General features: G+C 35.8%; 57 protein-coding genes and 6 pseudogenes. 25 read left to right on the top strand and 38 right to left on the bottom strand.

Annotated features, from left to right (window positions below; translation table 11 throughout):
* Positions 1-44 precede the first annotated feature (44 nt).
* From dapF to OR571_RS08155, 3 genes are all read left to right on the top strand, one after another.
* Positions 45-908, top strand: a complete 864-nt coding sequence (gene dapF, locus OR571_RS08165; protein WP_282242332.1) for a diaminopimelate epimerase — start codon at positions 45-47, stop codon at positions 906-908.
* Positions 909-1118: 210 nt separating this feature from the next.
* The gene (locus OR571_RS08160; protein ID WP_282242331.1) at positions 1119-1676 is read left to right on the top strand and encodes a 3D domain-containing protein; all 558 of its coding nucleotides are present in this window, start codon (positions 1119-1121) and stop codon (positions 1674-1676) included.
* A gap of 100 nt (positions 1677-1776) precedes the next feature.
* Entirely contained in the window at positions 1777-2103 is a 327-nt protein-coding gene (locus tag OR571_RS08155; RefSeq protein ID WP_282242330.1) for an antibiotic biosynthesis monooxygenase family protein, read from the top strand.
* 68 nt (positions 2104-2171) lie between these two features.
* On the opposite strand, the gene OR571_RS08150 is transcribed toward OR571_RS08155, so the two are convergent.
* The 4 genes and pseudogenes from OR571_RS08150 to OR571_RS08135 all read right to left on the bottom strand — a co-directional run bounded on the left by OR571_RS08150 (position 2172) and on the right by OR571_RS08135 (position 4325).
* On the bottom strand, positions 2172-2468 hold the full coding sequence (locus OR571_RS08150) for a DUF3817 domain-containing protein (protein ID WP_282242329.1): 297 nt from the start codon (positions 2466-2468) through the stop codon (positions 2172-2174).
* A gap of 131 nt (positions 2469-2599) precedes the next feature.
* Positions 2600-3235 (bottom strand): NUDIX hydrolase, encoded by a 636-nt coding sequence (locus tag OR571_RS08145; protein WP_282242328.1) that lies wholly within the window; start codon positions 3233-3235, stop codon positions 2600-2602.
* Between the two features lie 47 nt (positions 3236-3282).
* Positions 3283-3922, bottom strand: a pseudogene (locus OR571_RS08140) (FusB/FusC family EF-G-binding protein).
* A gap of 139 nt (positions 3923-4061) precedes the next feature.
* Positions 4062-4325 (bottom strand): CD3324 family protein, encoded by a 264-nt coding sequence (locus OR571_RS08135; protein WP_282242327.1) that lies wholly within the window; start codon positions 4323-4325, stop codon positions 4062-4064.
* A 261-nt stretch (positions 4326-4586) separates the two neighbouring features.
* Here OR571_RS08135 and OR571_RS08130 point away from each other — a divergent pair, with 261 nt between their 5' ends.
* Positions 4587-5717, top strand: coding sequence for a polysaccharide deacetylase family protein (locus OR571_RS08130; protein ID WP_282242326.1), 1131 nt, complete (start codon positions 4587-4589; stop codon positions 5715-5717).
* A gap of 204 nt (positions 5718-5921) precedes the next feature.
* Here the strand turns inward: OR571_RS08130 and OR571_RS08125 are convergent.
* Positions 5922-6203: pseudogene (locus OR571_RS08125) on the bottom strand (tyrosine-type recombinase/integrase); the annotation flags it as partial.
* Positions 6204-6279: 76 nt separating this feature from the next.
* On the opposite strand from OR571_RS08125, the gene OR571_RS08120 reads away from it, so the two are divergent.
* A complete protein-coding gene (locus tag OR571_RS08120) occupies positions 6280-7188 on the top strand; it encodes a DMT family transporter (protein WP_282242325.1) in 909 nt (302 codons plus the stop codon).
* Between the two features lie 80 nt (positions 7189-7268).
* On the opposite strand, the gene OR571_RS08115 is transcribed toward OR571_RS08120, so the two are convergent.
* On the bottom strand, positions 7269-7955 hold the full coding sequence (locus tag OR571_RS08115) for an ArsR/SmtB family transcription factor (RefSeq protein ID WP_282242324.1): 687 nt from the start codon (positions 7953-7955) through the stop codon (positions 7269-7271).
* A 603-nt stretch (positions 7956-8558) separates the two neighbouring features.
* Between OR571_RS08115 and OR571_RS08105 the strand changes: the two genes are divergently transcribed.
* From OR571_RS08105 to OR571_RS08095, 3 genes are all read left to right on the top strand, one after another.
* Positions 8559-9338, top strand: a complete 780-nt coding sequence (locus OR571_RS08105; protein ID WP_282242322.1) for a hypothetical protein — start codon at positions 8559-8561, stop codon at positions 9336-9338.
* Positions 9339-9634: 296 nt separating this feature from the next.
* Entirely contained in the window at positions 9635-10111 is a 477-nt protein-coding gene (locus tag OR571_RS08100) for a DinB family protein (protein WP_282242321.1), read from the top strand.
* Between the two features lie 121 nt (positions 10112-10232).
* Complete coding sequence (locus tag OR571_RS08095) at positions 10233-10550, top strand: hypothetical protein (RefSeq protein ID WP_282242320.1); 318 nt, start codon at positions 10233-10235, stop codon at positions 10548-10550.
* A 386-nt stretch (positions 10551-10936) separates the two neighbouring features.
* On the opposite strand, the gene OR571_RS08090 is transcribed toward OR571_RS08095, so the two are convergent.
* Positions 10937-11755: a hypothetical protein gene (locus OR571_RS08090; RefSeq protein WP_282242319.1), complete on the bottom strand. Its 819-nt coding sequence runs from the start codon at positions 11753-11755 to the stop codon at positions 10937-10939.
* 521 nt (positions 11756-12276) lie between these two features.
* The gene (locus tag OR571_RS08085) at positions 12277-13770 is read right to left on the bottom strand and encodes a M3 family oligoendopeptidase (RefSeq protein ID WP_282242318.1); all 1494 of its coding nucleotides are present in this window, start codon (positions 13768-13770) and stop codon (positions 12277-12279) included.
* A 397-nt stretch (positions 13771-14167) separates the two neighbouring features.
* Here OR571_RS08085 and OR571_RS08080 point away from each other — a divergent pair, with 397 nt between their 5' ends.
* The 7 genes from OR571_RS08080 to OR571_RS08050 all read left to right on the top strand — a co-directional run bounded on the left by OR571_RS08080 (position 14168) and on the right by OR571_RS08050 (position 17985).
* On the top strand, positions 14168-14617 hold the full coding sequence (locus OR571_RS08080; RefSeq protein WP_282242317.1) for a GNAT family N-acetyltransferase: 450 nt from the start codon (positions 14168-14170) through the stop codon (positions 14615-14617).
* An 87-nt stretch (positions 14618-14704) separates the two neighbouring features.
* Positions 14705-15046, top strand: coding sequence for a hypothetical protein (locus OR571_RS08075; RefSeq protein WP_282242316.1), 342 nt, complete (start codon positions 14705-14707; stop codon positions 15044-15046).
* A 186-nt stretch (positions 15047-15232) separates the two neighbouring features.
* Positions 15233-15499: a hypothetical protein gene (locus OR571_RS08070; RefSeq protein ID WP_282242315.1), complete on the top strand. Its 267-nt coding sequence runs from the start codon at positions 15233-15235 to the stop codon at positions 15497-15499.
* A 77-nt stretch (positions 15500-15576) separates the two neighbouring features.
* The gene (locus tag OR571_RS08065; protein ID WP_282242314.1) at positions 15577-15708 is read left to right on the top strand and encodes a hypothetical protein; all 132 of its coding nucleotides are present in this window, start codon (positions 15577-15579) and stop codon (positions 15706-15708) included.
* Between the two features lie 89 nt (positions 15709-15797).
* Positions 15798-16217: a topoisomerase gene (locus tag OR571_RS08060; RefSeq protein WP_282242313.1), complete on the top strand. Its 420-nt coding sequence runs from the start codon at positions 15798-15800 to the stop codon at positions 16215-16217.
* A 235-nt stretch (positions 16218-16452) separates the two neighbouring features.
* A complete protein-coding gene (locus tag OR571_RS08055; protein WP_282242312.1) occupies positions 16453-17448 on the top strand; it encodes an aminoglycoside phosphotransferase family protein in 996 nt (331 codons plus the stop codon).
* A 234-nt stretch (positions 17449-17682) separates the two neighbouring features.
* A complete protein-coding gene (locus OR571_RS08050; protein WP_282242311.1) occupies positions 17683-17985 on the top strand; it encodes a hypothetical protein in 303 nt (100 codons plus the stop codon).
* A gap of 250 nt (positions 17986-18235) precedes the next feature.
* Here the strand turns inward: OR571_RS08050 and OR571_RS08045 are convergent.
* Positions 18236-18518 (bottom strand): annotated as a pseudogene (locus tag OR571_RS08045) (class I SAM-dependent methyltransferase); the annotation flags it as partial.
* 121 nt (positions 18519-18639) lie between these two features.
* On the opposite strand from OR571_RS08045, the gene OR571_RS08040 reads away from it, so the two are divergent.
* The 3 genes from OR571_RS08040 to OR571_RS08030 all read left to right on the top strand — a co-directional run bounded on the left by OR571_RS08040 (position 18640) and on the right by OR571_RS08030 (position 20993).
* Positions 18640-19653 carry a S66 family peptidase gene (locus OR571_RS08040; RefSeq protein ID WP_282242310.1) on the top strand — a complete coding sequence of 338 codons (1014 nt, stop codon included), beginning with the start codon at positions 18640-18642 and terminating at the stop codon, positions 19651-19653.
* Between the two features lie 265 nt (positions 19654-19918).
* On the top strand, positions 19919-20563 hold the full coding sequence (locus tag OR571_RS08035; protein ID WP_282242309.1) for a LysE family translocator: 645 nt from the start codon (positions 19919-19921) through the stop codon (positions 20561-20563).
* Between the two features lie 154 nt (positions 20564-20717).
* Entirely contained in the window at positions 20718-20993 is a 276-nt protein-coding gene (locus OR571_RS08030; RefSeq protein WP_282242308.1) for a hypothetical protein, read from the top strand.
* 160 nt (positions 20994-21153) lie between these two features.
* Here the strand turns inward: OR571_RS08030 and OR571_RS08025 are convergent, their stop codons facing one another.
* Entirely contained in the window at positions 21154-21783 is a 630-nt protein-coding gene (locus OR571_RS08025) for a hypothetical protein (RefSeq protein WP_282242307.1), read from the bottom strand.
* 151 nt (positions 21784-21934) lie between these two features.
* On the opposite strand from OR571_RS08025, the gene OR571_RS08020 reads away from it, so the two are divergent.
* The 3 genes from OR571_RS08020 (at position 21935) to OR571_RS08010 (ending at position 23335) form a co-directional block, all read left to right on the top strand.
* Positions 21935-22102, top strand: a complete 168-nt coding sequence (locus OR571_RS08020; RefSeq protein WP_282242306.1) for a hypothetical protein — start codon at positions 21935-21937, stop codon at positions 22100-22102.
* 161 nt (positions 22103-22263) lie between these two features.
* Positions 22264-22671 (top strand): GNAT family N-acetyltransferase, encoded by a 408-nt coding sequence (locus OR571_RS08015; protein WP_282242305.1) that lies wholly within the window; start codon positions 22264-22266, stop codon positions 22669-22671.
* Positions 22672-22840: 169 nt separating this feature from the next.
* Positions 22841-23335 (top strand): GNAT family N-acetyltransferase, encoded by a 495-nt coding sequence (locus tag OR571_RS08010; protein WP_282242304.1) that lies wholly within the window; start codon positions 22841-22843, stop codon positions 23333-23335.
* Positions 23336-23956: 621 nt separating this feature from the next.
* Here OR571_RS08010 and OR571_RS08005 read toward each other — a convergent pair.
* Complete coding sequence (locus OR571_RS08005; RefSeq protein WP_282242303.1) at positions 23957-24931, bottom strand: hypothetical protein; 975 nt, start codon at positions 24929-24931, stop codon at positions 23957-23959.
* A gap of 302 nt (positions 24932-25233) precedes the next feature.
* Here OR571_RS08005 and OR571_RS08000 point away from each other — a divergent pair.
* From OR571_RS08000 to OR571_RS07990, 3 genes and pseudogenes are all read left to right on the top strand, one after another.
* Positions 25234-25564: pseudogene (locus tag OR571_RS08000) on the top strand (transposase); the annotation flags it as partial.
* A gap of 510 nt (positions 25565-26074) precedes the next feature.
* On the top strand, positions 26075-26695 hold the full coding sequence (locus OR571_RS07995) for a class I SAM-dependent methyltransferase (RefSeq protein ID WP_282242302.1): 621 nt from the start codon (positions 26075-26077) through the stop codon (positions 26693-26695).
* Between the two features lie 107 nt (positions 26696-26802).
* Positions 26803-26931: pseudogene (locus OR571_RS07990) on the top strand (glycerol-3-phosphate acyltransferase); the annotation flags it as partial.
* 197 nt (positions 26932-27128) lie between these two features.
* On the opposite strand, the pseudogene OR571_RS07985 reads toward OR571_RS07990, so the two are convergent.
* Positions 27129-28090: pseudogene (locus OR571_RS07985) on the bottom strand (tRNA dihydrouridine synthase).
* A gap of 316 nt (positions 28091-28406) precedes the next feature.
* On the opposite strand from OR571_RS07985, the gene OR571_RS07980 reads away from it, so the two are divergent.
* Complete coding sequence (locus tag OR571_RS07980) at positions 28407-28847, top strand: YtoQ family protein (RefSeq protein ID WP_282242301.1); 441 nt, start codon at positions 28407-28409, stop codon at positions 28845-28847.
* A 90-nt stretch (positions 28848-28937) separates the two neighbouring features.
* Here the strand turns inward: OR571_RS07980 and ltaS are convergent, their stop codons facing one another.
* The 26 genes from ltaS to OR571_RS07855 form a co-directional block, all read right to left on the bottom strand.
* Entirely contained in the window at positions 28938-30830 is a 1893-nt protein-coding gene (ltaS, locus tag OR571_RS07975; protein WP_282242300.1) for a lipoteichoic acid synthase, read from the bottom strand.
* A gap of 397 nt (positions 30831-31227) precedes the next feature.
* Positions 31228-31737 (bottom strand): YfiT family bacillithiol transferase, encoded by a 510-nt coding sequence (locus tag OR571_RS07970; RefSeq protein ID WP_282242299.1) that lies wholly within the window; start codon positions 31735-31737, stop codon positions 31228-31230.
* Positions 31738-31904: 167 nt separating this feature from the next.
* Positions 31905-32771, bottom strand: a complete 867-nt coding sequence (locus OR571_RS07965) for a nicotianamine synthase family protein (protein ID WP_282242298.1) — start codon at positions 32769-32771, stop codon at positions 31905-31907.
* A 225-nt stretch (positions 32772-32996) separates the two neighbouring features.
* A complete protein-coding gene (locus tag OR571_RS07960) occupies positions 32997-33824 on the bottom strand; it encodes an exodeoxyribonuclease III (RefSeq protein ID WP_282242297.1) in 828 nt (275 codons plus the stop codon).
* A gap of 82 nt (positions 33825-33906) precedes the next feature.
* Positions 33907-35289: an MDR family MFS transporter gene (locus OR571_RS07955; RefSeq protein ID WP_282242296.1), complete on the bottom strand. Its 1383-nt coding sequence runs from the start codon at positions 35287-35289 to the stop codon at positions 33907-33909.
* A gap of 434 nt (positions 35290-35723) precedes the next feature.
* Positions 35724-36026 (bottom strand): hypothetical protein, encoded by a 303-nt coding sequence (locus tag OR571_RS07950; RefSeq protein WP_282242295.1) that lies wholly within the window; start codon positions 36024-36026, stop codon positions 35724-35726.
* 132 nt (positions 36027-36158) lie between these two features.
* Positions 36159-37520, bottom strand: coding sequence for a 23S rRNA (uracil(1939)-C(5))-methyltransferase RlmD (gene rlmD / locus OR571_RS07945; RefSeq protein WP_282242294.1), 1362 nt, complete (start codon positions 37518-37520; stop codon positions 36159-36161).
* Positions 37521-37651: 131 nt separating this feature from the next.
* A complete protein-coding gene (locus tag OR571_RS07940) occupies positions 37652-38389 on the bottom strand; it encodes a GTP pyrophosphokinase (RefSeq protein ID WP_282242293.1) in 738 nt (245 codons plus the stop codon).
* Between the two features lie 81 nt (positions 38390-38470).
* Positions 38471-39172, bottom strand: coding sequence for a YjjG family noncanonical pyrimidine nucleotidase (locus OR571_RS07935; protein WP_282242398.1), 702 nt, complete (start codon positions 39170-39172; stop codon positions 38471-38473).
* A 32-nt stretch (positions 39173-39204) separates the two neighbouring features.
* The gene (locus OR571_RS07930; protein ID WP_282242292.1) at positions 39205-40068 is read right to left on the bottom strand and encodes a YitT family protein; all 864 of its coding nucleotides are present in this window, start codon (positions 40066-40068) and stop codon (positions 39205-39207) included.
* 127 nt (positions 40069-40195) lie between these two features.
* Positions 40196-40300 (bottom strand): cytochrome bd oxidase small subunit CydS family protein, encoded by a 105-nt coding sequence (gene cydS / locus OR571_RS22915; protein WP_481900370.1) that lies wholly within the window; start codon positions 40298-40300, stop codon positions 40196-40198.
* 11 nt (positions 40301-40311) lie between these two features.
* The gene (locus OR571_RS07925) at positions 40312-41337 is read right to left on the bottom strand and encodes a cytochrome d ubiquinol oxidase subunit II (RefSeq protein ID WP_282242291.1); all 1026 of its coding nucleotides are present in this window, start codon (positions 41335-41337) and stop codon (positions 40312-40314) included.
* A complete protein-coding gene (locus tag OR571_RS07920) occupies positions 41334-42680 on the bottom strand; it encodes a cytochrome ubiquinol oxidase subunit I (protein WP_282242290.1) in 1347 nt (448 codons plus the stop codon). Before OR571_RS07920 ends, OR571_RS07925 begins: the two co-directional genes overlap by 4 nt.
* A gap of 224 nt (positions 42681-42904) precedes the next feature.
* Positions 42905-43819: a diacylglycerol kinase gene (locus tag OR571_RS07915; protein WP_282242289.1), complete on the bottom strand. Its 915-nt coding sequence runs from the start codon at positions 43817-43819 to the stop codon at positions 42905-42907.
* Positions 43820-43940: 121 nt separating this feature from the next.
* A complete protein-coding gene (locus tag OR571_RS07910; RefSeq protein WP_282242288.1) occupies positions 43941-44504 on the bottom strand; it encodes a thioredoxin family protein in 564 nt (187 codons plus the stop codon).
* A gap of 212 nt (positions 44505-44716) precedes the next feature.
* The gene (gatB, locus tag OR571_RS07905) at positions 44717-46144 is read right to left on the bottom strand and encodes an Asp-tRNA(Asn)/Glu-tRNA(Gln) amidotransferase subunit GatB (RefSeq protein ID WP_282242287.1); all 1428 of its coding nucleotides are present in this window, start codon (positions 46142-46144) and stop codon (positions 44717-44719) included.
* 1 nt (position 46145) lies between these two features.
* Positions 46146-47609 (bottom strand): Asp-tRNA(Asn)/Glu-tRNA(Gln) amidotransferase subunit GatA, encoded by a 1464-nt coding sequence (gene gatA, locus OR571_RS07900; RefSeq protein ID WP_282242286.1) that lies wholly within the window; start codon positions 47607-47609, stop codon positions 46146-46148.
* Between the two features lie 21 nt (positions 47610-47630).
* The gene (gene gatC / locus OR571_RS07895; protein ID WP_282242285.1) at positions 47631-47921 is read right to left on the bottom strand and encodes an Asp-tRNA(Asn)/Glu-tRNA(Gln) amidotransferase subunit GatC; all 291 of its coding nucleotides are present in this window, start codon (positions 47919-47921) and stop codon (positions 47631-47633) included.
* Positions 47922-48014: 93 nt separating this feature from the next.
* Positions 48015-49124 carry a CamS family sex pheromone protein gene (locus OR571_RS07890; RefSeq protein ID WP_282242284.1) on the bottom strand — a complete coding sequence of 370 codons (1110 nt, stop codon included), beginning with the start codon at positions 49122-49124 and terminating at the stop codon, positions 48015-48017.
* 39 nt (positions 49125-49163) lie between these two features.
* The gene (gene ligA, locus OR571_RS07885) at positions 49164-51167 is read right to left on the bottom strand and encodes an NAD-dependent DNA ligase LigA (RefSeq protein ID WP_282242283.1); all 2004 of its coding nucleotides are present in this window, start codon (positions 51165-51167) and stop codon (positions 49164-49166) included.
* A 22-nt stretch (positions 51168-51189) separates the two neighbouring features.
* The gene (gene pcrA, locus OR571_RS07880; RefSeq protein WP_282242282.1) at positions 51190-53418 is read right to left on the bottom strand and encodes a DNA helicase PcrA; all 2229 of its coding nucleotides are present in this window, start codon (positions 53416-53418) and stop codon (positions 51190-51192) included.
* Positions 53419-53478: 60 nt separating this feature from the next.
* Positions 53479-54162: a heptaprenylglyceryl phosphate synthase gene (pcrB, locus tag OR571_RS07875; protein ID WP_282242281.1), complete on the bottom strand. Its 684-nt coding sequence runs from the start codon at positions 54160-54162 to the stop codon at positions 53479-53481.
* A gap of 97 nt (positions 54163-54259) precedes the next feature.
* Positions 54260-54580, bottom strand: coding sequence for a YerC/YecD family TrpR-related protein (locus OR571_RS07870; protein ID WP_142540327.1), 321 nt, complete (start codon positions 54578-54580; stop codon positions 54260-54262).
* A gap of 30 nt (positions 54581-54610) precedes the next feature.
* Entirely contained in the window at positions 54611-54946 is a 336-nt protein-coding gene (locus OR571_RS07865; RefSeq protein WP_282242397.1) for a DUF3048 C-terminal domain-containing protein, read from the bottom strand.
* Between the two features lie 47 nt (positions 54947-54993).
* Positions 54994-55560 (bottom strand): DUF3048 N-terminal domain-containing protein, encoded by a 567-nt coding sequence (locus tag OR571_RS07860; RefSeq protein ID WP_282242280.1) that lies wholly within the window; start codon positions 55558-55560, stop codon positions 54994-54996.
* A gap of 109 nt (positions 55561-55669) precedes the next feature.
* On the bottom strand, positions 55670-57400 hold the full coding sequence (locus OR571_RS07855) for an adenine deaminase C-terminal domain-containing protein (RefSeq protein ID WP_282242279.1): 1731 nt from the start codon (positions 57398-57400) through the stop codon (positions 55670-55672).
* Positions 57401-57671: the final 271 nt, after the last annotated feature.

The following is a 57671-nucleotide window of genomic DNA, read 5'->3' as shown; positions in this document are numbered from 1 at the left end:
GAGCGAAAGAAACTGATTATAATGAAAATAAATTGTTCCTTTTAATGGAAAAGAGAGTGTGGAATATGAATATATCTTTTACAAAAATGCATGGCTGTGGAAATGATTATATATACATCAATTGCTTTGAACAGTATATCGAACATCCTGAGAAGCTAAGTAAAATTATTTCTGATCGACATTTTGGTGTCGGAGGAGATGGTATTGTCCTTATATGCCCTTCGGAAAATGCAGATGTGAAAATGCGGATGTTTAATATTGATGGCAGCGAAGGAAAAATGTGTGGTAATGCTATTCGATGCGTTGCTAAATATGTATATGATAATAATATTGCAAAAAAAGAAGTACTTAAAATTGATACACTTAGTGGAGTTAAAACGATTGAGTTAAAAGTAAAAGATGATCAAATGTATGAGGCAACTGTTGATATGGGAGATGCTATTTTAAATCCCTCCTCTATACCCGTATTGTTGGAGGAAGAAGGAGCATTGATTGATGTTCCAATTGAAATAGAGGCTACGACTTATAATATTACGACAGTTTCTATGGGTAATCCCCATTGCGTTTTGTTTGATGATGATATTACCTCTATTAATCTAGCCGTCATAGGACCTAAATTTGAACATCATCCTCTATTTCCGGAAAGTGTGAATACGGAATTTATCCAAGTCGAAAACAGAAATACTATTCATATGCGTGTTTGGGAACGTGGAAGTGGAGAAACGCTAGCTTGTGGTACAGGTGCATGTGCGGCGGTTGTAGCTTCTGTCTTAAACGGTTATTGCGACAAGGATACAGATATTACGGTTAAGCTGTTAGGTGGAGAGCTAGTAATTCGCTATACTGACAATAGCGTTTTTATGACAGGTCCTGCTAAAAAAGTCTTCGAGGGTATCTTTCAGTGGTAAATAAAATATTATTTAAATGCGTTTTGAAGCCTTTCAAATATCTATTTGAAGGGCTTTTATGCATAGTCAAATAAACTAGGACATACACTTGTTTGGTATTTTGAAATATTACCTCTCCACTTTGTAACGTTATTGGTAAATTGTCGTAATATTCCTGTAATACAATACTGCTAGTATATTGATTAGACTAAATAGTAAGGGGTAGAGTATTTGAGAAAAATTCTTGGGACACTCATCATCACATTAGCACTATTGGTTAGCGGAACAACAACTAGCATGGCCGCAACTTCCATGCACACTGTAAAAAAAGGAGAAACATTATATAAGATTGCGAAATCGTATAATGTATCCATCACTAATTTAAAATCATGGAATAATTTAAAAACGGATACTATTAAACCGAACCAAAAATTAAAACTTACAAAGCAAGCTTCCAAAACGAAAAACCCATCCCGTTCTGATTCAGAGGATAATGTAGTGAAAGAAATCGTTGTATCTGCAAGTGCTTTTACTGCTAATTGCAATGGTTGTACTGGAATTACAAGTACAGGTATTAACTTGAAAAAGAATCCCGATATCAAAGTAATAGCGGTAGATCCGAAAGTCATTAAACTTGGGACAAAAGTTCATGTGGAAGGATACGGTTATGCTATCGCTGGTGATACGGGTGGAAATATTAAAGGGAATAAAATTGATGTGTTTTTCTCCTCTAAAAGCGATGCTTATAAATGGGGTCGTAAAAACGTGACCATAAAAATATTAGAATAGACTTCAAAATGACTCCATTTTTGGGGTCATTTTTTATTGTTGCAGCTACCTATTCAGTACATTATGATTACAAGAAAAGATTAATAAGGACGTGCATAAAGTGAGCAAAATAGTTAAAGGATTTCAACTGCCTTATTATGCTGTTATTTTTTCTTCTCAAAGAACAGATGGTGATAAAGGCTATGCAAAAATGGCAGACAAAATGGTAGAATTGGCATCTCTACAAGAAGGATTTTTAGGTGTGGAATCTGCGCGTGATAACGAGCTAGGGATAACCGTATCATATTGGAGCTCTTTAGAGTCAATTAAGAATTGGAAAAACCATTCCGCTCATCTAATTGCACAAGAAAAAGGAAAAAAGGTATGGTATCAAAGCTTCTCACTAAGGATTTGTAAAGTAGAAAGAGACAACTTTTTTGAAATGTAATCCTTTTTTACAACAGAGCTCCATTGATGCTAAGTCCCTATCAGTCAAAGTAAGACAGGGACTTAGCATTAATTTGCTTGCAACTTCTTCAGACGACTGTCCAAAACAAAGTTACCGAAAGGAATGAATGCAGAAACAATAGCCCCAATGGTAAATCTAAATGGCCATCTAACAGCAAACAGAGCATATACAATCGCAATTAAATAAACGAGAAATATATAACCGTGCAGTGTTCCAAAAACGGTTACTGCCTTCGGAATATCAAACCAATACTTTAAAGGCATCGCAATGAACAAGAGGATTACTAGAGAACTACCATCCAATAAGCCCATGAAACGGAACCGCCCTAATGCAGTTTTTAACATTATTTAACTCCAACTTTCTTTAACTATCTTCCAACATTATAGAATGAGAATTATACTAAAGTCTATATATCTCAAATAGACTGCAATTTTTGAAAGCCAATACAATCTTCTTCAAATTCGTTATAATATGGCTATTTACGAACTGACTCTACTAATTTTTTTATGCCACTTATTATAGCTTCATAGTAATACTGTTCATGTAACACAAAATTATGCTTTGTTACAACCTTTTTGAATGAAACTCTTTCTCCTGTTTTATTTATCTCAAAGCCTTCTACTTGAATCTCTTCTACTTCCCCTAACCAAAGCTTTGAAAATTGTTCGAATTTGGCTCGAACCACTCCAGAAACTTCTTCTGCTTGAAGAATAAAATCATCAAAACTTAAAGCACCATTATATACAAAAACATTTGCTAGCTCTTGATCAATAAGTTCTCCCGTCGTAACTGAATAATCTATTATTCCAAGTGGCGCTAATTCCTCAAAAGAAATGTCGATACCAAGTTCTTCTTTCACTTCTCTAACACCATCATGCACTGTCTCCGTAGCCAATAAATGACCTGCAGCTGTAATGTCTAAGAGTCCAGGATAATCTTTTTTAGATTCACTTCGGATTTGTAAATAGATATAATCTATTTCCTCTTCCCTACTAATAAACCAGCAATGAAATGTTTCATGCCAATGTCCTAGTCGATGCACTTCATGGCGTGGAGCTGTGCCTATAGCATTTCTATTGCTGTCAAATATTCTTAGCAATTCTTCTTCCATCTCTAAATCCCTCCCTCCTTTATTTCAATTAGGTCCCTGACACCAAACTATGCTTTTATAAGATTTACAAAATCATATAGTTTATCTAAAGAGATTAAATTGTGATTACATTTTTGACTGTCTTGGCAAATGTAATTGCCTCTTTTAATATAAGCATCTTGTGTAGCTCCCTTTACTGCCGAGGTAAACATACCAATTTCCTCGGTACGATTGCATAGCGCACAAATACCTTTCTTGTTGGAGGGTGTATAATCTCCTATGATTCCAACAAGTTTACCGTTATGTTCTACAATCAGGAATTTTTTGTTGGAGCCTTTATCCAACCATCCTAAATAAGAAATCTCCCTAAATTCTATATTTTCTAATGAGGGAGTTTTTAGCTTTTTTACTTTTGGAAACAACTTTTTAATCGTTTGCTCTGTTACTTCTTTAAAAGGGAGGACGAAAGGTTTTATTTGTTCCAAAAATGCTTCGGCATCTGCTTTTTCTTTGATTTCTATAATGGGATCTAATAATTGTTTTTGCTCTTCGTTTAGATTTTCGAATAAATTGGCTATTTTTTCGCTAGTGATGGATTTTAACGCAGTTAATACGCGTTGATCATTTACGGTAGCATGACCATTTATTAACGCTTGCCCTTGTTTTTTTTATGAAATTAAATTGATCGTTTCTTATGAAAGGATCCATAATTATCTCTCCTTAATACATTTTTCTATTAGTTTATTGTAGCGGGAAGTTATCTTTTTCGAAATGGAAAAGATGATTAGGAAAAGTTCTCTACATACAAAAAGCTGATGATTCTTATATGGATTCATCAGCTAAAAAATCACTTTGTATAAATAATTTTTTTAATCGTTTCAATGGATAGAAAAAACTCTTCTGCTAATTGAGCCATCGCAGTTCCGCTTTTATAAGCTTGTTTAATCGAATAATTTCGATCATCTATTCTCTGTCTTTCCCCAGAAAGCGTTCCCCACTTTTTGTAGCTTTTGTCTGGTTTCGGAATATAAATAGTTTCCCCTTGAATATACTTCTGAATTTCCCTTACAAGCTCTTCGGGTAATACAGAAGTTGCTTTTACATATGTCATTTTGCTCGCTCCTTATCTTTTTAAGCTTTCAATAAGGTGCAAAGCCGACATTATGAAATGGCGATTGAAGGTCTTCCCACGCAAAGTATCGCCTTTCTATAAGTAGGCTTTGCATGAGACGTTGCACTATCTGGCATTCTATAATTATTTGCCACGAAACTCACCTCTCTTTATTCATAGTTTATAACAAGCATACATGGATTACCAAATACATATAGTTTTAAAAAGAGATTCTAAACTATATTGGGAGTGGTCGATTTCATGAAAAGATATTTAATAATATTCGCAGCTTTTATCATTTCTACTATCTTTAGCACAGGCGTTGTAACAGCAGCCGAAGCACCTTTGGCCCATCACATAGGTTTTCAAGATCAATTGCTCGATTTTAGTGATGTCAAAGTAATCAATCAAGACACAAAAGTTCCACTCGAAGAAATTGCAGCATATCTAGATATCCCTTTTGAAATAGAAAATGGCATTACTTACATACGAAAAAACGGAATAGAAATTAGTTATAACGAAAAGTCTCAACTAACAGCGAAAGACGAAGTAGCACTCGATTGGTCCCCAATTGTTAAAGTCGATGGCAAACTTTTTATCAGTGTGGAATATCTCGCAATTGAAATAGGATACAAAATGAAAACCTTTGAGAAACAAAAAACACAACGTATATACAAAGAGGACTGGGCTCATATGTCGCATGCTAATTTTGAAATTTATTTAGACAAACTTTTGAATAAAAAACAGCCTTCGCAGGCAACTCCAAAAGCAAATGTCTATTTAACATTTGATGACGGTCCAAACAAATTTACAACGACCAATAATTCTATCTTAAAAAAATATAATGCCAAAGCGACTTTCTTCTTTTTAGGCAATCATATGAAAAAGAACTCCTCCATTATTAATGCAGTAGTAAAAGATGGTCATTATATCGGAACTCATAGTATGACACATGATAAAAGCAAAGTTTATCTTTCTTCTAAAGCTTTTATAAATGAGATGATAAAAGGAACGAAACTCATCAAAAAAATGACCGGAAAAGACACGAAACTGGTTCGCACTCCCTATGGAAGCAAACCACATATAACAACTGCTATGAAAGATGAGCTAGTCACAAACGGCTTCAAACTATGGGATTGGGACGTCGATTCAAACGATTGGAAATACACCGATAAAGAAGCCAACAAAATTGTCCAAAACGTACAAGTCGGGGTAGAAAAAGCCTACAAGTCCGGAGACCGAGACATTATTATCCTTCTCCACGATCGTAGCCAAACAACAAAAGCACTACCTCAAATAATTGAATGGCTTCAAAAAGAAGGCTTTACACTTAAAACATACGAACCAGACCATCATATCGTTCAAAACTTTCTAAGAGACACCACTCTTTAAAGAACAAAAGTGCTAAGCGCCTATCTTTGGCTAATTTAGCTCATGGAATCGATAAAACGGAATAAGGCACATAATGGGGAAACTGTGCGGTAGTGAGTTGAATGAAGTGGACGCTGGGATTTCTGCTACAGGGTGGACGCTTTCCGCGGGCACGGCTTCAATCTCCTCGGAGCTCCGAAAACAAATGCTCCTGCGATTACTCGTCGCAAAGACATTAACAAAGATAGCAGGATTATGGTCATTACGGCTTTCTAAATAGCGTTTAAGCCATATGTCGCAACGTGTATTAAAATAAACTTCCCTTTCCTTATCACCTTTTCCTCTAACGATCGCGGATTGATTGGACCAATTGATATGGTTCTTTTCTAACGCAACAATTTCTCCAATTCGACAACCGGTAGAAAACATGAATTCGAAAATCGCTTTTTCCATTGGGGAATGACAGGATTCACGAAGGTGTTCAATCTCCCGTTCGGTTAAATACTTACTTCGATACTAGCTGAAGTAATCTACAGTTATAATAACCATAGATAGGTCATTATAGTATGTAGGGAGAGAAGAAATGAATACTTTCAAATTTACATCGTTGATACTTTTAACAACATTTTTAATGGGTTCATCTTTTGCTGTCGTTAAAATGGGTTTACCATACTCATCCCCATTGCTGCTAGCAGCATTGCGCTTCATACTTGCGGGAATCATAATGGTAGTCATCGTTATCGTTTTAAAGAGGTCACATCCAGTATCTAGAGAGAATTGGATAAGGATGCTGATCATTGGAGGTTTCCAAACAGCCGGTGTTATGGGCTGTATTTTCTTGAGTTTGCGAACGATTACAGCTAGTGAATCCTCGATTCTAACATTCACGAATCCATTACTTGTTGTTGTATTCGGCACCATTTTTCTGCAAATACGTTATACACGTTATCAATGGATCGGTGTTCTTTTAGGTTTGGTAGGGGTAATTATAACAATGGGGGCCCAAATTGAATTTAAGATTGGCATTCTTTTCGGCATTTTTTCCGCCGTGTTTTGGGCACTGGCCACATTATTAGCTAAAAAGTGGGGGGCGATTTTCGATACATGGGTCCTATCCGCTTATCAGATGCTATTTGGTGGATTACTACTCTTAATTGGGAGTTTTAACCTTGAAAGTCCTTTTTTCATTTTGAACGGTGAATCCTTGTCCATTTTATTATGGCTAAGTATAATGTCTTCTATTGTTCAATTTGCTGTGTGGTTTTATCTTTTACAAAAAGGTGATTCAGGAAAGACGAGCGCCTTCTTATTTTTAGCTCCATTCTTTGGTGTCTTGTCTGGGTGGTTACTATTGGGAGAGCATTTAAATCCGTCTCTTATAGTTGGTGGCTTGTTTATTGTAATGGGTATCTATCTAGTGAATCGAAATTTTCAGCAGAGAAAAGTAGTGAAGAAATTTTTATTAATAAATAATCTGGTTAAGCACGAATAGGTCCACTTCACTTCCTATAGTGGACAGAAAAAGAAAACGAACTTAATCTGTCTACTGAGGAGAGGGATATGACCCATTAACTACATATTAATATTAAAAATTTGTTTAAATCCTTCTCTTCCTCTATCAGTAACTTTTACAGCACGAATAGATGGAACATGCACGATCCAATTCAATTCAAAAAAATGTGTCAGCAGTCCATTTCCTAAAGCACCGCCGAGATGATAGTGGCGTTCACTCCAGTCTAAACAAGCGTGAGAAAATGAGCGTCGTTTTCTCTTTAATTCAGTTAAATCGATGCCGAAATCAGTAAAGAATTGCTCTCCTTTAAGTGTAACAATAAATACTCTGTCTTCTTTTTTTAAGTAGTTGGCGTTCAACATCGAGTTGGTTAAAGCGACTCCTAATTTTCCAGCTAAATGGTCATAACAAGTTCTAGCTTCCTGTAGTAATTTTACTTGGTTAGATTGTTTTAAAGAACGTACTTCAGGAGGTGGAGAAATCGCAAGAAATGTTTCTATAAGGTGTGCAACTTCTTTATTGGCTAACTGATAATAGCGGTGCCGTCCGTGTTTTTCAACATTAATAAGGTTGCCTTCTACTAATTTAGATAGGTGAAAGCTAGCTGTTTGAGGTGTTATCGCAGACATGAAGGCTAATTCACTAGCAGTATGAAAACGACCATCCATTAAACTTGAAAGCATTGTAGAACGCGAGGTTTCTCCCAGGAGGGAGGCAACTACAGCTACATTAGGATTAATACTCATTATTACCGACCTTTCTGCATTTTATATTTCGATTATAGTTGAAGTATAGAATGCAAGCAAAATTAAGGTTATTAAAGAGTAATCCTATTAAACTAACGGGTGCGTTAGCAAAATGTGGCCATCATTTCGATGGTCTATTTTTATGTCCAAAACATTAAGTTGGTCTCAGACATGCATTGTAAAATGTTACACTTAAACTAAAGGGGCAGTTTAGTTGAACAAGTGACGAGAATTCACCAAACTGTAAGCGAGTTAGATGTTCAATAACATATTTACCAACTGGTGAAAATCTCGAGAGAACAACTAAAAAGTAATGTGTTAGTAGGAGGGAAACTATGTTTTACTATGAAATAGTTTGTTGTAGTTGTAGACAAAAATTCAGAGTATATGAAGGTTCACTAAAATATAAACTATACAAAGAAAGAACGAATAAGGTCTTTCATTGTGAAGACTGCAACTCCAAAATACGCATGGATGCAATTAAAAACTTCTTTAGATACTTAAATTAGTTGGGATTCAAAAGAAAACAAAATTTATACTAAACAAGAGTTAGATAGTGTAAGTGAGGAAGAAAGACTAAGTGAATTAACGACTAGTATTCTGATGAATAAAATTGATAACGAAGATGACCTAGAGTCTACTACACAAAAATTGTATTCAACTTTCACTGAGGAGGAAAAAGTAGAATTAAGCTATTCGTTCCTCATAAATAAAGAGATTTCTAGATTAACCAATGCAGATTTGTTTTTAGAAGCAATTAATCAGTTAATAAAAGCATATTCAGTTTTCAGAAATGATTTTTTTGTTGAAAAATGCTCTTATCACACATTACGAGGTGTCCAGATAACTCGATTTGTTGATAACGTTCAATGGGATAATTTTAAAAGAATAGGGAAATTACCTCCTGTGATGAACAAGCCCTGGTTATCTGATAACACCCAAGACGAATTAACAGAATTTCAAAACAACTTGCGCGCTGGTACAGAAATCGATCCCCTCCAATCTTTAATATTGGTCGCTAAGAATCTATTAGAGAAGAGTGAGACAAGATCCGCGATTATTAATATATCGGCAGTACTTGAATATTCAGTAGAAAGAAAAATTAGAAATAAACTTCTGGCTAAAGGCAAGACTGAACGAAGTATTGACAGATTATTAGATAAGACTAAGATGGACTTCAGAGAAAGGTGCGATAAGAATCTGAAAAATGCAACTGGAGTATCGTTAGTAACTAATTATCCGAACGAATGGAGAACAGTTCAATTTTATAGAAAAAAATACAGGCATTCAATAGTCCATTCGGTTTTTGAACCAACACCTGCAGACACTAATAAAATGATTATAGAGTTCGAGAAAGTAATTGCTATAGTTGAATCGTTATAACAAACTACATTAGTTGAAGCACTGACGGGTGCTTTAGTTGAACAAGGCTGCCTGTATGGGTTATCTACCCCTTATGGAAAGGTTGATTTACCTTCGCCTTCACTAATGCCAAAAAGACTCAAGGATATTATTGATTTTGAAGAAGTTGATTGACTTTATTCAACTAACGAGATGCTTTACTTCAAGAAGGAGTAAAGCCTTTTTCTTATTGAACTAACGAAGCAGTTTAGTTGAAGAAGGAAATAGATGCATTTACATCTAAATATAGTGTAATAAGCTAAATTGGAGTGTTTACAATGATTAAATTCTTTGAATACAACTGGCAGGTAAGAGATGAATGGTTTAACTGGTGCAATCAACTGACAATTAAAGAGTTGTTAAAAGATCGCAGGGGTGGAGTAGGAAATATATTATATACAATTTTTCACATAATTGATGTGGAATATAGTTGGATTCGTGGTATTCAAGGTAAGGAGGATGTAGTTTTTCAGTTTACTGATTATAATACACTTGAAAAGGTTAAATCTCTTTCAGATAAATCACGAAATGAAATAGGTGAATTTTTAAAAATAAATTTAGGAGGTATAAAAGAAAAACTAGTCAGTGTTTCTTGGGATGAAGATAAATACACTGTTGATGAAATATTACACCATATAATTACTCACGAAATTCACCACATAGGTCAACTTTCTGTTTGGGCAAGAGAATTAGAACTAAGCCCTATACCTGCTAACTTTATTGGAAGAGAGTTAAAACCAGTCCATTCTTATTGAAGTAACGGTGCTTTAGCAAATATGGCCATCATTTCGATGGTCTATTATTATGTCCAAAACATCAAGTAGATCTTAGATATGCATTGTGAAATGTTACACTTAAACTAAAGAAACAGTTTAGTTGAATAACAAAAATATAAAACGAGGGAATTATAATGAAGAATCAGTTTGGGGAATAATTAAAGATGTTTTTTCTTATGTTAAGTACCTCACTCTTACAAAAGAAGAAAAGACTGAAGTTAATTTAAGTTTAGTTAAAGAAAAACATTGGTTCCAAGAACTAATGTTTACTGAACCATCTATACTTAAATTAGTAGAAGGAGATAAAGAAATTAGGCGATATTTTTCATCGAGAAAAATGGTTAGAAAATTGCTAAATGACAAAGAAGAACGGCAGCGTTTTAAAGGATTATTAAGCGATAGATTAAATTGTTATTGAACTATAGAAGCAGGTTAGTTGAAGAAGGAATTTTAAATGTAGATAAGGAATTAGTATTAAAATCATTTATTAGATGAGGTGTACTCAATTGCTGCCAATTCAAATTGAAGAAATTCCAAGTGAAATAAAAGAATATCTAAATAAGATTAAATCTGTGCAGATTCTCACCGAGCTCTAATTTAACACCGACGCATTCCAAGTGCCACTGCCGATTTCATCAGCCGCAGTGCGCTGTACAATCAGAACGCGTCCTTCGTTCACCACAAGGCCTTTGACAACAACGACGATTTTGTTTGACGGTTCCATATGTAAATCATTCCTATAGCAGAGTTTGATTTAAGTATAAATGAAGGGACTCGAAATGAATAGATTCGAGTCCCTGATTATTAAGCTTCAGATGATTGGGGAAGGACAACTGCTTCTTCATCAGCAGAGTCGGCTGGCGTTTCTTCGTCTGCAGAATCTGTAGGGGCTTTATCATTGAAGAAACCGCCTCGAGGTCCGCCATGTCCATGATGGCCACTGCCGCCTTGAGGTTTAAGTCCAAGCTCTTCCATTTGTGTGTGAGCTTCTTCCTCAGTTATTGTACCAGCTTCTACTTGGGCGCGGAATTCTTCCAGTTGAGATTTTTGCTCATCCGTCAATTCTACATGCGGTCCGCGCATCAAGAATTTGGCATCGAAATCGAGACCAAGGGCTTCAACTTTTACTTTCGCTTCTTCTTCCGTCAAGTCACCAGCAGTAAACTGTTCACGAATTTCATTCAACGCTGTTTTTGTTTCTTCATCCAAATCATCAAAGTCAACACGCGTCAAGAAATCTTCCGGCAAATCAACATCAAGTGCATCCAGTTTTGCTTGTGCTTCTTCCTCGTTCAAATCACCAGCTTTGAATTGGTCACGAATATTATCAATTGCTGTGCGCGTTTCTTCATCGATGTTGCCGAAAGGACCTCCACCGTGAAGCCCGCCTTTACCAAATGGGCGCTCAATTCCAAGCTCGTCCAATTTTGCGTGAGCTTCTTCATGCGTAATTTCGCCGGCTTCTTCCTGAGCCCTGATATCGTCCAAAGCCGCTTTTGTTTCCTCTGAAATTTCTTCCGTAGCGCTCACATTATTCGTCGTTGCAGCTAAAATAGGTGGTGCCGCAATCGCTCCAATTGTCAACGCACTTGTTAATAGCATACTACCTGTAAATTTTTTCATGGTCTTTCATCCTCCTAATTTTGAGTGTGGAAATCTTCCACATCCCTACAATAAAACGTCAATGTGTCAGGAGAATGTCAAAGAAAAAATAATGAGAAAAAACTTATCCAAACAGTATTGACCCATTGGATTAACCATTTGAAGATAAGAATTGTACCTGACATTACAATTAATGATGATTTAGGTGGTAAATCATAAAATATGTAATCACTTCTTCAACTAACGGGGCAGGTTAGTTCAATAGGAGGATGAAATAATCGATATCAGCTACCAGATAAAACAAGTAGCCGAAAATGCAATTTCTACTACCCATAGACTTGCTATTAAAATGAACGGTCATCCACCTGATCGCTCCAGCTTTTGACCTTTTCAAGAAGCCTCTCCATGCTTCCATCTTCAAAAGGAGACTCTAGGTTTGCACTCTTCAAAAGCTCAGGGTATGGGAGACGTCCCCCTTGTTTGCACATTTTTAGGAAGCTTTCCCAAGCAGATTTTGGGTCATCTTTCTGTTTGATCCATAGCTAGACTGCAGCAAAATGGGCCAAATCATAGTCCATGTAATAAAAAGGCGTAGTGAACAGATGCCCTATTTCATAAAAACCTGTGCCTTGCTCTAAAAATTCATTGCCATCGTAGTCCCGTTCCTGCAAATACTCATGCTCCAACTCTCTCCACTTTAGCTTCCGAACTTGCATGGTGGCTGTCGGGAATTCATACAGAAAGTGCTCGAATTCATCAACAACTGAGACAACCGGCATATAAATAAATGCTTCGGTCAGGTTGGAAAACTGGTACTTCTGCGTATCTTCCCCAAAAAACCGATCCATCCAAGGCCAAACAAACCGTTCCATCGTAAATGAAAATACCTCACAGGAATCATACGGAATAATGTACTCATGGATATTGGATTGACGGCTCATATAAAACTGAAATGCATGGCCCACCTCATGTGCAAATACCCTGACATCATTTGATGTGCCGTTGAAATTTGCAAAGATAAACGAAGCTACTTCCGGACTGCTATACGACGCAAATGCCCCACCCATTTTGTTTATACGTGATTCCACGTCAACATTCCCTTTTTCCATCAGTTCGTCAAAAAAAGCACCAGTTTCAGGAGAAAGTTCACGGAAAATAGTCCGATAAACCTCTAATATTTCCTGATGTGCCCCTTTAGGCGAGGGCGAACCGTTCTTGAAGAAATAGCTCTCATCATAATACTTCAGTTTGGAAACGCCAATACGGTTCCGCTGTTTCTTTCTAAGAACAGAAATGAAATGCACCCCGTGCTCTTTCACCTGCTTGCGGTATTGAACGAGGTCGTCGGGCGTATGTCCTGTTCTATGCATTCGGTCATAGCCAAGTTCCACAAAGGACGAATAACCTAACGTTTTCGCGATTCGATTGCGTGTCTTAACCAGTTCATCAAGGATTCGGTCAAATTCGGAGGCATGCTGTTTGAAGTAGCCCCATTTTGCTTCAAAGGCTGCTTTTCTAACCTCACGATCAGGTGAGCCCAGATATAGAGCCAAGGTACTTAATCTCAGCTCTTTTCCATCAAAAGGAATGACCGCTTTTCCTAACAGCTCCTGATAATCGGATACAAGGCGATTTTCCATCCTGATATCTTCTTGCACTTCATCAGAATAGGTTTTCAGCTTAATATCTGCAATTTTGAAAAGCTGATTACCCCACTGCCTCTCAAGCTGTTCCCTAAATTTCGCATTCAGGATCTCTTTGTAGTATTCCCCTGTCATCCATAGCAAGCGTGGCTCGGACTCTTGGAAGAGGGCATACTGTTTATTGTATTCATCATTTGCCGTATCTCCAAAATAATGAATCCTCGCTTCGTTTTCTGATGCCTGATAAGCAAGTCGATGATGGTTCAGCCTTTCAAACTGCACATTTTGCTCCTCAAAAGAAGTTGCATTTATAAAGCCTTTCAACATTCTTTCAAAGTCTTTTTCATATTGATCAATATCTAAGATGGAATCCTTTTGTTTGTTAATATTCATTTTTCTCCCTCCAATCTTTAATTACTTTAAAGAGTAATATAATTTACTTTCAAATACAACAATAAAATACTCTGAAATATAGAATAATTACTCTAAAGAGAAAAAATACGTAGAGAATTTCTAAATGAATATATTATCTTTGTTAACTAAAAGTGATACTATCAGGCGATTTCAATCTTATTCAACTAACGGGTGCTTTAGCAAAATTCGGCCATCATTTTGAACTGCCCCGTAAATGTTAGACACCAACTAACATTTACGGGGTGTTTTTATGTGTAAACATTAAGTTGTTCGCAGATATGTATTGTGAAATGCTACACTTAAACTAAAGGGGCAGTTTAGTTGAATAAGGTATAGCATTTAGTATGAGAATTTTTACTCGAAAGGAGAGATAACTTTGGACTTTAAATATCTTGTTTTTGATACCGTTCCTAATGATAGTTTAATGCAGGGCATGGTAAAACTGTACAGTGCTATATTTGACAGTAATACCGAAGATTTAATTAGTAAAATAAACAATAAAACCAAGTTACTGTTTAACATCGTATTAGACGGTGAAAAAGTTATTGGATTTAAGGTTGGTTACGAAATTGATAAAAATAAGTTTTATAGTTGGTTAGGTGCAGTGGATACTACTTATAGAAAAAATGGAATTGCTTCAAAGCTGATGATTCAACAACATCACTATTTAAAAGAACATGGCTATAAAGTTGTACAAACAAAAACTATGAATAAATGGCGAAATATGTTGATTCTAAATATCAAAAGTGGATTTGATGTCATTGATACAATTACGGATGAAAATGGATTACATAAAATCATACTTGAGAAAAGTTTACTCAACTAACGGGTGCTTTACTTCTAGATGGGGAAAGCTTTTTTCTAATTGTACTAACGGGGCAGTTTACTTTAATAAAGGGAGACGAAAAATAATATGATAGAGTTATGTAAATGTGATGTAACATATGATTTAAGGGTAGATGCAGACATCGGTGCTGATGCTATATGGTGCGATAAATGTCTTTGTAACTTTGAAATTACATATGTTCCGATTTCAAGTAAGTTAAGGTCAGAATTGGCAGAATGGATATCGAAATATGGTGAGTGGATTGATTGGGCTAATGATGGAATAGTTCCTAATGGGATTGAACTTGAAGAGGTACATAATAAACAAGGATTAAAGCTAACAGAAAAAGTAAAGAAGGAACTTGAAGGAAGATATAAAGTTTCATTTAAGCCTTCTACATTCGCAAAAAGACATGGAAATAGAAAATAAGAAACTGTACTAACAGGTGCTTTAGTTAAACATGGCCATCTTTTCGATGGTCTATTATTTTTGTCCTAACCATTAAGGTCCTCTCAGATATCCAATGTGAAATGTTACACTTAAACTAACGCCGCAAGATTGTTAAATAAAATATATTTATTTATGTAGAATTTACTGAAACATGGGGGAATTTAAATGAAAAAATGTATGCTGCTAATGTTATTTTGTTTTACCCTAATCTTATCTGCTTGTTCTCAAGGTGAAGAAGATACACAGGAATATTCGGGGATTATTGGTGATGGACAGACTTTGGGTTATGAGTATACGGTAACAAAAGAACAGAATAAATTTTCTTGGAAGGTTGGCTACAAAGGAGATATATCTATTATCGAAGAGAGTGCTGGCAATAAAGAGGATTTAGTAAATTATATGAATGCAGTAATGATAGTAAATTGGTATTAGTAAAACTGATTACATCAGTATCATACCTATTAATTGTTATTATAACAACGCTTATCATTTATAAGAAGAATAGAAAAATGCTTAAAGATGGTGGTGTAATTATTACTATATTAACAGGTATTGCGGTATATATTGCCTTCAAAGCATCATTTGATTTGAGTAGTTTATTACAAGATGCAAAATACTACTATATGACACTAACAACTTAAACTAACGGGTCAGGTTAGTTTAATAATGTTGTTGTTAAATTTGGAACTTTTACCAATATATAACGTAAACTTACGTATGGGGAATTGTTGTGGAATGTGCAATTTATTTTGGAAAGGGGAATTTAGAAGTGATGAAAAAAGCTATAATTTCAGGAATTGTATTTTGTTCAATCTTGTTAGTTGGATGTAATACAACCGAGGTATTAGAAAGCGAACAGGAAGTAGTAGGGGGGGATGAAGGGATATCAAATTTAATATCTGAATTAAAAAATGAAATAATAGTATCTATTACAGAGCAAACGGAACTTGAAAGTGATTCACTAGCAATAATGATAGATGGTGGTACTGATGAATTAACAGTTTCAGTAGGTTTCCCAAAGGATGCAAAAATTGATGATACGTTGATTCAACAAATAGTTGAAGATTCTATTAAGAATGTCTCTGAAACAGAAACAGAAACAATTAGCGAAGAAAAAATGAAAATAAAAATAAAGATTGAGAAATACTAACAGGGAAGTTCTTAAAGGATACAAACAGCCTTAAAAAAAGTAGTTTTATAAGTGTGTGAATAAATGTACTTAAACTAACGGGTGCTTTAGCAGAACAAGGCTTCAGTAGACTGTCTTAATTCTTATTCAACTAAAGCGGCAGGTTAGTTGAACAAGGGGCTTTATTTCAAATGTCAGAATATCTATGAAAAAGTATGGATTAACAAAATAGATGCATTAGGTGGGGGCGGCACTATTGAGCGAAGATATTTATAAAACTGTAGAACAACTGATAAAGAAAACAAAAAGAAAAGAGACTGTAATAACGATAAATAACTTACAAAAAAATAAAGATGGATTTAGTAACGACATTTCAATGTTTCATCTTACTTACTCTCAAGGTGAGGATATATTCTCCAAGGAAGTTGTCTTAAAAGAATTTAGTGAAAATGTGAAGTTTAATAAAGAATTAAATATTCTAAGGAGTAAGGATGTAAATTCGTGCATTAATATTCCAACTGTTTATTTTGAAGATAAAGAAAAGAGAATAATGTTGATGGAACTAGTAAAGGGAGTTACTCTGGACAAATATTACTTAGCAAACCCAGAGGATATACAGTCAGCATTTAGAAATTTTGGTGTCACGCTCGCACAAATTCATTCAATTTGCACTGATACGCTTCGTGACTTTTTTACGGATAACGATTTACGACAAAAAGAGTATATCAATTTCTACATAGAGAGTTTAAAAAATAGGGTTGCGAAGTTTGAAGACCCTGTATATATGAATTGCCTTCTAAATATTTCTGAAATGTTCAAGATTGTTTCATTTACTGAAGTTTTAAATCACGGAGATTATCATTTTTGGAATACAATATTAACTAATGAAAAAACATTATATATTTTGGATTGGGAAAAAGCTTTTATAGGAGACCCTCGTTATGATATAGCGAATACACTTGTCTTAGGATATTCGTGGTTCGGGACTAGCTTCAAAGAACCTATGTTAGATGCTTATCAGAACATCACAAACAAGAAAATTGAACATTTGGAGTGCTTTGAAGCCTTATCAAGTTTTGACTCATTTACTAAAACGGTTCCCTTACTACAAGGTGCTGAGGATTCACATATTCGAGACAGATCATTTGAGTGGTTAAAGAGACGTTATGAACTTTTTGTAAGACACAACGGAAAGAGAATAAAAGAAGCTGAAGAATACTTATTAGCTAAAGGTGTATTATTCAAAATTTAGTAACTTTTCTTATTCAACTAACGGGTGCTTTAGCAAAATATGACCATCATTTCGATGGTTTATTTTTATGTCCAAAACATTAAGTTGATCTCAGATATGCATTGTGAAAGCAGCAGTTTAGTTGAAGAAGAAATATATAAAACCCGATATAAAAAGGGTGAAATTCGAATTACCAGGGCATTAATCTTCAATAAAACTTAGTATGAGAAAGGGGAATATAATATAAAATTCTCATTGTTTAAAAATCAGTCTTTTACAAAAATAATTAACGCTTTGCCAAAAAAATACGGAAATCAAATGAAGCATAGTGATGAGATTGTCTCTGCAATATATTACCCTAAGGATGAATTTGTAGTTACCTTTTCACAAGCTACAAAAGGTATTGAAAAACTAGAAAATTCGGATAGTAAAAAAATTGCTATTGCCTACAATTTTTCAGAAGAAGCACAAAGAATTTTAAAAATAAATGGGTTTCATCAAATCCAATATTCAAGTTTTCCTTGGACTGATGAACAATGGAAAAACAGGAATTCTTAATAATAAGCCTTATTCAACTAACGGGTGCTTTAGCAGAATATGGCCATCATTTCGATGGTCTCTTTTTAATATCAAAACATTAAGTTGATCTCAGGTATGCATTGTGAAATGTTACACTTAAACTAAAGGTGCAGTTTAGTTCAATAAGTAAAACAAAAAATACCGCTCAATAATTCAGACAATGAAAAGTATTTAAAATTATATATTTCCTCTTTACAGCATGGATAAAATGGACTGTCTCAAAAGCACATCAATAATCTGTACGATCTCTAAAGAAAAGTTCCTGTATTGCATTAGGTGTCAAATGTTCATAAATAAGCAAACCTGATTCTTCTAACATGGTTTGAATTTCGTTATTTGTAAACCGGATTTCATCGATTCGCCACTTGCTGAAGCCATTTTAACCATATTTTCAACTCTATTAGACATACCTTTTTCTTCATAGAGTATTTCATCTGCATAGTCAAAAACTATAGGGCTTCCGATGGGACTTTAGCAAATAAATGTTTAATCAGGCTTGAATTTTCATCTCGAATTGAGATAGAACAGTATACGGCTTTTTTTATGAAAAAGGAGGTTAGTGAATAAAAGAAGTGTTTTTAAATAACATATAAAATGTTATTTTTACAAAAAGCATAGGGAGAGTGGCTAAGCATGATAAAATATCCAATCTTAGAAAAAGGTGCAACAATAGGAGTAACTGCACCTTCATCTGGAGTCCCAAGTGAATTACATCACTTGTTGAAATCTGCATTCAAAAGTATAGAAAAGAAAGGTTTTAACTTCATCTGCGGAGAAACTGCATGGACACAAGAAAAAGAAAAGTCTGCATCTGCTATAAAACGTGCAGAAGAGTTCAATAAAATGATGCTTAGTGATGATATTCAACTTATTATTCCTCCTTGGGGCGGAGAGCTACTTATTGAGACACTTGAATATATTGACTTTGAAAATATAAAAAGTAAGTGGATATTAGGTTATTCTGATATAAGTCTGCTACTGTTAGCAATTACATTGAAAACGGGTACTGCTACAGCACACGGAACTAACTTAGTGGATTTAAGAGGAGAGTACTCTGATGATACGACAGCAATGTGGCGAACAGTATTGTCTACCAAAATGAATGAATCAATTCTCCAACATTCATCAGAAAAATATCAAAAAGAATGGCAACCTGATAACCCTACTCCTTATATTTTCAATCTAACAGAACAAACTTACTGGAAATCAACTGTAAACGAAAAAGTTAAGATACAGGGGCGATTACTTGGTGGTTGTATTGATATAATTAGGCATCTGATTGGTACACCATATGGGAATGTACAAAATTTTAAAGAGAATTATATTGAAGGAGATTCTGTTATTTGGTATCTCGAAAATTTGCAGTTATCGCCTACTGAATTGCGTAGGACCCTCGTACAAATGAAATTAGCAGGTTGGTTTGAGGAGTGTAGTGGCATTATGTTTGGGAGAAGTCCAACAAATCCAACTGTTACAAATTATACAGTTGAAGATGTTTATAAAGAACTTTCTAAAGAGCTTCAAATTCCTATTTTGTACGATATTGATTGCGGTCATGTTCCACCACAAATGACTTTTATAAATGGAGCAATCGCTGAAGTTGAATCAGAAAATGGTCAAGGTTTTGTGTTACAAACTTTTAAATAAAATTATAGATGTAAGGTAATGTTCAAACAGACCAAGAAGACTATGAAATGTTTCATAATTGGGTTGAGACAATGCTATATCGTACCCATATAGAACTAAATATAGTTAAACCTTAAACTAACGGGTGCTTTAGTTTAACAAGTGACTGCCTTAGGGGTAGCTTTTTCTTATTGAACTAACAGGAGGTTAACGCAATAAATTAATATTGAGAATTTTTATACAACTGGTTATTTTTACGACATATAATAACTTCGGAGGTGTATTTATGTTTGATTTTATTAATTTAGATTCTACGCATTTTACAGCTTTTTTAGTAGCCACATTGGTAATAGCAATTGTCCCAGGACCAGATATGGCATATATAGTCAGCCGTAGTATTGCGGAAGGTAAAAAGGCTGGAATAGCCACATCGTTTGGAATGCAAGTAGGGGTTATGTTCCACATTCTACTTGCTGCATTCGGCCTTTCAGCTCTCTTGATGACTTCTGCACTAGTTTTTCAAATCATAAAGTATATAGGTGCAGCGTATCTAATTTATTTAGGAATACAAACTATTCGAGACAAAAAGGGATTAAAAATTAATATTCAAGACAATCAAGGCGGGATAAGGAAAGCCTTTTGGCAAGGAGCAATAATAGATATTTTCAATCCGAAAGTTGCTTTATTTTTCCTTACGTTTCTTCCACAATTTATTAGTCCCAACATGGGGAACACTTTTTTTCAATTCATATTTCTAGGAGTTGTTTTTGCTTTGCTTACATTGATAGTTGATATCGGCTATTCACTGATTGCAGGTTCAATTAAAAATGTCTTAGCGAAAAATAACACTGCAATGCAATGGCAGAAAAAGATTAGCGGGTTTACTCTAATCGGTTTAGGGACTTTGTTAGCTTTTGAAAAGAGAGGATAATACTCACTAAAGGTTGCTTTAGCAAAATCTGGCCATCAATTCGATGGTCTATTTTTATGTTCAAAATATTAAGTTGATCGCAGATATGTATTGTGAAATTTTACACTTAAACTAAAGGTGCTGGATAGTTCAATAAGAGAAGGAGAATGAATCTATGTCTATTGAAGTAACTAAATTAAAGGAAGTTATTGACCAATTGGTTGAGACAATAAAAAAACAATTAGAAGGTAATACACTAGTTCCACTTACTGAAAATAAAGCAGTGAGGGAATTAGGAATAATAATTGCAATATTAACTGGTTTGCGTGATAAAACCGAAGATGAAAGTTTAAAAGAACAAATATGGTCTTTAAAAGAGGAAGCTGCCGACACATTTGAAAAATTAGCTAATAGGTTCTTAATTACTGAACAGTCCGTAGATAATGTGTAATAAAAGAGAAGGTGCTTCTTCAACTAACGGGTGCTTTAGTAAACTTGACCATTATTTTCGATGGTCTATTTTTTATTCAAAACATCAAGTAGAGGTAAGAAATCCATTGTGAAATGCTACACTTCAACTAACGCGGCGGGTTAGTTGAAGAAAGAACCTTTTAATCGTAAATTATTACTCCTCCATGCAGATAAATGGGTATTTCTTGTTTATTGTTAATTAATTGAATGGTATATGAATCATCTAATTGAAAGTCATCTAATGGGATATTTAAACCCCCTAAGTAATTTCCAATTTCAATTATTCCGACTTTACTGCCTGCTGAGTTTTGTAAGATAATAGACATAGATTCAAACTTTTCTATAGGTTCAATAATTATACTATGAGGTTTTCTAAAAAAGATATTATTTTTACCGACAGGGATATTGCTAGAAAATGAAAAACTATGGAAAACATAAAGTTTATATTCATTTGATTTTGAAAGTTCTTTTACTTCAGCCTTGAATTCTTCGGGAGGATTGATAATCAACCCATTTTCATCTTCTGCTGATTTATAGAGTTTAGTTTCGATTAATTGATTTTTAATTTCTTCCTCGGAATAGGATTTCATCAATTGCCCGTTCTTGTCAAATAATTTCATATATGAGCCCTTCAGAGTATTAGCTTCAACGGAATTGTTACGAGAGTTTTCGACTGTTTTCTCACCCTTGATATTATTGAAATTCATAAAAATCACAATTGTTAATGCTATTACGAAAAGTATTAGAAATATAGGATATTTTTTTTTCACAAGAAAATTCCTCCTATCATTATATATATTTCCATATATTAAAATTATAACATTTTTTTTATCTACATTAATATTTGGTATTAAAAGTAAATATTTAACTATAAAAGAATCAAGGAATGATAACAGTCCAAATAAAGAGAAATATAAGTTAATGATTGAGGATTCAAGAATATATAATTTGTTAGAAGAAGGTATTGAATACTTTGTAAATATTCAAGGTGTTAAAAAGAGAAGTCAATCAGAATATATTTATACTTTTGGTCAATTAGGTTTGGTTGATGGAACACAATTGGAGGAGAAGGAAAAATTTAATAATTAACTTACGGGTGCTTTAACAAAATGTGGCCATCATTTCGATGGTCTATTTTTATGTCCAAAACATTAAGTTGATCTCAGATATGCTATGTGAAATGTTACACTTAAACTAAAGCGGCAGTTTAGTTGAATAAGCAATGAGAAAAAAATTCAGGAGGTAATTATATGGTGAAATATATAAATTATACGACAGAATCCCCTATTAACTTTGACCAATTACTAACCCTATATGAATCTTTAGGATGGAATTCACTTAAATTAACATGTAATGATTTGGAACGGATGTGCAATCAAAGTTGGTATGCCATTTATGCGTTTGATGAAAAACAATTAGTGGGTATGGGACGAGTTATTTCAGATGGTGTAATTACTGGAGTAGTTTGTGGATTATGTGTTCTACCAAGCTATCAGTCCGAAGGAATCGGCAAAGAAATGGTGAATCGAATAATTCACCATTGTGAGCAAAATCGGGTAATTCCTCAACTAATGTGTGTGGAAGGTTTGGAACCATATTATGAAACCTTTGGGTTCAAAAAATTTACCATTGGTATGTCAAAAAATATAAATAGATAGATTTAACTTTCTTCTTTAACTAACGGGTGCTTTAGTGAACAATTGGCTGCCTGTAAGGGAGCTTTTTTTCTTGAACTAACGAAGCAGGTAAGCTCAATAAGAATAGTGGTCTTAATAATCTAAAAGTCAAAAAGAATATATAACCAAATAAAACTCAAGGAGAGGTAATTTGAAAAAAATAAGAGAAGCAACAAAAGAAGATATGATAAATATTTATATGATGGGCTTTGATGTTTGGGGAGATGATATGCCAGTCGAAGAATATATAACTATGTGTCAGGATTCAATTAAGTATAAAAAGGGGAAATGGTACGTTCTTGAAGCAACAGATACAAAGGAATTATTAAGTTCTCTCATCGTATATAAACTTAACCCTTCAGAAGACTTAATCGTAAAAGGGATAGGTTCAATCGCTACACCTGCAAATTCAAGGAAAAATGGATATGCTTTTTTATTAGTCAAAGAAACTATAAATAAGTTAGAACAGGAAGAAAACTGTAACAACTTTTTCCTGTATAGTAATATTGGGACAGACTTTTATAAAAGATTAGGCTTTATTGTTCTGCCTAATGAAAGTCAAAAATATAAAGACAGTATTTGTATGTACTACTCAAATGAAAATGATATCGACTCTATATCATTTGATATCCCAAATTACTTTTAAGGGACATCACATACTTGTGTGGGATATCGTTGATAACAGTATTGACGACAAAATTGCAGGATTTATTATCAAATTTATAATGTACTTTTCTTCAACGATCGGGTGCTTTACTTCAAGAAGGAGTAAAGCCTTTTTCTAATTGAACTAACGCAGCAGTTAAGTTGAACAAGTAATTATTAGATGCTTTAATTGCTTGAACGAGAATATCAGACTATTTTATTGAGATTACAAGAGAAGAATATAAAATGTTAAAAAATTAGCAGAAGAGGATTTTAAATCATTTTCTGCCTATAATCAAAGTAATAATGGCCATTAAAATTTAAGGAGAATCCATTATGTATTAACAAATGGATTCTCCTTTCTTTTCTTTGCTCTTGACAGAGCGACACTACGACTCAGTTCAGCTTATTTATTTTTTTTCTTAAATAATAAGAAGAACATCCAAATCAAGCCAATAATAATGAAAAGTATAGATCCATAAGAAGAAACCCAATAGATCTTTCCTGTTGGTATAACAAAGGTCGCTAAGATAAATAGAATGACTCCGAAAAATACATATAGGTGTGGTAATATATATTTCGTTATATCCTTCTCCTCCTATATAATGCTATTTTCATTTAATTATTTGGGCATCTGGGCGTGAGGTTGCGGTTTGTGTATAGTGAAGTCTTTCTGTTGGGACACAGATATACCAAGGACACCCTTTGAAATTGTGAATGATGGTGAAACATTATAAGTTGTTTCTTGGTGAGCGTAATGACCGTATGCGTCAATCAAACTTACGCTGCTAACATTAGGTTTAATATCATACATCATAGAAATTTTATGAACTTGACATCTAATGCATCCTACCCCACCATCTACTAAATCGACTGCTAGCCCGTAATCCCCATTTCGATTCCATTTAGAACTACTACTTGAATAGTTTATGGTTTGCACATGAGTTCGAGAAACGGCGGTTCGCACTACTTGAGTACCATACTCTGTACCTCTTACCGGTGATGTATTTCCATTTATACCAATTCCGATGATATCTTCTTTAGTATTCAGAGCTCCTGTAGACCAATCGACTACATTTGTAACCGTATAAACACCTGTGCTTTTTTTAGATACAGAAACAGTCATTGTTTTATATTCAGTAGTTGATTTATCTGAATCACTATATATTGTTACCCTTTCTTTATATTCTTTAAGCCTTTGCAAATATTCCTCATAACTAACTTCTTCAACACTAGTAACAGGAAGAGAAGCTTTAGAATTCAAATTCAAATAATCTTTCTGAATAGAAGGGTTATTAATAGTAGTTATGTAATGCTTGGTGGAATTGCTTACAAATTCCCTTTTTAAGATATCTTCTTTACTCTCACCTGAAGAAACCAAAAGTGTAATTACATCTAGGGTGAATCCTTTGTCTGTTAATGATTTTAACTCATCCTCCGAAAAAACAGGCTCTAATACTTTGACATGATTCTCATCCATTTCTAGTCCATATACAATTTCTTGCGCTTTAATATTTTCACTTTCTGCGCTAGCAAAAGTATTCATTGAAAAGACAAATAATGTAGATAAAAGAATTGCTGTTAAAACTTTCTTCAATTTCATCACTCTTTTCTATTTTTTTAGTACACACTATAGTTCATCATCTAATTGCGATTCTCCAGTAAGTAGGTATTCTTTAACTTGTTTATCTGTCAGTTGATGTATTTTTTCATGTATTTCACCTCCCTTCTTTTTACACGAGATACCAAATATTGTGTATATCCTAAAAATAACATTTTTTCTTGAAATGCCAAGATATTATGCATAAATGGATATTTTCTTTTTTGGAAAACATCCTATTTTTTGTTTTAAAATAGAATTAACAAAACCTGAGTCGATAACTATGCTTTCGAAACATAACAACTAAAGATGGGTACCGCGAGTACAAATCACCAAAACAATTTGTGTAACCTGTCCTTTTTTAGCACAATGCACCGAGAATAAAGACCATTAAAAAGTGGGGACCCGTTATGTTTGACAGGAGTATGTAGAGGAAGCTGATAATCTTCGTCACAATGAAGAGGATCTCTTATACTGAACAAATTAAACATTTAATTGAAAAAGGCATAGACAAATGTAAAACCAATTTATGCGATACGAAAAGAAACGATTGAAAGAGTATTCGCAGATGCAAAAGAAAAGCATGGTATGCGTTGGACAACGTTAAGGGGACTTAAAAAATTGTCGATGTAGGCGATGTTTAATTTCGCTGCCATGAATTTGAAGAAGATGGCCAACTGGACTTGACGTGGTACAGAAATGGTCTAACTAATAACCACGAAGGGGTCTACTATTCACTAAAAATACTCTAAAACGTACGAAAAATTAAAAAGGGTTTCGAAATACCACCAAACCATCTATGAAGTTCAATCTATTGGAGATATATTAGAAGAGATAAACGGATGGATATTCCTACTTTTCTATATATATTGGAAAAATGGTAGTTTTACTCGCGAGGGTAAAATTAACGGAGTACTTTGAATTGATTTCCTTCTTCAACGAACGGGTGCTTTAGCAAAATATGACCATCATTAATGGTCTATTTTTATGTCCCAAAAGATAAGTTCTTCTCAGAAATCCATTGTGAAATGCTACACTTAAACTAAAGGGTATTTTAGTTGAAGAAGGAAAGTTATTATTTGGAGATAGATAGTGCTTGAAATGGATTAGAATTAAGCTTGAATTGGGAGTGAAGTTGTTTTGAATAATTCTTGGAATAAATTTATATATAAAATTGGTTCTCCAATTTATGATAAGTTTTTTAATTCGGGTATCTTTTTAAATGCTCGAAAACAAATATTCCAATCAATAACATTTGATAACAAACAAAAAATTTTGTTTGTTGGTGTAGGAACTGGTGCTGATTTAGAGTTAGTAAATTACTCGGGCTTAGATATAACGGCTATTGATTATTCACCTGACATGCTTGAAAAGGCAAAAGCAAAGTTCGGGGATTCTACTATAAAGTTTTTGGAAATGGATGCTCAAAATATGGATTTTGATAACGAATCCTTTGATTATGTAGTAGCAAGTCTAATTCTTTCGGTTGTACCTGATGCTAATAAATGTTTTCAAGAAATTACAAGAGTTTTAAAATACGAAGGAAAAGTAATTATTTTTGAAAAATTTGCTCCTAAAAATAAAAAGCTATCATTACCAAAAATGCTTTTAAGACCTATTATTGAAGTATTAGGAACTGATATTGGTCGGAGTTTTGAAGATTTAATTCCTAAAAAAAATAGAAGTATAAAGGTAGAAGAAGATATACCAATTATGATGAATGGAATGTATAGAAAAATAGTGATTTCTAAAATTAAATAATTTTTCTTATTGAACTAAAGGGGCAGGTTACTTTAAGAAGGATTGCAGGAAATCATATGCAATAAATAGAAACACTTACTTAACAAACTATGTAAGGAGAAGATACTTTGAACATTTTAACTTTGATTCTAAGTTATTTAATTGGTTCAATCTCGTTTGCTTTAGTAATCGGTAAAATATTTTATAAGAAAGATATTCGTGATTACGGTAGTGGTAATCTTGGTGCAACCTACTCAATTTTAAAATTCAATTTCTTGTAGAATAAAATACGACTATTGAATGAGATAAGCTTATCATTTATTCAGCTAATATTAATCAACCCGTTGAATACCGGTTTCTAAACTCATTATCTATAATAAAAACCATCCATATTTTTTATGGATGGTTTTGGTTTGGACTGACTTAAAATAGAAGGGCCACCCCCATTTTTCTATCAACAATCTTTTTCAAATTCATCAAGCAATGCACGCACTTCATCGGTTGACTTCGTGCTCATCAATTGATTTCTTAATTCACCCGCTCCACGGAATCCTTTTACATAAATTTTGAAAAAGCGATGCAATGCTGTGATAGAACGTGGCAAATCTGCTGCATATTGATCTTGAAGATCCAGTTGCAATCTTAGAAGATCAAGGTATTCCGTAGTGCTATGCTCTTTTGGCTCCTTTTCAAAAGCAAAGGATTTTTAAAAATACCTCGACCGATCATAACCCCATCAATGCCATATTTTTCAACAAGCTCGAGCCCAGTTTGTCGATCTGGAATGTCTCCGTTAATAGTTAGCAGCGTATTTGGAGCTATTTCATCCCGTAATTTTTTAATATCCGGAATTAGCTCCCAATGCGCATCTACCTGACTCATTTCTTTTCTTGTACGTAAATGAATAGAAAGATTCGCAATATCCTGTCTTAATATATGTGCTAACCACTCTTTCCACTCGTCTACATCCGTGTAACCAAGTCTGGTCTTTACGCTGACTGGTAGTCCCCCCGCTTTAGCTGCTTGAATAAGTTCTGCTGCTACCTCTGGACGCAAGATTAGGCCGCTACCTTTCCCTCTCGTTGCTACATTCGGTACAGGACAGCCCATATTAATATCGACGCCTTTAAATCCTAGCTCTGCCATACCAATACTCATTCTGCGGAAATATTCGGGATTATCCCCCCATATATGTGCTACCATTGGCTGTTCATCTTCTGTAAAAATCAAACGGCCACGCACACTTTTCATCCCCTCTGGATGACAATAGCTATCCGAGTTTGTAAACTCAGTAAAAAACACATCCGGTCTACCTGCTTTACTCACTACATGACGGAAAACAACATCCGTCACATCTTCCATCGGCGCAAGTACGAAAAATGGTCGCGGTAAATCACGCCAAAAATTATCTATCATTCAACCTCAAATCCTCTCTCTATGGATATTACTTTAAACTCTCGGTCATAACCTATTAAGCCACATAACTTATTATCAAACACAAATATTTAACTTGTGCAAAACTACGTACGAAAATGGACAATATTTATTTTAACGTATATCAATCCTGAATGGTATTTTTATAAACCAAAATGCAATGATAAAGACTTTTTTATTATACCAGCTCGAACTAAATTACCTCATTTTATCCCTATGGTTTATTCGTGATTACTTTGAAAACCCCATTTAATTAGGTAATATATAATTAGGGTCAAATAGTATTGGAGGAATCAGAATGGAACTTATTGTATATTTAGCTGGTCAAATTCACGATGATTGGAGAGATGAATTTGCACAAAAAGCAAAGTCAAAAAATCTTCCCCTTCGTTTTGTAGCACCACAAACAAACCATGATCGTTCAGACAATATCGGCGAAGAGATATTAGGAAAACAGCCATCTAACTTATATAAAGATGATGCAGCGTCAGATATTAATAATTTTAGAACTCAAGTGTTAATGCAAAAAGCAGATATCGTCATAGCACTATTCGGAGAAAAATATAAACAATGGAATACAGCAATGGACGCTAGCACAGCCATTGCCATGAACAAACCTACGCTTATCATTAGACCAGAATCATTAATCCACCCATTAAAAGAGCTTTCAAACAAAGCAAATGTAACCGTAGAAACCATTGATCAAGCGATTGAGGCTATCAGTTATATTTTTGAATGAATTAAAACAAATAAAATAAACGAAAATCAATAAGGAGTAAGCTAACAAAAACATACTTTTGTTAGCTTACTCCTCTTTTTAATGAATTTACTATTCTTCGTGATCAGTTTTTTCTGTAAGATCCTTATTGTAATTGTACTGAGATGGATCGACTTTAGTAAATCCTGTCGGTGTATAGAATCTCAATAAGTCACCATTCACTACTGTATCAGAAATTCGTAATTTATTATCTACTTCTTGTTTGTACTCATTCGCTTTTTCTAATTGAGTTTCATCCGTTATTGGCAAACCATTTGTAGCATCGTAAATTTTACCATCAATCGAATAGATAGTAGGACTGACATAATCATCATTTCTAAACGTCACTAATTCATTATGCTCTTTTGATAATATGTCGGTACCAAATTGAATATAGTTTTGAGAATTAACTCCAAGTAAGTGTAATAAGGTTGGAAGAAGGTCTATTTGTCCGCCATAAGTATGATTGACTCCACCTTGCATTCCTGGAACGTGAATAATTAATGGCACACGTTGCAAATTAGCACTTTCATAAGGTGTAATTTCTTTTCCGATGATTTGTTCCATCGCTTTGTTATGATTTTCTGAAATACCATAATGGTCACCATAAAATACAAGCATACTGTTATCATATAAGCCTGATTTCTTTAATTCACCAATAAACTGTTCAATTGCTTCATCCGCATAACGAGCAGTTTGGAAATAATTATCTACACTTGCATCACCAGTATCAGCTTTCCCAATTGTTGTTAAGTCTTGGTCCATTTTATATGGATAATGGTTAGCAACCGTAATAAATTTCGAATAGAAAGGTTGTGGTAAAGTCTTCATAAGTTCTAATGATTGTTCAAAGAATGGCTTATCCAATAACCCATATTCAGCCATATCTTTTTCAGAGCTAGTATCATAATAATTAGCATCAAAGAAATGGTCATAGCCGAATGATTTATAGATCTCATTACGGTTCCAGAAACTACCGCTGTTCCCGTGGAATACAGCAGATGTATAGCCATTCTCTTTTAATATCGCAGGAGCCGCTTGATACGTATTCTGACCTTTTGTAATATATGCAGATCCTTGCGGTAAACCAAATAAAGAGTTTTCAAGCATAAATTCAGCATCTGAAGTTTTACCTTGAGCAGTCTGATGGAAGAAGTTATCAAAGTATAAAGTATCAGGATCTTTGATTAATGAATTTAAGTATGGTGTTACCTCTTCACCGTTTTGCTTATAGTCCATCAAAAAGCTTTGGAATGACTCCAAATGGATATAGATAACATTCATATCTTTCGCTACGCCAAAATATTCTGGATTAGGTTCGGCATAGTTAGATTTTGTAAAGTTAATAACTTCTGTTATATCATCGCTATCAGCTAAAGCTCTTTTTGAAGACGCCTTAACAGTTTCAGTAGCATCATATATCGTATAGTTATACATTCCTAAATATTTAACAATGTAGTTTCTATCAAAACCACGAGTTAATAGCTGCGGACGATCAGAGTTAGCCAGTCCTAAATTTAAAACAGATATTGCTAAAGCAAAAGTAATCACTGGGATTGCTGTTTTTTGTTTAATTCTACTATAATCTTTTTGTACTTTTTTAGATAAGCATAGGAAAATCAACAAAAATACATCAACAAAGAACAATATATCATAAGGTTTTAATAAAGAAATAACACTGCCACCTAAATCTCCAAAGTTTTGCGTTTGCGTAATCGTTGGCAATGTAATAAAGTCACTAAAAAATCGATAATAAACTGCATTTGCATATAAAAGTACGGACATAAGAGAATAAATTACAAGAAGTGATGTATATTTCCCTCGTCCTTTGAAAATGAACGAAAATCCAAGAAACAGCATAGCTGAACCCAAAGGATTTAAAAGTAAAAGGAATTGTTGTAGGAATCCTTCTACCCCTAAGTTAAACTGTGTTACTTGTGTAATATATGTTTTAATCCATAGCATGAAAACGGCAAATAAATAAAAACCAAAAAACTTGTTTAAAAGGATGCTTTTTTTGTATTTAAACTATCCATTTTTTCACCTTCCTATTATTTTAACATTTATAATTTACATTAAAATATTAATTTGGTAAAATATAGCCTTTTCTATATTTTTTTAAGCTTTTCTATCCTACCTCTAGTTCGGCCTTCTGTCAAGTAAGTACATCTACTGAGCTTATAATATAGAATTATTCCTATAACAACAACAAAAGCAGACGGTCAATTAGAGGTACATTTTCGCACTTCTAAACCGTCTGCTTTCTATGTTTGATCAATTAATTAAGTTAGACATTCTTAGGACACAACCCTATAAAAAACACGCTCATCCCCCGCAGAAACATCTCTCTACATATTATATATCATTTTAATAATGCATTTTTTATATGGGCTAAATGATGTTCTTCGTGCCAAGATAATTTTGCTACTTTAGTTGCAACTGTTATTTTACCGTTTGTTTGGTGAGTAAACGCTCGATCTAATTGCTCTTCCGTTAAACTATGCCCTAAAGCTACGATGCGCGCATTTATACCTTCCAACATTTTAATAGAACTTTCTACAGGAAGCTGCGTATCCGGTAAAATAGCCCACTTTTCTTCATCAAAAGCCGGTACAGTTGGATTCTCATCAGTTAATGCCAATCTCAAACGCTGATACATGTTCAACTGAGAATCTGCAATATGATGAACTAGTTGACGAACTGTCCAGGCACCTTCACGATAAGTTTTGTTTAAATCCTCATCACTTAATGTGTCGACCGTTTCTCTCAATCGAATCGTGTAAGTTTCGATTTGCTTTAACCATTTTTGAATATGTTCTAATTTTACTTTTTCAGGAACTTGCAATTTTCCAATTGGGTATTTTACATCCATTTTTCAAACCTCTTTTCCCTATTTTTTAATTCTTTGTATTATCAATTAATATATCAATCGGTTCAACTATTGTAAACTTTAATAGAATGACATTTCCAAGCTTTTCGAAAAGGTGCCAGGTTCTAAAACAATTTAGTATTGTTTTAGAACCTGGCACCTATGTAATATTAATTCGTAATACGTTCGAGAAACAACGTAGAATTGACGACCAGCTTTTCTTCAGGGCTAGTTCTTCCTAGAATCCTCCATCCCTGTTTATTTAACTGAGATTCATCAATCGCTTCATACATGATTCTCCTCATCCCCTCTGCTGTACGTACAGCTACGAAAGGATCTAAGGAAGTTCTGATAATTGTTTCAAGCACTGCCTGTTTCTTTTGAACGAGACTAGCGACAAAGATCCGGCTATAAGAGCTGTAGTCGAACTCAGATCCATCCTTCAATATGACAGTAACTTTATCTCCTAAGCCTAAGTGCTCTAGCAAATTACATGATGCGTCATAGGCAACAGCATTCATTTCCAAACAGATAACCTCCGCATCACTGAGCAGGTGAAGAATAATAGGACTAATCGGCATTGGACCGCTACCTACAAATATAATGGGCGACTTTTCTATGTGACGATCTTGCCGCATGTACTGCAATTCCTGACTTACTAGGGAAAAATAACTGTTCCAATTAGGCAAACTTTTGACGATATCTAAGACGGCTCCATCTAATTTGCAGATATCATGAGAATCTCTAAGTTCTACAAGAAATTCGATTTCTGACAGTTTAACCTGTATCTTTTGTTGATTTACTCGAATATACTCGTTGTTTACAATAGCTTGTACCTCTGGTGGAAAATAGTGGGATCTCAACTGAAGTAAGAGATGGTTATACACATCCGATACCAATTGATTCTCAGGTGAAAGATCCGTTTCCTTCTGAAGAAGCTCATTTGCTTCACGGATAAAAGCGATAAAGTTATCAACTCTTTGCATACTTGGCGCGTTACTTGTAGCCAGTAAAGAACCAGTTGAAGAATCCTCCATTTTTTCAATTCCTCCAATACTCTGCACTTAATTCGATACTATGAAATATATTCATGTGGTCCAAGATATAGAAGAAATTGGTGTCACGTAATTATCAACTGCAGCTCTAATGTTATGTTCGGTCCCTACAATGTTAGGCACAACTCTAATTCAATTCTGAGTAGTGACTAACACAGAGACGGGCCACTTGTTTCAATAGAAGCAAGTGGCCCGTTCCCATATAAACTACAAATCTATTTCAAACAATAATGGCGTGTGATCTTGCCTTGGACCTGAATCAATCATTTCAGATTTAAGTACTTTATCTGCCATGCGATCACTCACTAGCCAGTAATCAATTCTCCAGCCAGAATTATTAATTTTGCTTGTTTTAGCACGCTGAGCCCACCAAGAATAAATACCTGTCACATCACCATGAATATAACGAAAAGTATCTGTAAATCCTTTTGCTAAAAGATTTGTAAACCCTTGCCGTTCTTCATCCGTAAAGCCAGCTGAACGACGATTACTTTCGGGGTGAGCCAGGTCTATTTCTTTATGCGCTACATTAAAATCACCTGTTGCAATAACCTGCTTCTCTTTGTCTAACTCTGCTAGATAATCAGCATATTTCATATCCCAATTTTTACGATCTTCTAAACGCTTCAAGCCATCTCCTGCATTCGGTGTATAAACTTGTGTTAAGTAGAAATTTTCAAATTCTAATGTGATGATACGACCTTCCTCATCCATCGTGCCTGGTGCTCCAATCCTTGGGAAGGTGACGGACGGTGTTAGATAATTTTTATATAAAAACATCGTACCTGCATAACTCTTGCGTGCTGGTTCTACTGAACTGTTCCAAACGATTTCGTAATCAGGAAACTTTTCCTCAAGAATTTCTATATGCTTTTTAGTTGGGCCCTTACTCGATAATTTTGTTTCTTGTATGGCAATAACTTCTGGATTGTTTTCCATAATCGTATATAAGACTGCTTGAGATAATAAAGCACGTGCTGAATCGCCCGTTAATGCTGCATTTAGTGAATCAATATTCCATGAAATTACCTTCAATGTGCTTTTCCTCCTGTTCTTGTTTTGTCAATTTTATAAATAGTCTCTACACTTCTATTAAACAAGGAACAAACGAACAGAGCTATTTTTTATTTACTAAGGAAGACTCTTTTTCTCTTAGTAGGAATCCCGTTACTACAAAGGAGCATACTGCTAGGACAACTAGAAGGATAAAAACTGAATGCAGACTTGTTTCTAAAGCATTACCATGTAATTCATCACTTAATAATAGTCCCGATACCGCAATCCCAATAACCTGTCCTAGATTCCTCATGAGATTATTAGACCCCATTGCTGCACCTCGCATATTCCAGTCCACGGCTGATTGGACGGCAACTGTATAAGCAGTAAAGGTTAAACCGAAACCGAAACCAATCACTCCGGTAACCATCATCATCCACGAAACTGGGGTATCCGTGTTAAAGAATACAAAGCCACTACAGGCCAGAATAATAATGCCGACACCAACTAACGTTATGCTACCGATGGATCTCTTACTCATCAATCTGCCTGACAATATCGCACCAATCGGCCATGTGACAGACATTGGCAACATCGCAACTCCTGAGAATGTTGCATTTAAACCTGTAACCCCTTGAACCCAAAGCGGTATATAAAAAGTTATAGCGACGAGGATGAATCCCAATAAAAATCCAGCGATATTTGAAATCGTAATAAAGCCATTTTTAAATAGAGCTAATGGCAACATCGGTTCTTTTCCCTTTGCTTCAATCAAGAAAAATAAACAAAGCCCAACGACGGCCACTATAAATAAAATCACGATGCTGTTTGTGACTTGCTTATGCTCTTTCAACAATGTCAATGCATATAAAAATGCCGTCATTGTGACCGCAAATGTCAAAATACCTGCGTAATCGATGATTTGCTTTTTCTTTTCGATATTTTCATGTAATGCAGTCCATAAGAGAACTAAAGATATTATCCCAAATGGAAGATTTAAAAAGAAGATCCAATGCCATGTGATCTTATCGACAATTACTCCTCCTGCAAGTGGACCGACAATCCCCGCAATTCCCCACACACTACTGATCCAGCCTTGCATTTTTGCCCGCATTTTAAATTCAAATACATCACCAATTATTGTAAAAGGAATGGTTGCCAGCGCACCTGCACCAATCCCTTGAATAACACGATATACGATAAGCTGCTCCATTGTTAATGAAAGCCCGGACAGCACTGAGCCGATTAAGAAAATAATTGTTCCAATCGTAAACATTATCTTTCTACCATAAAGATCGGCAAGCTTTCCGAACACTGGTGTAGCGATAACCAATGCCAATAAATAGACGGATATGACCCATGTATATAAATGGCTTCCACCTAAATCTTCAACAATCCTCGGCATCGCAGTACTGACGATTGTTCCTTCAATGGCCGTTAAAAAAGTTGCAATCAATAAAGCAATCACAACCGATTTCTTTTTCGTATCTTTGTTCAACTTCATTTTCCTTCTTTCATAACTTAATAACTCTCTTATTGTCTAGTTCGTACCAACGTTCGGGCCTTCGGGTCAAAAACGATTGTCTCCAATTTTAGTAAGTAGCTATTCAGATGATACACGACAATTGTATACAATGTAAATGGATAGCCAATCATATCAATCTCCCTTTGTCCGCTTGCGATGAAATAGCGCCCCTGCTTGAGAAACAAATCGCGGAGATTTATCAAAGCATAGTTGATGAAAATTAACATCCTTGCCAATTATAGAGGCATCGTTTAGGAAATGCTATTGAAAGTGATGAGCTCTTCTTCGAAGAAGAAGATGAGACATTTACTCTATAAGTTACTAAAACGAGTGGTAGCTTCAAGATTCTCACCTCCAAAATTGAACGTAAAAAATAGCACCTATTGTGAGATGCTATAACGTATCCACTGATACTAATTATGACTAAAAGTGAATGATTGATTAAGTGTGTATCCCATTAATGTTTTTTCGATAATGGCGAGATCGAACAGCTTTTGGATGCCACTTACGATATCATCTTCTGAAAATCTGTTTGCTTTATCTTCTGACCAGCGTTTGGATTCTTCTACAATTTCAGCTCGCGTCAATTTGTACCCTGTGTCAGGCCAAACCATGATACTATTCTGAATTGTTTTAAAACCGCCTCTAACGCAGCGACAGTACTGATGATCCCCGTCATCCACTTTTCCCAGTATTACAAAAAAACGGGTAATCATTATAAATGATTACTCCGTATTTATTTAAAACTCTCATTATCAATTTTCATTAGATTATATTTTAATTTTTATTCTAATTAACTGTATACATCATTTGATAAATATTCACAAGTAGCTATCGTTACCTTTAATTTAAGCCAACACCAACCACGCAACAGCTTCGCAATGAGTCGTCTGAGGAAACATATCAACCGGCTGCACTTCCATCGTTTTATACCCGCCATCTTCTAAAATGCGCAAGTCACGAGCAAGTGTCGCTGGGTTACAAGACACATAAACAACTCTCTTTGGACGTTGTTCAATGATTGTCGTAAGTAAGGCCTCATCGCAGCCTTTTCTAGGAGGATCGACAACTAGCACATCTGCCTTTTTACCTTCTTTATACCATTTAGGAATAACTTCTTCAGCTGGACCTGCCTCGAAATAAGTGTTTGTAAATCCATTTAACTCTGCATTTCGTTTAGCATCTTCTATTGCTTGTGGAACGATTTCTACACCAAGTACTTGTTTTGCTTGTTGTGCCAGGAATAACGAAATGGTTCCTATTCCGCAATATGCATCAATTACCGTTTCATTTCCAGAAAGCTGTGCATAATCGAGTGCTTGTTTATATAGTACTTCTGTTTGAACTGGATTCACCTGATAGAAAGAGCGAGCAGAAATTTCAAAGCGTACGTCTCCTATAAGATCTTCGATAACAGATTTACCCCAAACATTGTTTGTTTCATCTCCGAAAATAACATTTGTATGGCGATTGTTTACATTTTGCATAATCGAAGTGACATTAGGCTCGACTTCTCGGATTAACTCGATGATCTCATCTTTTTTGGATAGTTTGGCGTGTTTTGTAACGAGCACTACCATTACTTCCCCAGTGGCACGGCCCTTTCTTACAACGAGATGGCGTAACTGTCCTTTTTTCGTTTCTTCATTGTAAGGGATTAAATCTAGCTCTAATGCATGTTCTTTTACAGCACGCATTAATCGGTCTGCTTCATCTGATTGGATTAAACAAGTATTCGTATCTGCAATACGGTGGGACTTGGATTGATAAAAACCAGCGAGTACTTGTCCATCTTCCAAGGCAAATGGAATTTGGGATTTGTTACGATATTCCCATGGTTTCTCCATTCCTTTTACTGGCAGTACCGGAGCCTCTATTTTTCCGATGCGCTTCATCACATTTCGTACCATATTTTCTTTCCATGCAAGCTGTCCTTCGTAGGATAAGTGTTGTAATTGACAGCCACCGCATTCACCAAATACTGGACATGGTGCATCTACTCGAAACGGGGATGGCTTAATAATATTTTGTAACTTTGCAAAGCCATAGTTTTTTAATGTTTTTAACACATGGACTTCTGCTGTTTCATTTGGTAAGCCGCCTTGTATAAATAACGGATAGCCTTCGACTTTTGCTACGCCTGCTCCGTCATGTGTTAAGTCTTCAATATGGACTGTAAGTCGATCATTTTTAGTTACTGGTGTCTTCACTTTATTTCTCCGTTCTTGTTATGATTGATTCATTATACCAAAATGAAAGGCTTTTTGGTTGTCTTCCACACTTTTCTGCCCATTAAAAACAGACGCCTTTAGGACGTCTGTTTTTAATACGTTCGCATTTTTTACTCGCTATCTAACATTCCCAAAAAAGTCGCTGGAATGGTTAGTTTTTGGTTTTTAATGATTAGCTTCGTGAGTTCGTCGATCGTTTCTATGTTATTTTCATCTTTAATAATTTTAATCTCGTTATGTAGCCGCTCCATCTTTTGGTCCAGTGCATATGCCGAGTCAGCTGCTTCTTTGAGCTCTCTTAATAATCTTTCCGGCACAAACTGATCATATTTATAAAAGATTTTATGCTCTAAGCTTGCCCAAAAATCCATCGCTATTGTACGGATTTGCACCTCTACTGTCACAAGTTCTTTACAATCAGACATAAAAACAGGAATTTCTATTAGTAAGTGTAAACTTTTATACCCATTATTCTTCGGATTTTGGATATAATCTTTTACATTTAATATCTTAAGATCACTTTGATTTTGCAGCATTTCATGAATTTGATAAATATCCGAGATAAATGAGCAAGTAATACGGAGGCCTGCAATATCCTTTACATTTTCCCGAATACTACTCACCGAGATTTCTTTACCTTTTCGACCTAGTTTTTTCATAATACTTTCCGGTGATTTCAAGCGAGAACTCGTATGTTCTATCGGATTATATTCATGAATCATTAAAAATTCTTCTTGAAGTATCTCAATCTTTGTTTCAAGCTCGGCTAAAGCAAATTTATATATTAGCATTAGGCGTGTCATGTTTTTTCTCATTTGCTTAAACTGCTCTAGTTGTTCAGGATTCATAAGTTAGTGCTCCTTCAATAGATGTGACTGACAAAATCATACCAAATTTATTTTCACTTCACAAAAATAATGGATATGTATTTATCTATATTGAACTTGCTTTCTTACAATTTCCACTAACTGATCCCATGTTTGAATTTCAAAAGTTGGATGGATTGCCGTCGTATTCTTTTTCACATGCGGATTAAACCAACAAGTGTCGATACCAAAGTTGTTGCCGCCTTGAATATCGGAGGAAAGCGAATCACCTATCATCAATACACGAGATTTATCGATTACTTTTAGTTTGTCCAAGACGTATTCAAATATTTCGGGCTGAGGCTTTTGATAACCCGCTTCCTCTGAAGTAATAATTACTTCGAACAAATCTTTTAAAGAAGATTCACCTATTCTAGCATGCTGTGCAATTGTAAATCCATTTGTTAAAACTGCAAATCTACAGCCTGCAAGATTCGAAAGCATTTCTTCTACGCCTTCTATCATATGTACTTCTTTTCCTAAATTCTCTATATACTTATGCCCAAAAACTTCAGCATCTATATCCAACGCTTGTTCCAAAAATAACTGTTTAAATCTTTCTACTTTAATGTTTGCTAAAGTTGTTCGCCCTTGTTCCAAATCTTCCCACAAAACTTTACTAATCGCTTTATAGCTAGGAAGATAATCTTTCACTCCATTTGGTAAACCATATTCCATAAATAGATTATGGAGTGCGTTCTTCTCGGTCATTCCAAAATCAAATAACGTATCATCTAAATCAAATATTAAAACATCGTATCTCAATTTCTTCATCTCTTTTCTGTTTATTTCATTATTTACTCTTCATCAAATCTTGCTTTAGAAAAACCTCGTCCTAGTATTTCAGATGCATTTAGGAAAATAACAAAGGAAGTAGGCTCTTTTTCTAAAAGGAGTTTCTTAAAATAAACTGCCTCCGATTGTTCCACTACGCACAAAATCATTGTTTTCTCTTCGTTTGAATAGCCTCCTAATGTCTTGATCTTAGTTAATCCACGGTTAATCTCTTCCTTGATAATCGTTTGAATTTCCTCTTCTTTATCTGTAATAATGAGTACTAATTTAGTCGTAGATGATTGTAATTGTACAAAATCGATAACTTTACTTGAGACATATATTGAGATCATCGCATATAGAGCCAACTCAAAATTAAAAACTAATGCAGATGTAATAACAACTAATCCATCTACTAACAGTTGAGAGAACCCGCTTGAAATACCTGTAAACTTCTTTAGTATCTGTGCAATTAAAGCCGTACCACCAGTGGATCCATTTCCTCGGTAAACGATCCCCAGGCCTACCCCTAGCATAATACCACCATAGATGGCACCTAAAAGCGGATTATCTACCATTAGCTTAATATCAGCAGTCAACCAAATGACCAATGGAACAAATATTGTTCCAACAAGGGTTTTTAAACTGAATTCCTTCCCTACAATAATCATTGCTAAGAACAATAACGGAATATTGATAAGCCATTGCACGTATGCAGGATTATATTGAAAAAGCTCGTAAAGAATCGTACTAATTCCCGAAACCCCACCTGCTGCGAGCTTTGATGGTAATAGGAAGATATTATAAGAAAGACCGACAAGTGCCGCTCCAATCATAATTTGAATATACTCCATAATAGAAGTTTTTTTACTATTAATTCTCACCATATCACTTTTTCTCCCTTTTTTGTTTAAATGCTTAATCATTCTAACAAACTTTGACGAATAGTTTAATTATATTTTATATTTATTTTCCATAAACACGAAAAAACCCCGGATGCCCGAGGTTTAAATATTACTTCTCCCTGACTGCTCCATCTCTCAAAGCAGCCCAAAAAGCTACAACAATTGCTCCAATCAGAACAATAAAAGGTGCGTAAAAGATTAAAAAGTTTGTCATACTGCTCCTCCTTAAGCGTGATTGTCTTTTTTGCCACGAACGTAGTCCTTATTGAATAAGAACAAACGTAACAACAAATAGAGTGACGGTATTAATAATGCAAGCCCAGCGATAAATGCAATGATGAGCGCGATCGCCATCGCTTCATTCGTAAAACTATCGTAAATCGTTAAGTATGGATACAGTAAATACGGACGATGAGCAAAACCGTAAGCAAAAAATGCAACGAAAAATTGACCGACTAACAGTCCAAAAGAAAGTCCATATCTTCTTCTTTTCATTAAAAGCCAAACCGTTCCTAGAAACAATAAAAACGATAATCCGAACGCCCACCAAATATCTATCATATTGTTATAATGCGCTTGATTGTGAGTGCGCAGCTCTACCATAATCCCAGCTGCAGTTATAATCGTTGGCAATGCCCAAATTAGCGCATATTTTCGCATAAGATTTGTTGCTTCTAAATCTCCTGCCCTATTTGCATACCAGGTTAAAAATACAGCGGAAATATAAAGTACGGCTGAAAGACTAAGCACAACGATTGCCCAAGTTAATGGACTCGTAAATAATGCATAATAATCGAGTGATGGAGAACCATTCACCATTTCGATGAAGCCACCTTCAGAAATCGTTAGTACAATCGACAATGCGGCAGGTATAAACAGCCCTGCCAATCCGTACATAAACGAATAACCTTTATGGCCTCTTGATCCATATGTCTCAAACGCATAATATGATCCGCGGATAGCAAGTAAAATGATTGCGATACTTGCTGGCACTAGTAGTGTCGTTCCATAATAAAACGCTGTCTTTGGGAAAAATCCAATGATCCCTACAAAGAAAAACACGAGAAATACATTCGTTACTTCCCAAACTGGCGATAAATATCGTTGAATCACATTCGTTAAAATATGTTGCCTTCCTGTAAGCAAACTATATGCATTAAAGAAACCTGCTCCAAAATCGATAGATGCTACAATCAAGTAACCAAACAAAAACGTCCAAAGCACCGTAACTCCAATAATCTCTAACGTCATGAGATGTCAGCCCCCTTTGTAGCATGACGATCTTCTAATTCTTGTTCCACCGGATTTCTCCTAAACATCCGAGTCAGTACAACAATACTTCCAACTCCAAGCACTAAATAGAGTCCTGAAAACAAAATTAACATCGTATCTACATGTCCGCTTGTAGTTGCGGCATCTTCTACGCGCATCAGACCTCTAAGAATCCATGGTTGTCTACCCACTTCCGCTAGCCACCAACCTGCTTCAATTGCTAAAATAGACAATGGTCCTCCTAAAACGATTAACCATCGGAACAGTTTCGAATGAACCAATTTCCATCGCATTTGTATACCTAACCAATAGACGAGTGACAGTAACGTCATCCACACGCCAATCGTAACCATAAAATCGAACAAATAATGAATATATAATGGTGGAATTTCATCTTCTGGGAACTGATCCAATCCGATTACTTCAGCAGTAGGATTGAAATGGGCAAGAATACTTAAAGCGAATGGAATCTTAATCGCATATTTCACTTCGCCGTTGTCTAGTACACCGTACAATATAAGCGGTGCATTTTCTTCCGTTTCAAAATGCCATTCGGCAGCAGCAAGTTTTTCTGGTTGATACTCCGCCAAATACTTTCCGGAAAAGTCGCCAATAATCGCAGCAGCAATGGAAAATACAAGCCCGACCTTCATCGTCAGAAAAAGTGCTTTCTTATGGTATATATGATTCGAGCCTTTCAATAATCGGAATGCGGCAATTGCAGCTAATACAAAAGCAGCTGTCATATATGCTGTTACAACAACATGTGCAACTTTTGTAGGCATTGCCGGATTGAACATGGCGAGTAAAGGATTGATGTTCACTAGCTCCCCATTTAGTACGTCAAAGCCCTGAGGTGCGTTCATAAATGCATTCACAATTGTTATAAATACAGCAGACGCAGATGCACCAATAGCTACTGGAATAAGTAAGAGCAAATGCTTTTTCTGATTCTCAAAGCGATCCCATGTGTACAAGTAAATGCCTAAGAATATTGCTTCAAAAAAGAACGCAAACGTTTCCAAAAAAAGTGGAAGCGCAATAACATTTCCTGCGAGCTCCATAAAATTCGGCCAAAGTAATGATAGCTGCATTCCTATAGCAGTCCCAGTAACTACGCCAACCGCAACCGTTATAACGAAACCTCTTGCCCAGCGTCTGGCGAGCAATATATAGTGCTCATCATTCTTTTTGATCCCAACCCATTGAGCAATCATAATCATGAGGGGAACTCCAACACCAATGGTTGCGTAAATAATATGAAAAGATAAGGTCAACTCGGTTAATACTCGACTATAAAATACGGCTTCTTCATTTCCCATACGTTTCCCTCCTTAGCTACCGAAAATTCTCCCTACAATTGATAGCGCCATGATGCCTGCAACAATAAAAGCGAGCCATATCAAATACTTTTCTTGTTTTTTATACATGCACATCACTCCCTTCGCTCTATTTTACCCCTAATTCAGACAGTTCTAACATCGTCTTCCGAAAAAAAACAGAAGTAAAAAAACCCAGCAATCTGTATAGAATGCTGGGCCTAGTTTTAAGGTCTATCTTGTTCGCGAATTTCATCTATCGGTACAAAAACCTCAATATGTCGATATAAGTTTTGGAATGTAGCTGGAATGTTTCCTCCGTACTCACCATCTAAATTAAGCAATACTTTTTCCTCAGATGTAACTTTTATTTGTTTCGCCTTTTTATAAATAACATGTGGATCCTCTAAATGATCTCCACGAATCGCAAGTGATGCTAAACGGATAAACTCAGCCATATTAACTTTTTTCAAAATTAATAAAGAAAATTGCCCATCATTCACACTGGAGTTTGGAGCAAGTTTTTCAAACCCACCAACGGAATTGGTGAGCCCTACTAAAAACATCATCACTTCATCTTCAAATACTTTATCGTCATATTCAATCCGAACTTTCGTCGCATTGATCGATGGAAGCATTTCTATACCTTTTAAATAATATGCCAATTGTCCAAGTACAGTTTTTAGTTTACTAGGCACTTCGTACGTAAGTTCAGTAATACGTCCTCCACCAGCAATATTTATAAAGTATCGTTCATTATTCACAAGTCCTACATCTACAGGGATCGAATCACCCTTTACAATGATTTCCACTGCTTTTTGAATATCTCTTGGAATATGCAAGGCTCTGGCAAAATCATTCGTTGTCCCCATAGGAATGAGACCGATTTTTGGGCGTTTTTCAAATTCACTAACACCCGCAACCACTTCATTTAGTGTGCCATCTCCACCTGCTGCAATGATTAGGTCGAAATTATTTTCTACTGCTTTTTTAGCGGCGGAAGTTGCGTCTCCTTCTCCTGTAGTAGCATGACAAGATGTTTCATAACCTGCAATTTCTAAAACTTCTAATACCTCGGGCAAGTTTTTCTTAAAAATTTCTCTCCCTGAAGTAGGATTATAAATGATTCGTGCACGTTTCATAGTTTTTTCCTCTCTGCTTCACAATTCTTCCTAGTCATATAGACTTCTTTCCTGAAGAAAAGGTTTCATTGCATTACTAAAAGAGCCGACTTATGCCGGCCCCGCTCTTTAGTTAGTTTTCTTATTTTTGAAGTGCTTGCAACCAGTTATTACGTATGTCTTCATAAACTGCTAAGTGGAAATCTTTATTGTCTGTAAACTCTTTACTCATTTGAGCATAGAACGCTTTTTGTACTTCTTCAAATGTCGGATCTTCTTTTTCAGGGAACTTTGCTCTACCTTCCATAACAAATTGCTGCACTTTTTCGGCACGAGGCCCCCATTTAGAAATAACTTCACCTTCGCTATTTAACAATAAATAAACAGGAATAGAACGTCCACCATTTGTTAAATATTGATCCATCAACTCAAGGTTTTCATCGCGGTATACAGCGCGCACATCAAGGCTAGCTGCCTCTGCAATTCTACGCACTATTGCGTTATTCATCATTGCATCTCCACACCAGTCTTCTGTAATAGCGAGTACATGTGGTGCTTTTTCTTTTAATAATTCGATAAATTCATCATCCGCAGGCACTTCGAATTGTTCGTAAATGCTAAATGATTCTTCTTTTTTCGTTGTCATATCATCCATATATTGTGTAAGTGGTTTTGCATTTTCAAAGTATTGTTGTTCAGTAGGCATTCAAAATGACCCCCTTTTTACTTTAGTATACTTCGTTCTAATGCCTTATTCAAATAAGTTGGCTAACAAGATTTAGGGTAAGATTTTGTTATATAGATATAGTTCTTTATAATATTCTATATTCTTCAATTCAGCAAAGCTGATAGCTAATTCTAGTTGCCATTTTAATAAGCCGAATATAAAAAGATGACCCCGAAGAGTCATCTTTTTATTTATCTTTTCACGATTTCTTCGTTTAAGATTTTATTTACAAGCGGTGGGTTCGCTTGTCCTTTTGTTGCTTTCATAATTTGGCCAACTAAGAAGCCAATGGCACGGTCTTTCCCGTTTTTGAAGTCTTCAATAGATTGTGGATTTGCATCTAGTGTTGCGGTAACAATTTCACGAAGTGCACCTTCGTCAGAGATTTGTACTAAGCCTTTTGCTTTTACAACTTCTGCTGCATCTCCACCGTTATCTGCAAGCTCTTTGAATACTTTTTTCGCGATTTTTGATGAAATCGTTCCATCGGAAATAAGTTTAATCATACCAGCAAGATTAGATGGTGTAAGTTGGATGTCTTTCAATTCTTTTTGATCCGCATTTAAGTATGCAGAAACTTCACCCATTAACCAGTTCGAAGCAAGCTTCACATCTGCTCCAAGAGCTATAGTTTCTTCAAAGAAATCGGACATTTCTTTTGTTAATGTCAATACCATTGCGTCATAAGCTGGAAGTCCAAGCTCTTCGATGTAACGTTTTTTACGAGCATCTGGAAGTTCTGGAATTTCCGCACGAACACGTTCCAACCAAGCATCGTCAATAACGATGTCTACTAAATCCGGCTCAGGGAAGTAACGATAGTCATCTGTTCCTTCTTTGACACGCATCAGAATTGTTTTACCTGTTTTCTCATCGAAACGACGAGTCTCTTGTTCAATTATTCCACCAGAAGAAAGTACTTCTGCTTGGCGAATCTCTTCATGTTCTAGACCTTTACGCACGAAGCTGAAAGAGTTCAAGTTTTTTAGCTCTGCTTTTGTACCAAATTCTTCTTGACCGTATGGGCGTAAAGAAATATTCGCATCACAACGTAGTGATCCTTCTTCCATTTTACAGTCCGAAACCTCTGTATACTGGATAATAGATTTTAGTTTTTCAAGGTATGCATATGCTTCCTCAGGTGTGCGAATATCCGGCTCTGATACGATTTCTACTAATGGAGTACCTTGACGGTTAAAGTCTACTAATGAATAACCATCCGCATGCGATAATTTACCTGCATCCTCTTCCATATGAAGACGAGTAATACCGATACGTTTTGTTTCTCCGTTTACTTCAATTTCAATCCAACCATTTTTACCAATTGGTTTATCAAATTGAGAGATTTGATATGCTTTCGGATTATCAGGATAGAAATAGTTTTTACGATCGAACTTTGTATATTGTTCAATTTCCATGTTTAATGCTAGTGCTGCACGCATAGCAAAATCTACTACGTTTTTGTTTACTACAGGAAGTACACCAGGGTAACCAAGGTCAATTACTGTTGTATTTGTATTTGGTTCAGCGCCAAAGTGATTCGGTGCTGCTGAGAAGATTTTAGAGTTCGTTTTTAGCTCTACGTGTACTTCTAAACCAATAACTGTTTCAAAGTTCATATTATTTTACCTCCCAAATTTGAGGAGTTTTTTTATGGAAATCTGTCGCTTGCTCATAAGCATGAGCTACGCGATAAATCGTTGACTCGTCAAAATAATTACCGATAATTTGTAGTCCAAGAGGCATGCCATCTTCAAATCCACATGGGATAGAAATCGCTGGTACTCCTGCTAAGTTAATCGGAATAGTTAAAATGTCGTTTGCATACATCGTTAATGGATCTTCTACGATTTCACCAATTTTAAATGCAGGTGTTGGTGCAGTTGGTCCAATAATAACGTCATAATCAGCTAACACTTTATCATAATCTTCTTTGATCAGCGTACGAACTTGCTGTGCTTTTTTATAGTAAGCATCGTAAGTTCCTGCACTTAACGAATACGTTCCAAGCATAATACGACGTTTTACTTCGTTTCCAAATCCTTGTGCACGTGTTTCTTTATATAGATCCATTAAGTTTGTTACATTTTCTGCACGGAAACCATAACGAATACCATCAAAACGTGATAGGTTAGAAGAAGCTTCTGAAGAAGAAAGGATATAGTATGTCGCTAAAGCGTATTTAGAATGTGGTAATGAAACCTCTTCCCAAGTTGCTCCAAGTGATTCTAACACTTTCAATGCTTCCATAACAGACGCACGAGCAGCTTCGCCAACTCCTTCTCCTAAATATTCTTTAGGAACAGCGATACGTAAGCCTTTAATATCACCCGTCAAAGCAGCTGCAAAGTTAGGTACCTCTACATTCGCTGAAGTAGAATCCATTGGATCCACTCCTGAAATTGCTTCTAATAATAAAGCATTGTCTTCTACGTTGCGTGTAATCGGACCAATTTGGTCTAAGGAAGAAGCAAATGCTACAAGACCTGAACGAGAAACACGACCGTATGTAGGCTTCATCCCAACAACTCCACAATACGCTGCTGGTTGGCGAATAGATCCACCAGTATCAGAACCTAGTGAGAATGGTACTTCTCCTGCTGCTACTGCTGCTGCAGATGCACCTGAAGAACCTCCTGGTACTCTATCTAAAGACCATGGGTTTTTTGTCGTTTTGTATGCTGAATTTTCATTAGAAGATCCCATCGCAAATTCATCCATGTTTAGTTTCCCAATTGTGACCATTCCTGCTGCACGTAACTTTTTCACAACTGTTGCATCATAGATTGGATTGAATCCTTCTAATATTTTACTTGCACAGGTTGTTTCTAATCCTTCTGTTACGATATTGTCTTTTACCCCGATTGGCAAACCAAATAATGGTCCGCGCTCTTCAAAAGGTACTTGATCTAATTCCGCAGCTGTTGCTGTTGCTTTTTCTTTGTTTAATGCTAAGAACGCTTCTACATCACCATCTAGTTTTTCTACACGGTCAAAAGCTTCTTTTGTCAAATCGGCAATCGAAACTTCTTTGCTATGTATAAGTTCTTGTAATTCTTTCGCCGAACGTTCAAATAACGTCATTAGTTTCCCTCCTTACAATGATTACTCCATAATAGCTGGTACTTTTACTTGACCTGCTTCTTGTTCTTTTACATTTAACATCATCGTTTCACGATCAAGCCCTTTAGTTGCTACATCTTCACGTAGAACATTTACTAAAGGTAGTACATGGGTAGTTGGTTCTACATTTGTTGTATCCAACTCTTTTAATTGTTCAGCAAACTCTGTAATTGCACCTAGTTGAAGCGCAAACTTTTCCGCTTCTTCCTCCGTAATTGCAAGACGTGCTAGATGTGCCACATGCTTCACTTCTTCTTTTGTTAATTCTGCCATTTTCCACACCTCCGAATTCAATAACCATAGGCAATATCATACCATTTTTCACTCTACTTGAACAGAGTGACACATATTTATCGAGTAATCTATTTACTGCGTGTATATATGCACAAATGGTTCTTCCTCACCAGGTTTTTTAATAAGTAATGCTTCTGCTCCATTCAACGAATTTACTTGCACTTCTACATTCATTGAAGTATTAAAATGATCCTTTACTAAGCCTGCGAGATGTTGTGTAAATCCAATTACCTCCGAAGTACCATAAAACTGAATAGGAATCGTAATCGTCCATTTTTGAAGCTGTTTGTCTTTAAAATAACCGGTTCCAATGACACCTGTATAATTGGAAAAATACGTTTCTACATCTTGTTTAAAGTTGCGGAATATAGTATCCAAATCACGATAATTTTCTTCTGAATTGGCCGTAGGGAATAACACATATTCTTCATCGATTGGTTTCCAGTCAGATACGTTCTTTCCAGCAGGAGCCGTGCTATAGGTGAAGTATGTTCCAGGGACAACCGCATTTCTACTATTTTGTTTAAAAAGGCCGACTACAATCGGCACGTCTTGTAATCCGTCTATTTGACGCATGCGATTCACGACTTCTTCTGCAATCTTCTTCCCGTTTTCTTCGATTTGAGCTTGTGTTAATTGTTCTTCAAAAGTTGCTCCGTACGCTTCTTTTTGATAGTAATATATCGAATTTAACGCAAGCCCTATAGAAATTCCCGCAAGCTTCACTGTATTCTCTTCTTTTATCAAATAGTTTTGCTCTACAATATGAGTTATATAAACGGGAGCTTTTTTTGCTTTCTCTTCTCCAGTAAGCCCTTCATCACTTGGATTTAAACCACCTTTTGACTTGTTACTTCTATCTAACCAGTCTCTTAAAGTGGTTATGTCTAGATACTGCCCCTCTTGAAATAAATATTTATCGGGTGAGTATACATTTTGCGAAATGCGAAGTAGTCCTGTTTCTACCTCTTTCACATCATATTTTGTTGCCATATTCGAGACAACAAATCCTCTACTAGCACTCTCTTCGTAAGGCAAGATTGTACGGTAGTAAGTTTCATCAAGCTGTAAGCTTGGAATAATTACTGTTTTTTTAGCTTCTTCTTCCGTATTTTGTATAACTTCCGTTTTGGTGTCCGGAGAAGGAGTACATCCAGAAACGAGTAGTAAGAATACTAACATCGTTATACCTATTATTTTTTGTTCATATTTTGAACCCCTTTAATCCGCTAAATGATCTAATAACGTTTGTTCATCCCAAATTTCAATACCGAGACTAGTCGCCTTTTCTAGCTTAGATCCCGCCTCTTCGCCTGCGATCACTAAATCTGTTTTTTTACTCACACTACCTGCGACTTTCCCACCAAGCGCTTCAATTTTTTCTTTCGCTTCTGGTCGAGTCAATTGCAGTAATTTACCTGTAAGTACAATTGTTTTGTTTGCAAATGGACTATCTTCTAGTAGGGACATGTCTACAATTTTACCAGTGTACTTTAGTGCTAACCCGGCTTCTTTTAATCGTACGATTAGTTGTTGTACTTCCTCTTGCTCAAAATAGGTAACTAGCGAGTCTGCCATTTTGTCACCTATTTCAAAGATTGCGGTTAGCTCTTCTCTTGTAGCCTTCATCAATGCATCAAAATTATGAAATGTCTCCGCTAGTATTTTGGCAGCTTTTTCACCGATATGGCGTATTCCAAGACCAAATAATACTCGTTCCATCGAGTTCGTTTTAGATGCCTCTATTGCAGCCACTAAGTTTGTAGCAGATTTTTGTCCCATTCGTTCTAATTGAACTAAATCTTCCACCGTCAATTTATATAAATCAGAAACGTCTTTGATCAGTTGCTCTCTAAATAACTGCTCCACCACTTTTTCGCCAAGTCCCTCAATATTCATCGCATTGCGAGATGCAAAATGGTAAATACCTTCTTGAATTTGTGCAGGACATTGTGGATTTACACAACGTAAAGCTACTTCTTCTTCAATTCGTATTAAGTCGCTATCACATACCGGGCAATGTGTAGGCATTTCATATGGTATTTCAGTCCCGTCTCTTTCTTCTAAAATGACCGATACTACTTCTGGGATAATGTCCCCTGCTTTTCGGATGATCACTCGGTCACCGATACGTATATCTTTTTCCCGAATAAGATCTTCATTATGAAGTGTTGCTCGTTGAACTGTTGAGCCTGCAACAATCGCTGGCTCTAAAATGGCTGTAGGTGTTACTACTCCCGTACGACCTACTGTTAAGTCAACGTCAAGAATAGTCGTTACTACTTCTTCTGCTGGAAACTTATACGCAATAGCAAAACGGGGACTTTTCGCCGTGAATCCTAGCTCTTCTTGCTGCGCATAGTCATCTACTTTAATGACAATACCATCGATTTCATAAGGGAGATCGTTTCTTTTTGCAGTCCATTCTTGAACAAATTCAAGCACTTCTTCGACTGAGTTACATTTTCTTGTTTCTTTATTTGTCGGCAAGCCTTGCTCTTTCATAAACTTCAGCGCTTCGGAATGCTGTTCTATATTTTGTTCAGCACCGTCCCCTCCTAGTCCATAGACAAACATAGACAGATTTCGGCTGGCTGCCATTTTAGGATCGAGCTGTCGCAAAGATCCTGCTGCAGCATTTCGAGGGTTTGCTAACAATATCTCTCCCCGTTCCGCTCGTTCTTCGTTTAGCTTCATAAACGAAGATTTAGGCATATAAGCCTCTCCTCTTGCCTCAAGCGTAACTATATCTCTCAATCGAAGTGGAATGGAACGGATTGTTTTAATGTTAGCTGTAATGTCCTCCCCAGTTGTACCATCCCCGCGAGTGGCTCCTCTTACTAAGCGTCCTTCTTCATAAAGGAGGGAAACAGCTAGACCATCAATTTTCAACTCACATACATACGTTGGTGTTTCATCGATAATACTTTGTATTCGTCGATCAAAATCGCGTAAATCGGCTTCGTTAAATGCATTAGAAAGACTGAGCATTGGGCTAGTATGCGTAACTTTTTGAAATCCTTCACTTACAACCGCTCCTACTCGTTGGGTTGGGGATTCCGGTAGTATTAAATTTGGATTTTGTTCCTCTAATGCGATGAGTTCGTGCAAATATTGATCGTACACCGCGTCAGGTACTATTGGGTCGTCTAACACGTAATATGCATAACCATAGTCATATAAAAGCTTGTGAAGCTCTTTTACTCTTTCTTCTAATTTATCCATGGGCTTTCCTCCACTAAGTGAATTATCCTTTTTCGATTGGTGCAAATTTTGCTAGTAGTCGTTTAATACCTGTCGGACTTGGGAAGGCAATATCTAACTCTGTATCTTCACCATTTCCTCTAACGCTAACAACCATACCTTCGCCCCATTTTTTATGCACGGCTTTATCCCCTACTTGCCAGCCCATTCTTTCTCCACCAGATTGTTTATATGCAGGACGAGTAACGACTTGTTTTTTAGCTTGCTGAACTGGTCTGGTACGAGAAGTTGTCATACTGTTATTGTCACTTTTTCCACCGACAACCTCTATTATTTCATCCGAAATTTCTCCTATAAAGCGAGAAGGGCTATTAAAACTACCTCGTCCAAAAATAGTACGAGACTGTGCACAAGAAATAAACAATCGTTCCTCTGCCCTAGTTACGCCCACATACATTAAACGTCTTTCTTCTTCCATTTCGTCATCATCCCCAATAGAACGAGAATGAGGGAATATGTTTTCTTCCATTCCAATGATAAAGACGACAGGAAACTCTAGACCCTTAGCTGCATGCATCGTCATCAAAATAATATTACCTTGTGATGTATCTTCTTCTTCATCGAGCTTGTCTATATCTGATATAAGCGCTAAATCGGTTAAAAATGCTACAAGTGATTTATCGTCACTTTTTTCCTCAAATGCCTTTGTAACAGATAAAAACTCTTCAATATTTTCTAAACGACTTTCCGCTTCAATCGTCTTCTCGTTTTTTAACATTGTTTTATAGCCAGTTTTTTCAAGTACCTGTTCGACAATTTCAGTTACAGATAAAAACTCTTGCATTTGTGTCAGGTTCTGAATAAGCCCATGGAATCCGACAACGGAGTTTACTGCTCTTGCTGGTAATCCCATAAAGTCGACTTCATGTAATGCATCCATAATAGAACGATCCTGTTCCAATGCATACATTGCTATACGCTCAAATGAGGTTGCACCAATGTTTCTTTTTGGCTCATTAATAATACGAGCTAGTGATAAATCATCATCGTTGTTAGCGATTAAACGAAGATAAGCTAGTAAGTCTTTAATCTCTTTACGATCATAGAACTTTGTTCCACCGACAATTGTATACGCCATATTCGATTTTACAAGCACTTCCTCCATCACACGAGACTGTGCATTTGTACGATATAGCACAGCAAAATCATCGAGTGTACGGTTTTCATTTTCCATCATTTCTTGGATGGATTGCACGACGAACTGCGCTTCTTGCTGTTCATTAAAAGCACGGAAAAGCTGGATTTTTTCTCCTTCGTTATTTTCTGTGCGGAGTACTTTTGGATATCTGCTCGTGTTATTGCTAATGACGTCATTTGCAGCTTGTAAGATGCGCTGAGAAGAACGATAGTTTTGCTCTAGCATGATTGTTGTTGCATTCGGATAGTCTTTTTCAAATGATAAAATGTTTTGAATATCCGCACCGCGCCAGCGATAAATCGATTGGTCAGAGTCACCAACGACACAAATATTCTTAAACTTACGCGCAAGCATTTGCACTAATTCATACTGAGATTTATTGGTATCTTGGTATTCATCCACGTGAATATATTGGAATTTGTTTTGGTAGAACTCTAACACTTCCGGTACTCTTTTAAACAGTGTTACAGTTGTCATGATCAAATCATCAAAATCGAGGGATTGGTTCTTTCTTAAACGCTTTTCATATCCTGTATAAACTTCTGCAACTGTTTTTTCAAATGGGTTCATCTCGTTCATCTGTGCTCTATACGTATCTGCATCTATGCAAATATTTTTCGCACTACTGATTGCATTTAGCATGGAACGTGGATCATATTTTTTCGGATCGATATTTTGTTCTTTTAAAATATTTTTAATAACCGTTAACTGATCAGTCGTATCAAGTATTGAAAAGTTTTTTGAATACCCTATACGGTCGATATCTCTTCTGAGTATTCGAACACACATCGAGTGGAATGTGGATACCCACATACGCTCGCCCGTACCAGCTCCTAAAATACCGTCGATACGTTCACGCATTTCGCGAGCTGCTTTATTGGTAAACGTAATGGCCAGTATTTTCGAGGGGTAGACTTCTTTTTCCACGATTAGATAGGCAATTCGATGGGTTAAGACGCGTGTTTTTCCAGAACCTGCTCCCGCCATAATAAGTAGAGGGCCTTCTGTTGTTTTAACGGCTTTTTCTTGCTCTTTATTCATACCGTTTAATAGGTTTTTTCCTATGAGTTCCATCATGCACTCCCTTTCAAGAACATTTGTTCCAATTATATAGTTCATCTCTTTTATATTCAACTATCGCTTAACAGCTTGTACTGTTTTTAAAGCTTCTGATAGGTTTTCATATACTTGATTGCCAACTATTATAGTATCAGCATATGTAGCCATTTCACTTGCTTCTTTTGCTGTTTTAATGCCGCCTCCGTAGAATAGTCTAGTATTTTGAAGACCTTCTTTTACCTTTTTTACGACCTCTACATCACCGTACATACCACTGTATTCCATATAAAAAATAGGGAATTTAAACAAATGCTCGACCATCTGTGCATATGCGATAATATCTTCATCTGTTTCTGGTTGTTTAGCATTCGTTAACTTAGCTGCTTTACAATCTGGATTTAATATACAATACCCTTCTGGAATAATTTCATCCCAGTTCATCACTTCTCCAAATTCCTTTGTTGCCTCATGGTGTAAATCCTTCACCCATTTTGTCTCTTGGCTATTCAATACACTTGGAATAAAATAAAAATCAAAGCCCGGAGTAATCGATTCTATTGTCGATACTTCTAGTGCAACAGGTACAGCATACCTTCTAATGCGCATTAACAAATCAATCACATTATCCAGTGTTACCCCGTCCGAACCCCCAATGATAATAGCATCGGTTCCAGATTCACAAACCTTTTCTAAGGCTTCTCCCTCTATTTCCTTTGCCGGATCCAATTTAAATATATGGCGCCATTCTTTATAATCCATTTTTTCACCTACATTAAGTTAGTTAAGCACTCTTCATTATAACAAAAAAACTGAACAGAGGCTTCTGTTCAGTAGTTAGCGATAGATAAGTTTAATATTATTCTTTTGATTGTTGGAGCGACAACTCTTCTGGATACAGTCGACCAAGAATTTCATCATAATAATCATTGCCGTAATCATATGCACGTCTTACACGTGAAATGGTTGCTGTACTTGCACCTGTTTCTTTTTTAATTGTTTCATATGTTTTTTTCAAACGTAGTAAATGCGCAACCTCGAAACGCTGGGCAAGTGATTGAATTTCACTTATTGTACATAAATCATCAAAAAACTTATAACATTCTTCTATATTATTTAGCTCTAGTACAGCTTTAAACAATTGATCCGTTTGATGTCCTTTTATTTTTTCAATTTGCATATTATATCATTCCCTTCTTCACTTTTTAAGTCAAGGTAAATAGTTTACCATATTTTCTAATCCTGGCTTGGTCGGTACAAAACTAATCCATGATTTACCTGGTACTAATTTAGCTGGAACACCATTTTCCATGGGAATAAGTATTCCGTCGACATTTTCCCATTCAATCACTTTCATCGTTCCTGCTTGGAAAAGATATGCTCTTCCTCCAGCATTCAATGTTAACTGCCTGCGCCCAGCATTATCAATTGTCGTATGCGGTATTTCCATAAATATTACATTTGCAAGTTCTACAGGTTTTTCCGTTTCCTTATCGATTGTTAAAACTCCGCCTGTTTTTCGTTCATATAAACCACTTTCCGGTATATATGTATACTGATTTTCAAAACTTGCCCCTGTTCCATACTGAATACTTATAGAAGAGACAGGGTCTCCAATTTTGCACCTTCTGCCGAATCATAAAAGGAGAAGGTAGGTATTTTGTGAATTTCCATAGAGGCACCTACTTTTTCTGCCCCTGTGAAAATGTTCTCTTTCGAAATATACGAATTATGTGGTGCCTTACGTTCCTTTGAACGCTTAAAAAGTATACCATCATATTGCATCCCATTAATATTATCTACTACTCTCGCATTTAACATTTTCTGAGCATCTGGGCTATAACCATGTGCAATGTAAAAAGCATCTAATCCTTTAGCAACTTCTACGAAATAATCACGAGCACTTCTAACAGGACCTACTATATCAGGAATCTCACTTTGATAAAGCGCTAGAAATCTCGTCACATTTCCTTCAGCTAACATTTCATAAACGATATCCGCCTGTGCAATCCCTGACTGAGGCCTTGCAAGCGGATGATTATTCATCGTAACGATAATTGGCCTTTGTGTTTGTTCTTCTTCTGAACGAATACCAGTAAACGGTGCAACATAAGGGAGAACAATAGGTTCTTCTACTACCTCTTCTACTATATCCTCCACAATCTCTTCTACGGGTTGTACTTCTGCTGTTTTTTCCTCATTAGAGCAGGCAACAAGAAATAAACCGAGTAAACTTATTATCCCCCATTTTTAAACAATGGAAATCCCCCTACCTCATGACAGCTGGAAACAATACTTGTTTTTTCATCACATCGAAAATTCCTCTTTGCGTAACTCGAACATAAGGTAAGTGCGTAGCTTGCAAAAATAGTAAAGTATAAATGGCATCCCCATGCTTAAATCCTCTAGCTGTCAATTCTCTCTTTAATAGTAATTCCTCTTCTATTAATACTTCCATCGGCTTATCCGATAGGATTCCACCTATAGGAAGTTTAAGCGTGCAAACAACTTCCTCATTTTCAACGATGACTATACCACCGTTCATTTTTTTCATTTCGTTGAAAGCCTGGAGCATGCTCTTTTTATTCTTTCCGATTAAGATAATATCCCCTGTACTAGAATAAGAAGAAGCAAAACCTTTTAATGTCGTTGCAAATCCTTTAATAAGTGTAGAGACTTTCCATTTACCATTACGATCTACTAACAATAAGAAACTTTCATCATGATCAGTTGAAAGCTCGTTATCCGTTGTATCAACCGAAACAGAATAAGGCTTCGTTATAACGTCGTTCACCATTTCAATCCCAAAAGGCATCGAAAATTGAAAATCATCATCGGACATGTCAAAAGCCAAATCTAAATTCGGTATATCTGACCAATCGGTTGCTGCCAATGAGTGAACTCTTTCGCCATCACGTTTTAACCAAACCCCTTTAGATAAAACGGTTGTCGGGACAGGATTCAACTCATCTTCAAGGAAATTGAGCGTAGCAAATCTTCCAGCTGCTATAACTCCATGTAGATTAGATAAATTATAATATTTCGCTACATTGAAGGAAGCCATTAAATAAGCATCTACCGGGCTGACTCCAGCATCTAAAGCAACCTGGATACACTTATCCATCACCCCGTCCGTATGAAAAGAAGGTGTAGCACCGTCTGTCGTCATCATCAGATGATCGAAAATTTGCAAGTCTTTCTCGAGTATCCCTTTTAATAAAATTGGTAAGTCAGGTCGAATCGATGAATGACGAAGCGTTACCGCATAACCATGCAAGATTCTTCTTTCCACTTCTTCAATGGTCATCGCTTCATGGTCTCCATCAGCTCCAAGTAAACGCATACGCGCAAGTGTACGTTCAGAAGCACCAGGGAAATGTCCTTCAATCTTCATCCCGTTTGTCTTTGCTTTTTGCATCCAATACAGCATTTGATCGTCACCGGAAAGGAGCCTTGGCCAACCTGTTAGCTCGCCCCCCATAATAACATCTGGACGCGCAATCCATTCTCCGACCGTTTTAGATGTAAATAATTCTTCCTCATTTTCAAGCTCAGTCTGTGAATCGAAGCGAGCCCACCAATAAAAAGAAAAAGGCAATTTACATAACTCATCCATTATTGAAAACGCTTTCTTATTTTCAAGCATCAAAAACATTACTAAATTATCTGCTATAAATGTCGTCGTTCCTAATTGAGCTGCATAATCGGCAAATGTCTGCGGGTTATATAGTTGGAATGGATGTACATGGGGTTCCATGTAGCCTGGTACAATCTTTTGACCAGCGGCGTCGTATACTTCTGTTTTCGAAGAAACTAGTGGCATTTCCGAGCCGGTATACACAATCCGATCTTTTACAATCCAAATATTTCCGTTCATCCATTTCTTTAAATGGCTGTGTAAATAAGTTGCATTTGTAATAAGGATATCTGGTGCTTGTTTTCCGTTTACAACTTCTATTTGTTTTCTGATTTCTTCTATTTTCCAAATCGGATATTGCATTGCATCCATTCTCCTTTCTATAAGACTACTCATAGAAATAATAGTAGCATAGTACTTTAGTAAAGCAAAGTGTTGAATAATTATTTTTTGTAAATTTTTTTCTAAAATATACCTAGTCAGAAAAGTTAATAATTGTATGGACTGTCACCTTCCCAATTTAGCACAGAAACGATAAAAAGGAATAACACACAGAATAGGGAAACTGTGAAGTAAGAAATTTTAGTAGATAACCACTAGAATTTTCGCTACAGGGTGGACGCTTTCCGCGGGC

The organism is Psychrobacillus sp. NEAU-3TGS (genome assembly GCF_029955155.1).
In the GTDB taxonomy this organism is placed as follows: Bacteria; Bacillota; Bacilli; order Bacillales_A; family Planococcaceae; genus Psychrobacillus.
The sequence above is the reverse complement of the archived record's forward strand: the minus strand, read 5'-3'. Positions and strand labels throughout refer to the sequence as shown.

Coding starts and splice junctions, on each gene's coding strand:
- dapF (WP_282242332.1), top strand. CDS start 45: ATGGAAAAGAGAGTGTGGAATATGAATATATCTTTTACAAAAATGCAT.
- OR571_RS08150 (WP_282242329.1), bottom strand. CDS start 2,468: ATGTTAAAAACTGCATTAGGGCGGTTCCGTTTCATGGGCTTATTGGAT.
- OR571_RS08145 (WP_282242328.1), bottom strand. CDS start 3,235: ATGGAAGAAGAATTGCTAAGAATATTTGACAGCAATAGAAATGCTATA.
- OR571_RS08135 (WP_282242327.1), bottom strand. CDS start 4,325: ATGACATATGTAAAAGCAACTTCTGTATTACCCGAAGAGCTTGTAAGG.
- OR571_RS08130 (WP_282242326.1), top strand. CDS start 4,587: ATGAAAAGATATTTAATAATATTCGCAGCTTTTATCATTTCTACTATC.
- OR571_RS08120 (WP_282242325.1), top strand. CDS start 6,280: ATGAATACTTTCAAATTTACATCGTTGATACTTTTAACAACATTTTTA.
- OR571_RS08115 (WP_282242324.1), bottom strand. CDS start 7,955: ATGAGTATTAATCCTAATGTAGCTGTAGTTGCCTCCCTCCTGGGAGAA.
- OR571_RS08105 (WP_282242322.1), top strand. CDS start 8,559: ATGAATAAAATTGATAACGAAGATGACCTAGAGTCTACTACACAAAAA.
- OR571_RS08100 (WP_282242321.1), top strand. CDS start 9,635: ATGATTAAATTCTTTGAATACAACTGGCAGGTAAGAGATGAATGGTTT.
- OR571_RS08090 (WP_282242319.1), bottom strand. CDS start 11,755: ATGAAAAAATTTACAGGTAGTATGCTATTAACAAGTGCGTTGACAATT.
- OR571_RS08085 (WP_282242318.1), bottom strand. CDS start 13,770: ATGAATATTAACAAACAAAAGGATTCCATCTTAGATATTGATCAATAT.
- OR571_RS08075 (WP_282242316.1), top strand. CDS start 14,705: ATGATAGAGTTATGTAAATGTGATGTAACATATGATTTAAGGGTAGAT.
- OR571_RS08070 (WP_282242315.1), top strand. CDS start 15,233: ATGAAAAAATGTATGCTGCTAATGTTATTTTGTTTTACCCTAATCTTA.
- OR571_RS08065 (WP_282242314.1), top strand. CDS start 15,577: ATGCTTAAAGATGGTGGTGTAATTATTACTATATTAACAGGTATTGCG.
- OR571_RS08040 (WP_282242310.1), top strand. CDS start 18,640: ATGATAAAATATCCAATCTTAGAAAAAGGTGCAACAATAGGAGTAACT.
- OR571_RS08035 (WP_282242309.1), top strand. CDS start 19,919: ATGTTTGATTTTATTAATTTAGATTCTACGCATTTTACAGCTTTTTTA.
- OR571_RS08030 (WP_282242308.1), top strand. CDS start 20,718: ATGTCTATTGAAGTAACTAAATTAAAGGAAGTTATTGACCAATTGGTT.
- OR571_RS08020 (WP_282242306.1), top strand. CDS start 21,935: ATGATTGAGGATTCAAGAATATATAATTTGTTAGAAGAAGGTATTGAA.
- OR571_RS08015 (WP_282242305.1), top strand. CDS start 22,264: ATGGTGAAATATATAAATTATACGACAGAATCCCCTATTAACTTTGAC.
- OR571_RS07980 (WP_282242301.1), top strand. CDS start 28,407: ATGGAACTTATTGTATATTTAGCTGGTCAAATTCACGATGATTGGAGA.
- ltaS (WP_282242300.1), bottom strand. CDS start 30,830: ATGCTATGGATTAAAACATATATTACACAAGTAACACAGTTTAACTTA.
- OR571_RS07970 (WP_282242299.1), bottom strand. CDS start 31,737: ATGGATGTAAAATACCCAATTGGAAAATTGCAAGTTCCTGAAAAAGTA.
- OR571_RS07965 (WP_282242298.1), bottom strand. CDS start 32,771: ATGGAGGATTCTTCAACTGGTTCTTTACTGGCTACAAGTAACGCGCCA.
- OR571_RS07955 (WP_282242296.1), bottom strand. CDS start 35,289: ATGAAGTTGAACAAAGATACGAAAAAGAAATCGGTTGTGATTGCTTTA.
- OR571_RS07950 (WP_282242295.1), bottom strand. CDS start 36,026: ATGATTACCCGTTTTTTTGTAATACTGGGAAAAGTGGATGACGGGGAT.
- OR571_RS07940 (WP_282242293.1), bottom strand. CDS start 38,389: ATGAATCCTGAACAACTAGAGCAGTTTAAGCAAATGAGAAAAAACATG.
- OR571_RS07930 (WP_282242292.1), bottom strand. CDS start 40,068: ATGGTGAGAATTAATAGTAAAAAAACTTCTATTATGGAGTATATTCAA.
- cydS (WP_481900370.1), bottom strand. CDS start 40,300: ATGACAAACTTTTTAATCTTTTACGCACCTTTTATTGTTCTGATTGGA.
- OR571_RS07925 (WP_282242291.1), bottom strand. CDS start 41,337: ATGACGTTAGAGATTATTGGAGTTACGGTGCTTTGGACGTTTTTGTTT.
- OR571_RS07920 (WP_282242290.1), bottom strand. CDS start 42,680: ATGGGAAATGAAGAAGCCGTATTTTATAGTCGAGTATTAACCGAGTTG.
- OR571_RS07915 (WP_282242289.1), bottom strand. CDS start 43,819: ATGAAACGTGCACGAATCATTTATAATCCTACTTCAGGGAGAGAAATT.
- OR571_RS07910 (WP_282242288.1), bottom strand. CDS start 44,504: ATGCCTACTGAACAACAATACTTTGAAAATGCAAAACCACTTACACAA.
- gatB (WP_282242287.1), bottom strand. CDS start 46,144: ATGAACTTTGAAACAGTTATTGGTTTAGAAGTACACGTAGAGCTAAAA.
- gatA (WP_282242286.1), bottom strand. CDS start 47,609: ATGACGTTATTTGAACGTTCGGCGAAAGAATTACAAGAACTTATACAT.
- gatC (WP_282242285.1), bottom strand. CDS start 47,921: ATGGCAGAATTAACAAAAGAAGAAGTGAAGCATGTGGCACATCTAGCA.
- OR571_RS07890 (WP_282242284.1), bottom strand. CDS start 49,124: ATGTTAGTATTCTTACTACTCGTTTCTGGATGTACTCCTTCTCCGGAC.
- ligA (WP_282242283.1), bottom strand. CDS start 51,167: ATGGATAAATTAGAAGAAAGAGTAAAAGAGCTTCACAAGCTTTTATAT.
- pcrA (WP_282242282.1), bottom strand. CDS start 53,418: ATGGAACTCATAGGAAAAAACCTATTAAACGGTATGAATAAAGAGCAA.
- pcrB (WP_282242281.1), bottom strand. CDS start 54,162: ATGGATTATAAAGAATGGCGCCATATATTTAAATTGGATCCGGCAAAG.
- OR571_RS07870 (WP_142540327.1), bottom strand. CDS start 54,580: ATGCAAATTGAAAAAATAAAAGGACATCAAACGGATCAATTGTTTAAA.
- OR571_RS07855 (WP_282242279.1), bottom strand. CDS start 57,400: ATGCAATATCCGATTTGGAAAATAGAAGAAATCAGAAAACAAATAGAA.